The organism is Flavobacterium sp. TC780, assembly GCF_056783245.1.
On record NZ_JBXBAV010000149.1, the window covers coordinates 1 to 44,982 of the forward strand.

Annotated in this window: 41 protein-coding genes and 16 pseudogenes; 15 read left to right on the forward strand and 42 right to left on the reverse strand. The window is 33.7% G+C overall.

What is annotated here, in order from left to right; translation table 11 throughout:
- On the forward strand, positions 1 to 258 hold a 258-nt coding region (locus AC1RYN_RS15820; protein WP_481807721.1), incomplete at its 5' end, for a transglycosylase domain-containing protein.
- A 151-nt stretch (positions 259 to 409) separates the two neighbouring features.
- On the opposite strand, the gene AC1RYN_RS15825 is transcribed toward AC1RYN_RS15820, so the two are convergent.
- Positions 410 to 577, reverse strand: a complete 168-nt coding sequence (locus tag AC1RYN_RS15825) for a hypothetical protein (protein ID WP_481807722.1) — start codon at positions 575 to 577, stop codon at positions 410 to 412.
- Between the two features lie 77 nt (positions 578 to 654).
- Entirely contained in the window at positions 655 to 813 is a 159-nt protein-coding gene (locus AC1RYN_RS15830) for a transglycosylase domain-containing protein (RefSeq protein ID WP_481807723.1), read from the reverse strand.
- A gap of 163 nt (positions 814 to 976) precedes the next feature.
- On the opposite strand from AC1RYN_RS15830, the gene AC1RYN_RS15835 reads away from it, so the two are divergent.
- Entirely contained in the window at positions 977 to 1,225 is a 249-nt protein-coding gene (locus tag AC1RYN_RS15835) for a hypothetical protein (RefSeq protein WP_481807724.1), read from the forward strand.
- Between the two features lie 700 nt (positions 1,226 to 1,925).
- Positions 1,926 to 2,189 carry a hypothetical protein gene (locus AC1RYN_RS15840; protein ID WP_481807725.1) on the forward strand — a complete coding sequence of 88 codons (264 nt, stop codon included), beginning with the start codon at positions 1,926 to 1,928 and terminating at the stop codon, positions 2,187 to 2,189.
- A gap of 230 nt (positions 2,190 to 2,419) precedes the next feature.
- Here the strand turns inward: AC1RYN_RS15840 and AC1RYN_RS15845 are convergent.
- Positions 2,420 to 2,881: pseudogene (locus AC1RYN_RS15845) on the reverse strand (S1 RNA-binding domain-containing protein); the annotation flags it as partial.
- Between the two features lie 446 nt (positions 2,882 to 3,327).
- On the opposite strand from AC1RYN_RS15845, the gene AC1RYN_RS15850 reads away from it, so the two are divergent.
- Complete coding sequence (locus tag AC1RYN_RS15850) at positions 3,328 to 3,792, forward strand: hypothetical protein (protein WP_481807726.1); 465 nt, start codon at positions 3,328 to 3,330, stop codon at positions 3,790 to 3,792.
- A gap of 17 nt (positions 3,793 to 3,809) precedes the next feature.
- Here the strand turns inward: AC1RYN_RS15850 and AC1RYN_RS15855 are convergent, their stop codons facing one another.
- The 7 genes and pseudogenes from AC1RYN_RS15855 to AC1RYN_RS15885 form a co-directional block, all read right to left on the reverse strand.
- The gene (locus AC1RYN_RS15855; RefSeq protein ID WP_481807727.1) at positions 3,810 to 4,316 is read right to left on the reverse strand and encodes a hypothetical protein; all 507 of its coding nucleotides are present in this window, start codon (positions 4,314 to 4,316) and stop codon (positions 3,810 to 3,812) included.
- A gap of 153 nt (positions 4,317 to 4,469) precedes the next feature.
- Positions 4,470 to 5,846, reverse strand: a complete 1,377-nt coding sequence (locus tag AC1RYN_RS15860; protein WP_481807728.1) for a nucleoside permease — start codon at positions 5,844 to 5,846, stop codon at positions 4,470 to 4,472.
- A gap of 67 nt (positions 5,847 to 5,913) precedes the next feature.
- Positions 5,914 to 6,606, reverse strand: a complete 693-nt coding sequence (gene cmk, locus AC1RYN_RS15865) for a (d)CMP kinase (protein ID WP_481807729.1) — start codon at positions 6,604 to 6,606, stop codon at positions 5,914 to 5,916.
- A gap of 35 nt (positions 6,607 to 6,641) precedes the next feature.
- Positions 6,642 to 7,241 carry a murein L,D-transpeptidase catalytic domain-containing protein gene (locus tag AC1RYN_RS15870; protein ID WP_481807730.1) on the reverse strand — a complete coding sequence of 200 codons (600 nt, stop codon included), beginning with the start codon at positions 7,239 to 7,241 and terminating at the stop codon, positions 6,642 to 6,644.
- A 4-nt stretch (positions 7,242 to 7,245) separates the two neighbouring features.
- A complete protein-coding gene (gene porQ / locus AC1RYN_RS15875; RefSeq protein ID WP_481807731.1) occupies positions 7,246 to 8,268 on the reverse strand; it encodes a type IX secretion system protein PorQ in 1,023 nt (340 codons plus the stop codon).
- Positions 8,269 to 8,456: 188 nt separating this feature from the next.
- Positions 8,457 to 10,911, reverse strand: a pseudogene (gene lon, locus AC1RYN_RS15880) (endopeptidase La).
- Positions 10,912 to 11,179: 268 nt separating this feature from the next.
- Positions 11,180 to 11,635, reverse strand: a complete 456-nt coding sequence (locus tag AC1RYN_RS15885; protein WP_481807732.1) for a hypothetical protein — start codon at positions 11,633 to 11,635, stop codon at positions 11,180 to 11,182.
- A gap of 375 nt (positions 11,636 to 12,010) precedes the next feature.
- Here AC1RYN_RS15885 and AC1RYN_RS15890 point away from each other — a divergent pair, with 375 nt between their 5' ends.
- The 5 genes from AC1RYN_RS15890 to AC1RYN_RS15910 all read left to right on the forward strand — a co-directional run bounded on the left by AC1RYN_RS15890 (position 12,011) and on the right by AC1RYN_RS15910 (position 14,987).
- Entirely contained in the window at positions 12,011 to 12,565 is a 555-nt protein-coding gene (locus AC1RYN_RS15890; protein ID WP_481807733.1) for an RNA polymerase sigma factor, read from the forward strand.
- A gap of 91 nt (positions 12,566 to 12,656) precedes the next feature.
- Positions 12,657 to 13,193: an anti-sigma factor gene (locus tag AC1RYN_RS15895; RefSeq protein ID WP_481807734.1), complete on the forward strand. Its 537-nt coding sequence runs from the start codon at positions 12,657 to 12,659 to the stop codon at positions 13,191 to 13,193.
- Entirely contained in the window at positions 13,177 to 14,238 is a 1,062-nt protein-coding gene (locus tag AC1RYN_RS15900; protein WP_481807735.1) for a hypothetical protein, read from the forward strand. Before AC1RYN_RS15895 ends, AC1RYN_RS15900 begins: the two co-directional genes overlap by 17 nt.
- An 18-nt stretch (positions 14,239 to 14,256) precedes the next feature.
- Positions 14,257 to 14,628, forward strand: a complete 372-nt coding sequence (locus AC1RYN_RS15905; RefSeq protein ID WP_481807736.1) for a GIN domain-containing protein — start codon at positions 14,257 to 14,259, stop codon at positions 14,626 to 14,628.
- A gap of 14 nt (positions 14,629 to 14,642) precedes the next feature.
- Positions 14,643 to 14,987, forward strand: coding sequence for a GIN domain-containing protein (locus AC1RYN_RS15910; RefSeq protein WP_481807757.1), 345 nt, complete (start codon positions 14,643 to 14,645; stop codon positions 14,985 to 14,987).
- A 270-nt stretch (positions 14,988 to 15,257) separates the two neighbouring features.
- Here the strand turns inward: AC1RYN_RS15910 and AC1RYN_RS15915 are convergent.
- Both AC1RYN_RS15915 and AC1RYN_RS15920 read right to left on the reverse strand, forming a co-directional pair.
- A pseudogene (locus AC1RYN_RS15915) lies at positions 15,258 to 16,581 on the reverse strand (MFS transporter).
- 194 nt (positions 16,582 to 16,775) lie between these two features.
- Positions 16,776 to 17,584, reverse strand: a pseudogene (locus tag AC1RYN_RS15920) (M48 family metallopeptidase).
- Positions 17,585 to 17,788: 204 nt separating this feature from the next.
- Here AC1RYN_RS15920 and AC1RYN_RS15925 point away from each other — a divergent pair.
- The 4 genes from AC1RYN_RS15925 (at position 17,789) to AC1RYN_RS15940 (ending at position 19,634) form a co-directional block, all read left to right on the forward strand.
- On the forward strand, positions 17,789 to 18,655 hold the full coding sequence (locus AC1RYN_RS15925; protein ID WP_481807737.1) for an alpha/beta hydrolase: 867 nt from the start codon (positions 17,789 to 17,791) through the stop codon (positions 18,653 to 18,655).
- A gap of 44 nt (positions 18,656 to 18,699) precedes the next feature.
- The gene (gene msrB / locus AC1RYN_RS15930) at positions 18,700 to 19,092 is read left to right on the forward strand and encodes a peptide-methionine (R)-S-oxide reductase MsrB (RefSeq protein ID WP_481807738.1); all 393 of its coding nucleotides are present in this window, start codon (positions 18,700 to 18,702) and stop codon (positions 19,090 to 19,092) included.
- Positions 19,093 to 19,094: 2 nt separating this feature from the next.
- Entirely contained in the window at positions 19,095 to 19,313 is a 219-nt protein-coding gene (locus AC1RYN_RS15935) for a hypothetical protein (protein WP_481807739.1), read from the forward strand.
- A 105-nt stretch (positions 19,314 to 19,418) separates the two neighbouring features.
- A complete protein-coding gene (locus tag AC1RYN_RS15940) occupies positions 19,419 to 19,634 on the forward strand; it encodes a hypothetical protein (protein ID WP_481807740.1) in 216 nt (71 codons plus the stop codon).
- Positions 19,635 to 19,852: 218 nt separating this feature from the next.
- Here AC1RYN_RS15940 and AC1RYN_RS15945 read toward each other — a convergent pair whose 3' ends face one another.
- From AC1RYN_RS15945 to gyrA, 5 genes and pseudogenes are all read right to left on the reverse strand, one after another.
- A complete protein-coding gene (locus AC1RYN_RS15945) occupies positions 19,853 to 20,062 on the reverse strand; it encodes a hypothetical protein (RefSeq protein WP_481807741.1) in 210 nt (69 codons plus the stop codon).
- Between the two features lie 41 nt (positions 20,063 to 20,103).
- Positions 20,104 to 20,484, reverse strand: a complete 381-nt coding sequence (locus tag AC1RYN_RS15950; protein WP_481807758.1) for a tetratricopeptide repeat protein — start codon at positions 20,482 to 20,484, stop codon at positions 20,104 to 20,106.
- Between the two features lie 13 nt (positions 20,485 to 20,497).
- Positions 20,498 to 20,686 (reverse strand): hypothetical protein, encoded by a 189-nt coding sequence (locus AC1RYN_RS15955; protein WP_481807742.1) that lies wholly within the window; start codon positions 20,684 to 20,686, stop codon positions 20,498 to 20,500.
- 203 nt (positions 20,687 to 20,889) lie between these two features.
- Positions 20,890 to 21,126, reverse strand: a complete 237-nt coding sequence (locus tag AC1RYN_RS15960) for a hypothetical protein (protein ID WP_481807743.1) — start codon at positions 21,124 to 21,126, stop codon at positions 20,890 to 20,892.
- Positions 21,127 to 21,172: 46 nt separating this feature from the next.
- Positions 21,173 to 23,833, reverse strand: a pseudogene (gene gyrA, locus AC1RYN_RS15965) (DNA gyrase subunit A).
- 264 nt (positions 23,834 to 24,097) lie between these two features.
- Here gyrA and AC1RYN_RS15970 point away from each other — a divergent pair.
- A pseudogene (locus AC1RYN_RS15970) lies at positions 24,098 to 26,641 on the forward strand (ATP-dependent Clp protease ATP-binding subunit).
- A gap of 132 nt (positions 26,642 to 26,773) precedes the next feature.
- Positions 26,774 to 27,751 (forward strand): annotated as a pseudogene (locus tag AC1RYN_RS15975) (putative ATP-dependent zinc protease); the annotation flags it as partial.
- Positions 27,752 to 28,015: 264 nt separating this feature from the next.
- Here the strand turns inward: AC1RYN_RS15975 and AC1RYN_RS15980 are convergent.
- From AC1RYN_RS15980 to AC1RYN_RS16100, 25 genes and pseudogenes are all read right to left on the reverse strand, one after another.
- Positions 28,016 to 28,543, reverse strand: a pseudogene (locus tag AC1RYN_RS15980) (polysaccharide deacetylase family protein).
- A gap of 144 nt (positions 28,544 to 28,687) precedes the next feature.
- Entirely contained in the window at positions 28,688 to 29,164 is a 477-nt protein-coding gene (locus tag AC1RYN_RS15985) for a hypothetical protein (protein ID WP_481807744.1), read from the reverse strand.
- Between the two features lie 18 nt (positions 29,165 to 29,182).
- Complete coding sequence (locus AC1RYN_RS15990; RefSeq protein WP_481807745.1) at positions 29,183 to 29,581, reverse strand: beta-ketoacyl synthase chain length factor; 399 nt, start codon at positions 29,579 to 29,581, stop codon at positions 29,183 to 29,185.
- Positions 29,581 to 29,748 (reverse strand): hypothetical protein, encoded by a 168-nt coding sequence (locus AC1RYN_RS15995; protein WP_481807759.1) that lies wholly within the window; start codon positions 29,746 to 29,748, stop codon positions 29,581 to 29,583. The genes AC1RYN_RS15990 and AC1RYN_RS15995 overlap by 1 nt, the downstream gene beginning before the upstream one ends.
- 3 nt (positions 29,749 to 29,751) lie before the next feature.
- Positions 29,752 to 30,950, reverse strand: a pseudogene (locus AC1RYN_RS16000) (beta-ketoacyl-[acyl-carrier-protein] synthase family protein); the annotation flags it as partial.
- A gap of 368 nt (positions 30,951 to 31,318) precedes the next feature.
- A pseudogene (locus tag AC1RYN_RS16005) lies at positions 31,319 to 31,577 on the reverse strand (phosphopantetheine-binding protein).
- Positions 31,578 to 31,579: 2 nt separating this feature from the next.
- Positions 31,580 to 32,224: a 3-oxoacyl-ACP synthase gene (locus AC1RYN_RS16010; protein WP_481807746.1), complete on the reverse strand. Its 645-nt coding sequence runs from the start codon at positions 32,222 to 32,224 to the stop codon at positions 31,580 to 31,582.
- Between the two features lie 3 nt (positions 32,225 to 32,227).
- Positions 32,228 to 32,695, reverse strand: a complete 468-nt coding sequence (locus AC1RYN_RS16015) for a hypothetical protein (RefSeq protein ID WP_481807747.1) — start codon at positions 32,693 to 32,695, stop codon at positions 32,228 to 32,230.
- Positions 32,696 to 33,405: 710 nt separating this feature from the next.
- Positions 33,406 to 34,556, reverse strand: a pseudogene (locus AC1RYN_RS16020) (beta-ketoacyl-[acyl-carrier-protein] synthase family protein).
- Positions 34,557 to 34,752: 196 nt separating this feature from the next.
- Positions 34,753 to 35,202, reverse strand: a complete 450-nt coding sequence (locus tag AC1RYN_RS16025; protein WP_264207702.1) for an acyl-CoA thioesterase — start codon at positions 35,200 to 35,202, stop codon at positions 34,753 to 34,755.
- Positions 35,177 to 36,460, reverse strand: coding sequence for an ABC transporter permease (locus tag AC1RYN_RS16030; RefSeq protein ID WP_481807748.1), 1,284 nt, complete (start codon positions 36,458 to 36,460; stop codon positions 35,177 to 35,179). Before AC1RYN_RS16030 ends, AC1RYN_RS16025 begins: the two co-directional genes overlap by 26 nt.
- A complete protein-coding gene (locus AC1RYN_RS16035) occupies positions 36,450 to 37,148 on the reverse strand; it encodes an ABC transporter ATP-binding protein (RefSeq protein ID WP_481807749.1) in 699 nt (232 codons plus the stop codon). The genes AC1RYN_RS16030 and AC1RYN_RS16035 overlap by 11 nt, the downstream gene beginning before the upstream one ends.
- Positions 37,149 to 37,208: 60 nt before the next feature.
- A pseudogene (gene darH, locus AC1RYN_RS16040) lies at positions 37,209 to 38,206 on the reverse strand (BtrH-related acyltransferase DarH).
- On the reverse strand, positions 38,206 to 38,610 hold the full coding sequence (DarG, locus tag AC1RYN_RS16045) for a flexirubin biosynthesis protein DarG (RefSeq protein ID WP_481807750.1): 405 nt from the start codon (positions 38,608 to 38,610) through the stop codon (positions 38,206 to 38,208). The pseudogene darH and the gene DarG overlap by 1 nt, the downstream one beginning before the upstream one ends.
- A 12-nt stretch (positions 38,611 to 38,622) precedes the next feature.
- Entirely contained in the window at positions 38,623 to 38,883 is a 261-nt protein-coding gene (locus AC1RYN_RS16050; protein WP_481807751.1) for a hypothetical protein, read from the reverse strand.
- 60 nt (positions 38,884 to 38,943) lie between these two features.
- Positions 38,944 to 39,213 carry a hypothetical protein gene (locus AC1RYN_RS16055; protein ID WP_481807760.1) on the reverse strand — a complete coding sequence of 90 codons (270 nt, stop codon included), beginning with the start codon at positions 39,211 to 39,213 and terminating at the stop codon, positions 38,944 to 38,946.
- The gene (locus AC1RYN_RS16060) at positions 39,122 to 39,403 is read right to left on the reverse strand and encodes an ApeP family dehydratase (protein ID WP_481807752.1); all 282 of its coding nucleotides are present in this window, start codon (positions 39,401 to 39,403) and stop codon (positions 39,122 to 39,124) included. The genes AC1RYN_RS16055 and AC1RYN_RS16060 overlap by 92 nt, the downstream gene beginning before the upstream one ends.
- Before the next feature lie 8 nt (positions 39,404 to 39,411).
- Positions 39,412 to 39,842 (reverse strand): annotated as a pseudogene (locus tag AC1RYN_RS16065) (hotdog family protein).
- A gap of 3 nt (positions 39,843 to 39,845) precedes the next feature.
- Positions 39,846 to 40,976: pseudogene (darB, locus tag AC1RYN_RS16070) on the reverse strand (dialkylresorcinol biosynthesis protein DarB).
- 10 nt (positions 40,977 to 40,986) lie between these two features.
- Positions 40,987 to 41,889, reverse strand: coding sequence for an NADPH-dependent FMN reductase family protein (locus AC1RYN_RS16075; protein WP_481807753.1), 903 nt, complete (start codon positions 41,887 to 41,889; stop codon positions 40,987 to 40,989).
- A 38-nt stretch (positions 41,890 to 41,927) separates the two neighbouring features.
- Positions 41,928 to 43,388 (reverse strand): phytoene desaturase family protein, encoded by a 1,461-nt coding sequence (locus AC1RYN_RS16080; RefSeq protein ID WP_481807754.1) that lies wholly within the window; start codon positions 43,386 to 43,388, stop codon positions 41,928 to 41,930.
- Positions 43,381 to 43,572: an NAD(P)-binding protein gene (locus AC1RYN_RS16085; RefSeq protein ID WP_481807755.1), complete on the reverse strand. Its 192-nt coding sequence runs from the start codon at positions 43,570 to 43,572 to the stop codon at positions 43,381 to 43,383. Before AC1RYN_RS16085 ends, AC1RYN_RS16080 begins: the two co-directional genes overlap by 8 nt.
- Positions 43,573 to 43,639: 67 nt before the next feature.
- A complete protein-coding gene (locus AC1RYN_RS16090) occupies positions 43,640 to 44,524 on the reverse strand; it encodes an LpxL/LpxP family acyltransferase (protein WP_481807756.1) in 885 nt (294 codons plus the stop codon).
- Positions 44,524 to 44,727, reverse strand: a pseudogene (locus tag AC1RYN_RS16095) (acyl carrier protein); the annotation flags it as partial. The pseudogene AC1RYN_RS16095 and the gene AC1RYN_RS16090, both read right to left, overlap by 1 nt.
- 39 nt (positions 44,728 to 44,766) lie before the next feature.
- Positions 44,767 to 44,903: pseudogene (locus AC1RYN_RS16100) on the reverse strand (beta-ketoacyl-[acyl-carrier-protein] synthase family protein); the annotation flags it as partial.
- Between the last annotated feature and the right edge of the window lie 79 nt (positions 44,904 to 44,982).

A 44,982-nucleotide genomic window follows, 5' to 3' on the forward strand; every position in this document is an offset into this window, starting at 1 on the left:
GAATTTCACTATAGCAAAGATGAAATTTTAAAAGCTTATTTAAATGAAGTGAATTTGGGTCAAAGCGGCAACTATTCAGTTAATGGTTATGGTCTGGCATCTCAATTCTATTTTGGCTTACCGTTACGTGAATTGAATATTGCGCAACAAGCCTATTTAGTGGGTTTAGTGCAAGGTCCAACGCTTTATAATCCGTGGAAAAATCCTGAAGGTGGTCAAAAAAACGTCGTGATGTTGTGCTACATAACATGTTGGTGATGAATTATTTAACTCAAGAACAATATGAAAATAAATTGACATTCAAATAAGGCGCTATTTGACACTGCACGAGGAACTTAACCTTAGCAATACGTAACTGAACGAAGTACAATGCAATACCAATCGCCAAGGTTAAGTTCCTCGTGCAGTGTCAAGAGATCAGCACCTTATTTAAAGGGCGTGCAATTTCTTTTTCATATTGTTCTTGAGTTAAATAATTCATCACCAACATGTTATGTAGCACAACATCACGACGTTTTTTAGCACCTTCAGGATTTTTCCACGGATTATAAAGCGTTGGACCTTGCACTAAACCCACTAATAGGCTCTGTTTTGTGAATATTCAATTCACGTAACGGTAAGCCAAAATAGAATTGAGATGCCAGACCATAACCATTAACTGAATAATTGGCCTTGATCCAAATTCACTTCATTTAAATAAGCTTCTAAAATTTCATCTTTGCTATAGTGAAATTCAAGCAAAAAAGCCATCAGGGCTTCATTCACTTTACGTTTTAAGGTTTTTTCAGGGGTTAAAAAGAAATTTTTAACCAATTGTTGGTGTCAGTGTTAGGTGCTAGATCTCTTGACACTGCACGAGGAACTTAACCTTAGCAATACGTAACTGAACGAAGGCACACAACCACTCATCGTGAAGGTTTAACCGAGATCTACGAATGGAGTGTCAGCACCTTGGCGCTGCTTTGCGTTTGAGCGTTTGGCTTTACGCCGTTCACCGGCTGGTCATGGCTGGTGGATCGCCCAGAGGATCGGCGGCGTGGTGCTGGGGACGGCCACCTTTATGACCAACCGTTCGCGCCGTGACGATCGTTATCACGACGATGACGACCGTTACGTCGAAGATCAGGCAGAATCGGCAGAGAAAGGAGCAGCGCTTGCTGCGGCCTCGACGGCGGCTGTGGCCAACGCGGCGGAAGACGACGTCTTGTTGCAGCGCCTTCGGTGACGGAAACCGCCAAAATTGCGGCGGAAGAGGCTGAGGATCCGTTGCTTGAGCCGGCCTGCGGGCGAATGACGACGAAGATGCCGATGTCGCGCCTGTCGCGCCAGCGGTGGCTCGTGAAGCTGTTACCGCAGCCCCGGTTGTGGCACAGGCGCCGTCGGTTACGGTAGCTCCAACGGCTCCGGCCTCGGTGAACCAGAGTCCGATGAGTACGCGAGCGGAAAACAGTGCTCCACCGCTGTATTCATTTGAAATTCCTGAAGAGACGCCGACGCCGAAGGTAACGCGTCCGGCCGATCCTTACCAGGACGATGACGAACCGCGTATGGGGAACTGGGACGCGCCGGCAGTACGACCGTCGCACGATCGTTCTCCGTTTGATTTCTCCTGCTGCTCAACGCGATAGCGCTGACGTCAGTGCTCCTGGGCCGGTTTCAGTGCCGGTGAGCCTGCAGTGCCATCGTTCGGCAGCGTGAAACTTCAGGCGCAGGCTGCAGCAACGGCAAGCTGCTGGGCGCTGTTGCCGCCAATACCTTTATGCCGGCCTTTACGGCCACCAGCGACGCTAACTCGCAGGTCAAACAAGGCCTGGGGCCTGAGTTGCCGCGTCCGAATCCGGTGCGCATCCCAACCCGACGGGAACTGGCTTCTTACGGCATCAAGCTGCCTTCGCAGCGAATGGCCGAACAGGAACAGCGTAATCGTGGACGACGAGCCATTGCCGAATGCCAATGCTCTTCCGTCAGATCAAGACGATGAAGCTTTGCAGGAAGCGGCGCTGCGTCAGGCGTTTGCCGAGCAGCAAAACCAACGTTATGGCGCGGCAGACGCGCAGGATAACCAGGATGATGAGGCTGCTCTGCAAATAGGCCGAACTGCGTCAGGCGTTTGCCGAACAGCAGACGCAGCGCTATGGACAAGAGACTGCACCTTCGGTACAGCCAACTACGCCAGTAGATACTCGTAATGCGTTCGGCTTCTGCCCGACGGACGATCTGGTTGACGATGGCCCGGTTGAGCCACTGTTCACCCTGTCGCCACAGCTTGAAAGATCGCATTGAGCAACAAAGCAGGTGCTGACACTCCATTCGTAGGATCTCGGTTTAACCTTAGCAATACGTAATGAATCGAAGTACTACGAACAATTACGTATTGCTAAGGTTAATACATGCTCCTGTTGTTAGGGAGGCAGCACCTTGCTTCAATTCCGAAAACGTCAACGATCATACCACCTTTAGTTCTGCATTTCACAAAACCATTAACGATTTCACCTGTTTCGTTTGCAGCAATAACTCTATCCCATGATTTGATAGTACGTGCTTTTCTGTGAGATAATACTAATTGACCTGTTTTGTCCTCACGGATGTCGATTAATACTTCTACTTTGTCACCTACTTTTAAGTTTGGGTTGTAACGGAATTCGTTTAAAGAAATAACACCTTCCGATTTTGCGTTGATATCAACGATAACGTCTCTATCTGTAATTCTAACAACTACACCTTCTACTACTTCTTCTTGATCTGTAGCGATGAAAGTTTTTGATACTAAGTCTTCGAATTCTTGTAAGTTTTTCTCATCTACTGCATCGATACCTTCTTCGAAGTTATGCCAGTTAAAATTTGCTAAAAACTCTTCTTGTGATTTTAATTGTTCAGACATGCTGATAAAAATTTGTATTCTGTTTCTCTCGAGTTTCTTAAAGCGATAGAAAAAACAGAAGTTGTTTTACATAAATAGTTGATACCTAATGGAAACTCTTCTCTACCAAAAGGTTTGCAAAATTAATACATTTATTTGTACTGGCAAAATAAATCCAGATGATTATCAGCCAATTATTCAGGAGCAGGACTTTTACCTCTTTTCAGAACACGAAGTCCCGCTATCCGCTTCAATCTTTTGTGCCGAACCCCAGCACAAAAGGATTTTCACTTCTATCGGGCTAGATTAGAGGTTTAGTCTTTTTTAGGTGCTTATTCAGATTTACTAAACATACCTAATCCACCTTTGTCAAAGTTTAAAACTGACAAAGGTTTATTTTTCTTATTTTTACGCTATGGTCATGACACTCGAAGAAATAAAACTAAAAATCGATACTTTCCATAAAAATGGACAAGATCATCAATGCCATTTACTGGCTTTTAAAGAAATACAACCTCAAGAATTCCAACTTAAAAGGATTTGAGTTTAGAGAAAAAGCCGAACCTAGTTTTATTCTAATGACTACCGAAGGCGACTTTGGAAAACCACAAATCATCAGGATTCCAGAAAATACTTTCGAATTTCCGCTGGAGTTAATGCTCATTCTTATTGCTCACGAAATGGTTCATGTCAATCAAAAAACCATAAAACCTTATGTTTTAGATAAAAACGAACGAGAATGGCAAGCTTATTACGAAATGAATTTTAGTATTCTGTTTCCACATTTACCCGAAATCTCCAACTTTCATAAGAAATTCTTCGCCAACAAAGGTTTAGAATACTACAACCGAATGGGAGAAGACTCTGAACTGCAACAAAAATATGCTAAACAGAAAGATGAAGTAGAAAAACTAATTGCTTCGTTGGGATAAATTTATTCTACTATTTATCAATCTTTTATTTCTAGTATTTCTTTCAAATCCTCTATCGCTAGATTACATTCCTCGTTATAATTTATTATACCAAATATCAAGAACAAAATCATAAACAATGCACATACTAATTCCTGAATATCTAGATGCGAAAAGAGATTTTTAATTATAATAAAGATAGCCAAGAACGAAAACACATAAAATAGTATCGTAGGAAATAATTCAGATCTAATATCAATATAAACGACTACTTTAGAATCTTCGTTTTCAATAAATCCATTGATTTCAGGCAATAAGGGATTTCTATAATTCAATATACGCTGAACCGTAAACTGATCATCGGTAAGATCTCCTTCAAACTTTTGTTCCCTCACTTTAGAAAAAAGACCATATTTAAAAGCGGAATCATCAACAAAGTCGATATTCTTATCTAGATTATTAAAAACCTCTTTAAAAGTCAAATTAGGTTCTAGTACATATTCCTTAGCCGAAAACAATACCATTTTGCGAAATGTCAAAGCCATTTTTAGATAGTTTTAAATGCAAAAACAAATATATAAGTATTTAGCTCCAATAATCTAAATTGATTTAGATTATAAAAAGCATTCTACATTGTAAATAAAAAAAACCATTTTCTACAAGTAGAAAATGGGCTTTTAAATATAATTAACGAGTTCTTAATGACTCATATTTTCAAATTCTTTCGGATCATGCTTGTGTTTAAATAAAATCGCAAAAGCAATTGCAATTACCAAAGCATAAACTGCAAATGACAACCAGATATTATGCCAGTCTTTCATTAATATTTCACTACCAAAAACGCCATCAGCAGAAACGGTATTTCCGTGACTTTTTACAAAATCCAACATCTTAGGATTTGTAGATTCTGTTTGAAGAAAACCAGCCAATTCAGACGAGTTTTTAAATGATTTTGTAAAATATCTATCTATAGCCCATCCTGAAGTTAAACTACCGAGGATAGCTCCTACTCCATTAGTCATCATCATAAATAATCCTTGTGCTGAAGAACGTATTTTAGAATCTGTATTGCTTTCTACAAATAACGAACCTGAGATATTAAAGAAGTCAAATGCCATTCCGTAAACTACACACGACATAATAATCATCCATAAACCGTTTACTGGATCTCCAAAAGCAAATAATCCAAAACGCAATACCCAAGCAAGCATACTTATAAGCATTACTTGTTTGATTCCGAAACGCTTTAAGAAAAATGGAATTGCCAAGATAAATAAGGTTTCTGAAACCTGAGAAATTGACATGATAATAGTGGAGTACTGAATTACAAATGAATCAGCATATTTTGGAAAATGCTTGAATTCATCTAGAAAAACATCTCCATAAGCATTTGTAAGCTGTAAAGCGCCTCCTAAAAACATAGAAAACACAAAGAACAATGCCATTTTATAGTTTCCAAATAATTTAAAAGCCTCTAAACCTAAAGTTTCAACTAATGAAGCATTTTCTTTAGTCAAACGCTGAGGTTTACATTTTGGCAATGTAAATGAATATACTCCCAATACTAAAGCTGCAAATCCAGCAATGTAAAATTGATATTCTGTTGATTTGTTTCCACTTAGATTAGTAATCCACATTGCAACAATAAAACCTATGGTTCCCCATACACGAATGGGCGGGAAATCTTTTACGATATTTTTATTATTTAATTTTAAAGAAGTATATGATATTGAATTACTTAACGCAATTGTTGGCATATAACAACACATTGCAGCAAGCATAACATATATAAAAAGATCTGGAGTTGTTACTTGAGCAATTCCAAACAAAACTAAGGCATATGCGATATGTAAACCTCCGTATAATTTTTCGGCATTAATCCATCTGTCGGCAATAATCCCTGTAAGAGTTGGCATAAATAAAGAAGCAATTCCCATGGTTCCAAAAACTAAACCAAATTGAGTTCCTTCCCAATTCTTAGTCCCAAACCAATAATTTCCGATTGTAATAAGCCACGCTCCCCAAACAAAAAACTGAAGAAAGCTCATTATAATCAATCTGTTTTTAATTCCCATATGATGAATTGTCTTTAAAATAAAATTAGGCGGTAAAACTACTATTTAAAATGAAATCTGCAAAGAATTAAACTGTTTTTACAACATCATTCACTAATTCCATAACAGCTGCAAATTGTTCTTCTTTGTTTAGGTATGAATTATCAATTTCTACAGCATCTTCTGCAATCACCAATGGCGAGTCTTCACGGTGTGTATCGATATAATCACGTTCTTCAACATTTTTTAATACTTCTTCATAAGATACGTCATCTCCTTTTTCCTGCAGCTCATCAAAACGCCTTTGCGCACGGGTGCTAGCACTTGCAGTCATAAACACTTTAAGTTCTGCATCAGGAAAAACTACTGTTCCTATATCCCTGCCGTCCATAACAATGCCTTTATTTTTACCCATTTCCTGTTGCTGTTCTACCAATTTAGAACGCACCTGAGAAACTTCGGCAACTTTGCTTACAAAATTAGAAACTTCAATTGTTCTAATTTCTTTTTCTACATTTTCGCCATTCAAATACATTTCTCCAAAACCTAATTCAGGATTAAACTGAAAAACCAATTGAATCGAAGGCAAACTAGCAACTAATTTTTCTTTATCAAAAGAATCTGCACTTATATATCCGTTTTTCATTGCATAAAGCGCTACAGCTCGATACATAGCCCCTGTATCAACATACACATACTCTAATTGTTTTGCTAATTGTTTTGCCAAAGTGCTTTTTCCAGTCGATGAAAATCCATCGATTGCTATCGTTATTTTTTTCAAAATAGTATTTTATTATTTTTAATTATTTTATGTTTCTAGTAGTAAATATCCATAATGATATTTGACTTAGAAGTATCGATTATTTTTTCGATCCTTTTAAAAAAGTCTTCATTAACCATTGGGCATCCATGGCTATTTGAGATATAATAGTCCTGCTCTTCACACGGAACAGCTGAATAATGATGTAAAACTATGGCTCTTTTTAGTGCATTATTATTAGTTTGATCCAGACCTAACAATCTATATGCCTTCCCAAAAATTCCTTTATATGCCTTTTCTATTGAGTACCTTCCTAATGATGTAGCCTTTGAATCTGGCAAATTACTAAATTTCAAACTTCCTCTAACTCCAGTCTCCGAACCTGATCCATGTGCTACAAGTCCCTCATCTATAATAGTATTGTTTACTAAATCATAAACAAAAAAGCGGTTTTTACCTGATTTTATTTTCATATCAATCAGGAAAGCTATTTTAGTATTATACTTAGAATTACTACTTATCATTGTCCTTAATTCTCTTACCTGATCATTAAGCCTTATAATATCAGCATCACTAATGCTTTCTATTTGATATGTGTTTTTTGAGGTGGTAAATAAACCCGACCAAACAAATAATATTAAATAAAACACTTTCATAAACTTAATCTTGAAAATTAATCGTCAATCCAAAAAGATTTGTATTTGCTCCCAAACTATATCTGGAGTAAGAATAATTAAACTTTAGTTTATTTAATTTTAATCCAAAACCTAGTGACATTCCAGAAAAATTACGTTGTTCTAAAATTCGCAATTCTTCACCTCTTCTAAAATTATAACCTACACGAAAGTTAAATGCTCTTCTAGGAAAAAGCTCCACTCCTAGAATTACATGTCGCAATGCATTATTAAAAAAAGACACCTTCTCTTCGTTAGTAGTTCCATCTATATTTGTTGTACCTCGCACTGGGTTTGAGAAAGCAAGGTTCCATTGTTGTAAATTCTCTAATGTAAGATGCCATCTAATAGGTACATTTTCTAATTCCTGCGAAACCCCAGCCATTACCTCCAAAGGCAATTTTTCATGAATTCCTGAATAAGTGCTAAATTGGGTTCCTATATTTCGAATAACCAAAGCCCAATTTATATCATTTTTCTCATCAATGTAGAGCATTCCTAAATCTACTGCACCTCCGAAAGAGTGATAACTCTCTAAAGTCGAAGAAATTAATTTAGCATTTGCCCCAATATGTATATCTGTATATGGAATATTATAAGCATAACCAAAAGAGAGTGCTGCTTCACTTCCTGTAAAGTCCGAAGTTGCCTGACCATTTTCGTCATATCCATCAAAATTCCCATAATTCACATAAGTAATACCTGCCTGGAAAGTTTGCAAATGCTGATCATACGTATAAGCATAAGAACCGCTTCCGTAGGTTACTTCTCCATAATAACTTCCGTAATTTAAAGCAAGATGATTACTCATATCCTGATTTAAAGTTGCTGGATTAAACAAAACCTGATTCACATCATCATCATAAATGGTGATTGTCTTACCTCCTAAAGCTGCTTGCCTTGGTGAAGGCATTAAATTTAAAAACTGATAGGTATACTTACCTCCTATTTGCCCGTACGAAACAGCGCAAAAAGTAAATAAATAAAAGAATCCCAGTTTTTTCAGCATACTTATATATTGCTTTTCCTTTTACTAAAACGTAGCTGCGAAGATAAAATTATAATATGACAAATAACAAATTGTCGTTTTCAAATTAAAATAAAAAAATCCAAATCCTAAAACCAGATATAATCAGGTTAAGGACTTGGATTTTTATAATTACTATCAGTTACTATTACAAACTAAAATAGAATCCATTATTTCAATTCTTTAGCATTTTTAACTTTCTGATCTGTTAAAGCCAAAGCTAAAACTTCTCCCATCTCTTTTACGTAATGAAAAGTCAAACCATCTAAATATTCTGGTTTTATTTCGTCAATATCACTTTTATTTTCATGACATAAAATAATTTCTTTAATATTAGCTCTTTTAGCCGCTAATATTTTCTCTTTGATTCCACCAACTGGTAATACTTTCCCACGTAAAGTAATTTCACCAGTCATTGCAATATTTTTCTTCACCTTAATTTGCGTCAATAAAGACACTAATGAAGTTAACATAGCAATACCTGCACTCGGACCATCTTTAGGAGTTGCTCCTTCTGGTACATGAATATGAATGTTATATTTCTGGAACAATTCTGGATTCAATCCTAATTTCTTAGTATTTGCCTTAATATATTCCAATGCAATTGTAGCCGATTCTTTCATTACAGTTCCTAAATTTCCTGTAATAGTCAAAGCACCTTTTCCTTCTGATATTAATGATTCTATAAAAAGAATATCTCCACCAACGCTTGTCCAAGCAAGTCCAGTAACTACACCAGCAACATCATTAGTTTCGTATTTATCACGTTCTAATCTTGGCACACCTAATATCTTAACAATATCTTCCGTCGGTAACTTTTTTATTGTACTCTTCTTCCATTGCTACCGATTTGGCAGCATTACGAATTACCTGTGCAATTTTATTTTCAAGATTACGTACACCTGATTCTCTAGTATATCCTTCAACAATTTTTTCTAATTGTTTTTTACCAATAGCCAAATCTTTAGTAGTTAAACCATGAGCCAAAAGTTGTTTTGGAAACAAATGCTTACGTGCAATTTCTACTTTTTCTTCTATTGTATATCCAGACATTTTAATCACTTCCATTCTATCTTTTAATGCTGGCTGAATAGCCGACATACTATTAGAAGTAGCGATGAACATTACTTTTGATAAGTCATATCCCATTTCTAGGAAGTTATCATAAAAAGCATTGTTTTGTTCTGGATCCAAAACTTCTAATAAAGCAGATGATGGATCTCCACTATTACTGTTTGATAGTTTATCGATTTATCTAAAACAAATACCGGATTAGAAGTTCCTGCTTTTTTCAAGCTTTGAATAATTCTACCTGGCATTGCTCCAATATATGTTTTTCTGTGTCCACGAATTTCAGCTTCGTCACGCAAACCACCAAGTGAAATACGTACATACTCTCTTCCTAAAGCTTCAGCAACAGATCTTCCTATTGAAGTTTTTCCAACTCCTGATGTCCTGTTAAACATAAAATTGGTGATTTCATATCATTTCGCAATTTTAAAACTGCCAAATGTTCAATCATTCTTTTCTTTACTTCTTCTAAGCCAAAATGATCTCTATCAAGAATTTTTTGAGCTTGTTTTAAATCAAAATTATCTTTAGAGAATGTTCCCCAAGGCAATTCTAAAAACAACTCCAAATAATTTCTTTGAATACCAAAATGTGGTGATTGCGGATTCATTCTTCGCATTTTAGACAATTCCTTTTCGAAATGTTTTTGCGTTTTCTCATCGCAAACTTTTTCTTTGGCTTTCTCGCTCATTTCGTCCATTTCTTCCTCTTGCGAAACTCCACCTAATTCCTCTTGGATGGTTTTCATTTGCTGATGCAAGAAATATTCACGTTGTTGCTGATCTAAATCAAAACGAACTTTAGATTGAATATCGTTTTTCAATTCTAATTTCTGCAACTCAACGTTCATGTAACGCAATGTTTCAAGCGCACGTTCTTTTAAGCCATTTATCGATAATAAATCTTGTTTTTCTTTAACCGATAAATTCATATTCGATGAAACAAAATTGATTAAAAATGATTGGCTTTCAATATTTTTAATTGCAAATGTAGCTTCTGAAGGAATACTTGGACTTTCTTTAATAATTTGAATAGCTAATTCTTTTATAGAATCAACAATAGCATTAAATTCAGTATCATTTTTTCTCTGGGCGAGCTTCCTCTACATCTTTTACATTTGCAGTGATATATGGTTCTTCTGAAATTACTTCAGCAATTTCAAAACGCTTTTTTCCTTGCAAAATAACTGTAATATTTCCGTCAGGCATTTTTAGTACTCGAAGAATTCTTGCAACTGTTCCTACCTTATTGATATCATCTTTAGATGGATCTTCGTCCTCTTTCATTTATCTGAGAAACGACTCCAATGATTTTATCACCAGCATTTGCATCGTTTATAAGCTTTATAGATTTATCTCTCCCTGCAGAAATCGGAATAACAACTCCTGGAAATAAAACAGTGTTACGCAAAGGCAAAATTGGTAGCGAAAAAGGCAACTCTTCGTTATTCATTTCTTCCTCATCTTCAGGAGTCAATAATGGTATTAATTCGGCTTCAGAATCAAATTCCTGAAGTGACATATTGTCAATAGTAAGTATTTTATGATTTGACATAGTATAATATAAGTCGTTTTGTCATTAAAAAATAAATTCATATTGCAAATTACGGGATAAGCAGTCTACGTTCCATGTAAAACCTCTACAAGCCCCCTATTTATTTGCACAGCAATAAAAATAGACAATCATTATGCCAAAACAGATGTAAAGAAGAATTTTGATTTATAAGTCAATTCTAATCTTTACCAGATTGAGCTATTTTAAATTAATTCGTAAATATAAAAATACCGAAAATGTTTTTGGTATTTACTTTTAGGTCCAACAATTATTTCAACGTATAAGTGACTAACTCAGTAGTACCTTCTTCCGATGTGTACGTTTTAACTTCACCTAATGCCATTACTATATCTGCTGTTTTTTGAGAAACTCTAAATTCAATTACATTATTATATTTTACACCTCTAACGGCTAAAGAAGTTCCCTTTTCTAGAATAGTACCTGTATAGTCTACAGTAGTATTCACAGGTGGAACATTCGATAAATTATAAGTTATTTTATAAGAATAATATCCAGTCCATGATTCATTTACATCTAAATAATCTTTTAATAAAAGAGATTCATAAGCTGGTATTTCTCCTGTAGTATTTCCTTGTTCAAAGCTAACCATATCCATTTTAATATAATAATCACCTTTGTCTTTTCGCATAGAATAAGAAGCTGTACTCTTAATTCCCTCTCCCCACACCTGCAAATTGGTCAAATTTATAATAGGTATGCCCATCTACATCTTCAGAAGAAATAATTTTCATTGTATATTCATTTCCTCCAAGACTCGATACCCACTGATTTCCTATAGCTGTTGGCCAATAATCTCCTGTTGAATCCTTAGTGTCGCTTTCATCTGTCGCATCACTTTGACATGAAATAAAAAGAAATATTGTTACAAAAAGCGTTAAGATAAAAGTAATTTTTTAATGCTATTTCTTAACCAACTTGTAACCAACACAATATAATCTATACTAATGTATTTATGACCTTTTATATCCTTTATTAAAACACAAATAATCAATAAGTTTATTTTTTTTTAATATAAAAAACAAAAAACTGTAACAAACCAAAAAAAGCAAAGTCATTATTAAAAACCATTAGACGCTACTTGAATATAACCAACCAAAATATCGAAGAATTAATAATATTGTGCAAACAAAAGAATCAAAAAGCACAATTTGAAGTATACAACAGGTACTGTAAAGCTATGTATAATGTTGCGTATCGTATTGTAAAAGACGAACACTATGCTCAAGATGTTATGCAAGAAGCTTTTCTTAAAGCATTCACCAAAATTGATGACTACAAACAAGAAGTCGCTTTTGGAGCTTGGCTCAAGAAAATCGTAATTAATTACAGTATTGATTTTTACAAAAAAAACAATAAGTTTCAAATAGAAGATCTTAGTAAGACTTTATACAAAATAGAAGAAAGCGATAGTTTCTTTTCTGAAAATCTAGATTTAGATTCTCTAAAAGTAAAACAAGTCATGGAAGCTATTTTAAATTTAAAGGACAACTATCGAATGGTTTTAACCTTATTTTATATTGAAGGGTACGATCAAGAAGAAATAAGTGAAATACTTACTATTAGCTATGCCAATTGCCGGACCACATTGAACAGAGCTAAAAACAGTTTAAGAAAAGAATTAGAGGAAATATGAACTCGCCTTTAACAAAAAGTTTGTGCAAACAAACATCAATGAATAAAATGGCGATACTATATATCACCTCTAAAAAATAAAATTTGGATGTATGAAAAAGGAAAATGACAAATTAGACCAATTATTTGAAAAATTTGAAAACCAGTGGGATATTCAGGAAATGAACCCCCAACATGAAGCAGATTTTTTAAATAAATTAAAGAAAACAAAACCGAAAAAGAATTACACAATTACGTATGCTATCGCAGCTTCGATAGTACTTATGTTGGGAATTTCTGTGTTTTTTAATTCCAATCAAAAACCAAAAGAATTAAAATTTGCCTCACAGGAAACCAAAAGAACCGATTCAATTTTTGGAGCTCTAATTGCCAATGAACTTGAAAAACTTCATGACAAGAAATCTCCCGAAAATGAGCAAATAATTAGCGACGCGCTTAAACAAATGAAAACAATGGATAATGATTATGCAAAAATCATTACCGAATTACAAAAAAATGGCGAAAACAAACAAATTATTTATGCCATGATTAGCAATTTACAAACCCGTATTTCATTCTTGCAAAATGTATTGACACGCATTGACGAAAATGAAAAATTTAAAAACAGCACCCATGAAAAAACACTATAGCATACTTATTTTACTACTGATAATTCCTTTTTTAGGATTTGCAAGCGATGATAGCTATTCAACAAAACAAAAAACTATCAAGAAAACGTATATCGTTAACTCCAATGCTGGAATAGATATAGATAACAGGTACGGAAATATCTCTGTATCAACATGGGATGAAGATAAAATTGATCTTGAAGTTATCATCAAAGTATCTGGGAATAATGAAAACTGGGTAAACGAAAAATTAAACAGTATTAACATCGACATTACAGCATTAAAATCGATGGTTACTGCTAGTACAAACATTGGAAAATCAACATACAAAAGCAAAGGGAGCAGCAATAGTTTTGAGATTAATTATATCCTCAAAATACCTAAAAACGGAACTGTAAAACTTAACAATAAATACGGGAACATTACCACTGGAGACTTAGCTTCGACTGCAAATATCTTTTGTAAATATGGTAAAGTTAACCTTGGAAGACTTAATGGCAATACAAATACTATTCATATAGAATATTGTCAAAACTCGAATATTCAGTACATTAAAAACGGAAATATTGAAGCTCGTTATTCTGGTTTAAAAATTAGTGATGCTGGTAAGATCAATCTAGACACCAATTATACTGATGTTATTATGGGTGACTCTCAAAATATAAAATACGATTGTAATTACGGAACTTTTAAATTTCAAAAAACTGGTACAGTTGCAGGAGCAGGAAATTATTTGAATGTCAATATTGGTGAAATTTTAAACACTTTAAGTGTTGATCTTAACTATGGTAATTTAATAGTAGGGATTATAAATGAGAATGCAAATAATATAACAGTTAGCTCTGGATATTCAGATGTATCACTAGGATATGATAGCAACTATGCATTTGATTTTGATATTTCGACAAAATATTCTGGTATAAAAACAGATTCTTCGATGCAGATTTCGAACAATGAAGAAAAAAGCAATGCAAAAAAAGTTAGTGGTTTTTACAAGAAAAAAAATCAGAATAAAGTAGTTCTTACCTCAAACTATGGAAATATCACATTAATTAAAAAACAATAATCTAAAATCAATCAAAAAATGAAAAAATCAATTCAATTATTAGTTTGCAGTGTATTCTTTTTAAGTACAGTTGCTAATGCACAATGGTCTAAAGAACGTATCAAAGGAAATGGAAAAGTTGTAACCAATACTCGCTCAACTGCCACTTATGACGATATTAAAGTAATGGGATCCTTTGATGTCGATTTAGTTTCAGGAAAAGAAGGTGCTATTACAGTAAAAGCCGAAGAAAACTTACAACCTTACATTAAAATTGAAGTTGAGGGTAATATACTTAAAATTTACACCGAAAAAAATAAAAACATCAGTGCTAGTACTGGTAAAAAAATTCAGATTACCATTCCTTTGAGAAAATATCTAATGTTTCCCTTTCTGGTTCAGGCGATGTAACTTCTAAGAATACTATAAAATCTGATGTTTTTTCTGCGTCACTGTCTGGTTCTGGCAACTTAAATCTAGACGTTGATTTAGATATCTTTAATCTTGTTATAAGTGGTTCTGGAGATGCTGTTGTAAAAGGAAATACAGGGGATTTTAAAAGCAAATTATCAGGCTCTGGTGATATTGATACCTCTTCATTAAAAGCTAAAAATGTAGACTTTACTATTTCTGGATCTGGTGATAGCAAAATATTTTGTAGTGAAAATCTAAAAGCTAGAGTATCTGGTTCTGGAGATATAAAATATAAAGGAGATCCTAAAACAAAAGACACCAAAGTAAGTGGATCAGGAAGCATCTCAAAAGCATAAAAATAGAATCGTAGAAAAGCAATAATTATTAAAATATAATTATTGCTTTTTTATTAAGCATCGCTTTTATCCCCTACTCTGCTTAAAATTTCGTGCCCAGAAATAGAGAGCAGCAGTCGTTTTCTACAAAAAAACATTCAAACTAGATTCATCAAATAAATTAGCAGTTGAAATGCTTAAAGAAATTTTAAACAAATAATAGTACTTCGCCATGCATAAGAAAATCATGGCGGAGTTTTTTTTTAGTGCTTATTAAATATAAGTAATGATTTATTTATCTAAAGTTGCTGTTTTAGGAATTCTTCTTAATAGAAAAATAGCAACAACGAAAAAGACTCCTAAAATTACAATGGCCGCACGTGGGCTTCCAGTTATCTGATCGATAATCCCGTAACACACATTCCGATTACAATTCCGATTTTTTCAGCAACATCATAAAAACTAAAAAATGAAGCAGTATCTTCTGTTTCTGGTAATAATTTAGAGTATGTAGAACGTGACAAAGCCTGAATCCCACCCATTACAAGTCCAGCTATAGTTGCCATTACGTAAAAATGCATTGGTAAAGTAACAAAATAAGCGCCAACACTACAAAGTACTGCCCAAACAATATTAATGACAATTAAAGTTGGAATATTTCCAAATTTTGCAGAAGCTCTTGAAGTTAAAACAGCTCCTAAAACTGCAACTAATTGTATTAATAAAATACAAATAATTAAACCAATTGTACCCTCTTCTTTTGTTGGCCATTTAACTTCCTGTGCTCCAAAATAGGTAGCTACAAGCATTACAGTCTGTACAGCCATACTTGAAACAAAAAAACCTCCTAAATACCGTTTCAATGGAATATTTTGTTTTAATAAAGCCCAAACCTTCTTTAGCTCTTTGAAGCCATCAAATATGATGTGTTGGGATAACTTTTGACCCGTTTTTTTATTTCCTTTTGGCAAATAATAGTATGTATATTGACTAAATAATATCCACCAAGCACCGACCATTAAGAACGAATATCGCATTGCTTTCATTGCTGCTTCTCCATCGGTTCCTGTGATTCCAAAAAGTTTTGGTTTCATTATCATTGCTAAATTGATTATCAATAAAATCACACTTCCAATATATCCTAAGAATATCCTTTGGCACTAATTTTATCTTGTTGCTCTACAAAAGCAATATCTGGCAAATAGGAATTATAAAAAACCAAACTTCCCCAATATCCTAATAAACCAAGAAAGTAATCCCAATCCAACATATATATTTTCCAGATTAAACCAATATAATCCCATACAAGACAAGGCTCCTAAATACAAAAGAATTTCATGAACCATTTTTATTCCCCACATAATCTGCAATTCCGGATAATAATGGTGAAATAAAAGAAACAACCAAAAAAGCCATCGCTGTTACAAAACTAATCAAAGCTGAATTTTTAAGATTCATTCCAAAAACTTCAAATAATGATCTCCTTAGAAAATAAAGCATCATAAAATATCGGAAATACTGCTGATGCAATAGTAAGGGTATAAACTGAATTTGCCCAATCATAAAATGCCCATGCATTTAGCAATTTTTTATCTCCTTTTTGTAAGTTTTTCATAGAAATAGTTTCATTAATAGGTTACGAATTTATCTAAATTTTATTATAATTGAATCGTTTTTTAATAAATCATATATTAATAAATCATCGACCGGCTTAAATAACTGAACAATAACCACATAAAAAAGAAAAAGCTACCTTAAAAAGATAGCTTTATTGAAAATCAATGATTTTAGAAATCAATATATTTTATTTTATTTGATAATACCTACTTTGAGTGCTGTTGCTTTTGCTTGAGGAATTAATGCATTTAAATTAGCAATTCTAGTTGCATCAGACGGGTGTGTACTTAAGAAACTCTGGGTTTGCCCCGATGATTGAGCCGACATTCTTTTCCAAAAAGCAATAGAGTCATCTGCATTATATCCTGCAATTGCCATAAGCGTCAATCCTATTTATCAGCTTCACTTTCGTTATTTCGACTAAATGGCAGCATTACTCCTACTTGTGATCCGATCCCATAATATTTTTGCCACATTTCTTGTTTATCAGCACTTTGACTACCTGTAACAGCAGCAACACCTACTGCACCTAGTTGCTGTAACTGTGCAGCACTCATACGTTGTGCTCCATGATTAGCCAAGGCATGTGAAACTTCATGTCCTAGAACAGTTGCTAAACCAGCATCATCTTTAGTCACTGGCAAAATCCCTGAATAAACCACAATTTTACCCCCTGGCATGCACGCGGCATTCACTTCTTTATTATCAACTAATTTATATTCCCAGCGATAATCCTTAAGATATTGTGATTGCCCTAAATAGGTTAAGTATTTTTCAGCAGCCGCTTTTATTTTCATACCAACCTTTTCAACTCTTTTGGCATCGGCAGTACCGGTTATAACTTTATTTTCTTTGAGAAAAGTATTGTACTGCTGAAACGAAGACGGAAACAGCTCACTATTAGAAACAAAATTAAGACTCTTTTTTCCCGTAACAGGATTTACTGCACATGAATACACTGCTGCTATAGTAAAAATCCCCAATAATAATTTATTTCTCATGACTTTTAGATTTAATAACACACAAAAATACGATTATTCTAAATTCATTTTTTATACAATTCATTTAAAAAATATCATAATTAAAATTATTCTCCATACATAAGTTACCTTAATAGGTTCTAACATATCAATACATTTTATTAATTGTCTTACTTTTATATTTTTAAATCCAAATATTCTAAAAGCGCTATAAAACCTATTATAATGTCAAAAAAAACGTCTAGTCCCACAGAATCATTAAAAGTTCCTCGATTTATTATAGTAACAGGTAAACTTCTTTCTTTTATTTCGCCTAAACTAGCTACTTCATATGCTACGAAACTTTTTATAACTCCAATAAAACATAAGGTTCCTAAAAGAGAGTTAGAAATGGATCGTAAAAGCATACAAAGCACTATCAAAATACCTGCAATTAACAGCGAAGTTGTTGTCTATAAATTTGGTAAAAGCGATAAAAAAGTGCTCTTGGTTCATGGTTGGTCTGGACGTGGTACACAATTATTTAAAATTGCCGACGAACTATTAAAACATGGCTATGAAACCATTAGCTTTGATGCATCCTGCACACGGAAAATCTCCTGCAAGACTACTCATATGGTTGATTTTATTGCTTCAATTTTAGAAATTGAAAAACAATACGGCCCTTTTGAAGCTGCTATCGGACATTCATTAGGAGGCATGTCTGTATTAAATGCTATCAAACAAGGCTTAACTATTAATCGTGCAGTTATCATAGGCAGTGGTGATATTGTTCAGGACATCATTGATGATTTTGTTGCTAAACTAGAATTAAAACCAGATATCAGTATTCGTTTACGTGCTTATTTTGAAAACAAGCACAAAATAAAAATGAATGATTTTTCGGCATATGTAGCCGCTGCTGATGTAACTATTCCTGTTTTGGTTATCCATGATAAAGATGACCCAGAAGTTGCTGTAAAAGCTGGAATTCATGTTAATGAACATTTAAAGAATGGTACATTAGTATTAACCGAAGGATTAGGACATCGCAAAATTTTGGGCAATACAAATGTTATTAATAAAACAGTGCAATTTATTGAACATAAGTAATTAATTTTGTTAGTCTTACTTTTTGACAAAAAAAATAAAAAACAATGAAATATCCAATCGAAAAAACAGAACAGGAATGGAGAGAGCAGCTTGGTAACGACCGTTATCAAGTACTTCGCCAAAAAGGAACGGAACGCCCTCATACTGGAGAATACAATCTTCATTTTGAAAAAGGGGTTTATTGTTGTGGAGCTTGTAATGAGCCCTTATTTGAGAGTAATTCAAAATTTGATGCGCATTGCGGCTGGCCTTCTTTTGATGAATCGATTCCCGGAAAAGTTGAATATATCACAGATACAAGTCATGGCATGAAACGAACAGAAATTTTATGTGCCAATTGCGGGAGCCACTTAGGGCACGTATTTGATGATGGCCCAACTAAAACAGGACAACGCTATTGTGTAAACTCTTTATCGATAGATTTTAAAGACAAATAGTCATGGATTTATTTGGCCAATCTCCAAACTGGAAAGTGATCCTAGAACCGATTCTAACAAAGTATAAAGGCAGAAAGCATCCTTTAGATTATCAGAATACCTATCAATTACTTGTAATGGTAGTATTATCAGCTCAAGATTCTGATGCTAATATCAATTCGATTGCGCCTACATTTTTTGCAAAATATCCGAAAGTAGGTGGAAAGTCTTGCGGCGACTAATATAGAAGAACTCTTTACCTATATTAGTAAAGTTATAAATACAGAACTAAAGCAGAATGGTTAATTGAAATTGCAAATACAATTAAAAAGAATGAAAATATCCCGATGACCATGAAAGATTTGGTGGCATTAAAAGGTATTGGCCGAAAATCTGCAAATGTAATTTTAAGAGAATCAAACAAACCTGCTGAAGGCATTATTGCAGATTTACATGTGATACGTGTTGCCCCAAAGAATTGGACTAACAAAAGAAGTCGAAAATGTAATGAGAGTAAAAGAACTGATGCAGGTGCTTCCAAAAGACATTTGGGGGAGAAATAGGAATGGCAACTTTTTAGGAAGAGAAGCTTGCCGCCCAAAACCAAAATGTAATGAATGCCTTATCAACCCATATTGCAATTATTACCTTAGCCTGGAATAATTACTTTTTTATAAATAACAAAGAAAGACGCATGCGGTACTTCTCTACAACGTATTTCACTATAAAGCATAAAAAAAACCGAGTATACATCTCGGTTTTTTATGCTTGTAAAATAATTTTACATTTTTGCTTTCAATGCTTTGTATTCAGCAGTCATTTCTAATGCACTGTAAACATTTAAAAGTGTTTTAGATATATCCTCGTTTTTAGGATCTAACTCAACTGCTTTTTTAAGGTATGGAATTGTACTTTTAAAAAGATTATTTCTTTTAACTTTCAATTCATCATAACGCTTCATGTCTTTTGCTGAGGTTCCAAGTTTGTTCATCTCATCAATGATCGGTTTCTCATCCTCTAATTTTAATGCAGCTAGTTAATATAAGCATTAATATAATCAGGTTTGATTTCGATTACTTTAGTGTAATATTTCTCAGCATCAGCAGTATTTTTAGCATTTCCGCTAAGTACTCCTAAATTAAAAAGTAAATCAGGATCGTTTGGATTATTTTTCAAAACTTCACCGATTAATTTTTTATAAGTCTCATAATCTTTAGTTTCCAAATATAAATTTGCTTCTGTTAAAATCAGAGAACTATCTTCTGGATTTGCAGCTCTTGCTTCAGCTATAGCTTTTTTAGCTTCTTCAGTTTTACCATTTTGAACTAAGATAAGAGAGATATTTTTATAAATCTCACCTCTTTTAGAAGGAGAAACTTCTACTCTTGGTTTTTCATGAGTTCCAAGCTTAATAGCTAAATCTCTTTCATTTGCAGTAGCGAAAGCATTCTCTTCTCCTGAAAAGTTTGTTTGTAGCTAAATAACTAGTTCCTTTTCCCGAATAGTTAAGTTTTTTCAACTCTTCATATAATGGTAAAGCTGCAGTAAAATCTCCAGCATTTACATAAGTTGAAGCTGCATAATACAAGTTAATTGTATCTTTTTTGTCTAGCAAATAAGCATCATAGATCTTTTTTCTGCACCATCAGCATGCTTACTAACTTTTGAATCAGCGATAGCTCCATTAATTAATCTTCCTTTGATATCAGTAATTGAAGCAGCAGCCTGAGTTGAATATTTAGTTTTTCCTTATGTTTTTTCAGTTTCAATTAACTTTTTATATGCCTCAGCTGCAAGTAAAAGATTTATTACTTTCTTCTACCCCTTTTTTAGCTTCTTCCAAATCAAGCATTTCCTTTTGACAAAATAATATTGAGCTTGCTCAGTATCTTTTGCATTTGTAATCAGGTAATCTGCTGCGTCTAGAATAGAAATAGCCGATTTAGCATCTCCGCTTTTTAATGCTTTTTCAGCACTCTTAATTTGATCTTTTTGAGCAAAAGTAGCTACTGATATTAATAAAGCTGACGCTAGTATTACATATTTACTTTTCATAGTGTTCAATTTTATATATTTAAATTTGTTTGTTGGGTTCTATTAATTATTCTTCAGATTCCTCTTCTTCTTCCGAATCATCATCTTCCTCTTCGTCTTCAACATCATCGTCTTCGTCCTCGTCTTCAATAACACCATCATCTTCTAGAACTTCTAGTTCTGGTTTACTTTCCCGATAACACTTTCGATAACATTTCCGTCCTCATCAACAACAACTTCTGCAACATCATCTTTCATTACTTTAGTAACAGCTGCAATAGAATCTTTACCTTTTAGATTAATTAAATCTAACTCCCTGGAGTAGCATGTCCCATCACACGTAAATTTTCAATAGCCATTCGCTCCGTAATTGAAAATCCATGATTATCGATAATCATCAAATCATCAGCAAATCTGTTTACTGCATTAATCCAAATAACTTTCCGGTTTTCTGATAATATTAAGCTTTTTACATCCTTTTCTTTGCACGATTAATAATTCTATAAACATCTTCACCATCATCATAGCTTGTTTAAACAACTAATTTGTAATGTTTTCCGTATCCATTTTCAGTTACAACCAGAATTTGTGAATCGTTAACATCATCTTTATCAACCGTAACCATACCAATTGACTTCATCGGTATCGTCTTTTAGAATAATTTCACGAAACTCCTGAAGTTGTTTTTCCCATCGGACGGGTTTAGTTTTTTCAAAACGAATAATATTATCATATTTAACAGCCAAAATAATATGACGTCTCTCATTGGTTAATTTAGCTTCTAATAATTCTTGTCATCTTCTTTAATAGTAATTGCAGCAACACCATTTACTCTAGGTTTAAAAATATTTCTCTAAAGAAGTTTTCTTAACCTGTCCTTTTTTGGTTACCATAACCAAGTTGTGACTGTTGATGTAATCTTTGTCTTTTAAATCCTATAGATAAACGCTTTAACTTTATCGTCGCTTTTTATGTTTACCAAGTTTTGGATAGCTCTACCTTTGGCAGTTTTACTTCCTTCTGGAATTTCGTACACACGCATCCAGAAACACTTCCCTTTTTGGGTAAAGAACATCATATATTGGTGATTGGTTGCAACGAACATATGCTCAAGGAAATCCTATCTCTTGTTCCTGCACTTTTTTGTCCAACTCCTCCTCTATTTTGTGTTTTGTACTCCGTAAGATTTGTACGTTTGATATAACCTGCATGCGAAATTGTAATTACTACATTCTCATCTGCAATTAAATCTTCGATACTAACATCTCCACCTGAATATTCTATTTTCGAACGGCGCTCATCTCCATATTTATCACGGATCTCGATTAGCTCTTCTTTAATTAAATTAGTTCTCAAGTCAACATCTGCTAATAACGCTTTCAAATGCTCGATTAATTTCATCAATTCTTCGTATTCAGCTCTTAACTTGTCTTGTTCCAGACCTGTTAATTGACGCAAACGCATCTCTACGATAGCACGCGCTTGAATATCTGATAATTTAAACCTTTCGATTAATTTCTCACGAGCTTCCTCTGTATTTTTCGAACCTCTTATTAAAGCAATTACTTCATCAATATTATCTGATGCAATAATTAAACCTTCTAATATGTGCGCTTCTTCGGCTTTACGTAATTCAAATCTAGTTCTACGAACGACAACATCATGACGGTGCTCAATAAAATAGTGAATCATATCTTTTAGATTCAACATTTGTGGGCGGCCTTTTACTAATGCAATATTATTTACACTAAAAGAAGATTGTAATGACGTGTATTTATATAAGGTATTTAAAACTACGTTTGGAGTTGCATCACGCTTAAGGATATAAACGATACGCATACCATTTCTATCAGGACTCATCACGGATGTTTGCAATTCCATCGATTTTTTTATCATTTACCAAATCAGCAGTACGCTTGATCATTTCTGCCTTATTGACTTGGTACGGAATTTCGGTTACAATGATACATTCTCTACCATCTACTTCTTCAAAACCAACTTTGGCACGCATTACAATACGTCCTCTACCTGTTTTAAATGCTTCACGAACACCTTCGTAACCATATATTATACCTCCCGTTGGAAAATCAGGAGCTTTGATATGTGTTATTAATTCGTCTATTTCAATATCGTTATTATCAAGATAAGCAAGCGTACCGTTGATAACTTCTGTAAGGTTATGAGGTGGCATATTAGTTGCCATACCTACTGCAATACCAGTTGCTCCATTTATTAATAAGGTAGGAACTCTCGTAGGCATTACTTTAGGCTCATATAACGTATCATCAAAGTTCAATTGAAAATCAACTGTTTCTTTTTCGATATCAGCCATTATTTCTTCTGAAATCTTACGCATTCTAGCCTCCGTATAACGCATTGCTGCCGGGCTATCTCCATCTACAGAACCAAAGTTACCTTGGCCATCCACTAATAAATAACGTAAACTCCATTCTTGAGCCATACGTACCATGGCATCGTAAACTGAAGTATCTCCGTGTGGGTGATACTTTCCTAAAACTTCCCCAACAATTCTGGCGGATTTTTTATGGGCAGATTTTGAAGTTACACCTAAATCATACATTCCGTATAGAACTCTTCGATGCACTGGTTTCAAGCCATCTCTAACATCAGGAAGCGCTCTCGATACAATTACTGACATCGAATAATCGATGTAAGCTGATTTCATTTCATCCTCTATGTTAATAGGAATTAACTCTCCTTCAGACATAAGTTGTTATATTAAAAAATTATATTAGTTTCAAAACGTGCCAATATACGCCTTTTTGAAATTTTTGAAGGTATTTTACGCTACTTATTTCAATGATTTATTAACAACTTTATTTTGCATTTTAGTTAATAATTTAAATCTATTTAACTCATTATTATTATTATTTTTTTCGTCCCTTAGCTGACATGACATTTCTAATGGGTATGGTTTTTGTTTTTAACACACTAATTCACTAAATTTACAATACTAATTACATATTATAACTTGCATGATAATTTTTCACCAAGAGTAAAAGATGTTATTACCTACAGTAAAGAAGAAGCCTTAGAGCTTGGGCACGACTTTATTGGTAATGAACATTTGATGCTAGGCATTTTAAGGGATGGAAACGGAAAAGCCATTCATATATTAAATAACCTAGCAGTCGATTTAGAGCATTTACGTAGGAAGGTCGAAATATTGAGCCCTGCCAATCCTAGTGCCGAAATCAATGTAGAAAAAAAGAACCTGCACCTTACGCGTCAAGCGGAGAGAGCATTAAAAACTACATTCCTAGAAGCCAAAGTATTCCAGAGTTCATCTATTAGCACTGCACACTTGCTTTTATGCATCTTACGAAACGAAAACGATCCAACAACCAAGCTATTGAATAAGCTAAAAATAGATTATGATGTAGCTAAAGAACAATACTTAAATATGACTCCAAACGAAGAAGAATTTTTAGAAAACTTGCCAAGAAACGAATCATATAATGATGATTCAGGACAAGATGACAGTCTTAAAGAAGGAAGTTTTAATAATCCAGCCAATAAGTCCAATAAAAAATCTAAAACACCTGTTTTGGATAATTTTGGGAGAGATTTAACAGAAATGGCCGAGGAAGGAAAACTAGATCCTGTTGTAGGACGTGAGAAAGAAATTGAACGCGTTTCGCAAATTTTAAGCCGTAAAAAAAGAACAACCCTTTATTAATTGGTGAACCTAGGGTAGAAAAATACTCGCGATTGCCGAAGGTCTTGCCTTACGTATTGTTCAGAAAAAGTATCCCGCTGATCTTATTTCACAAACGTGTGGTAACTTTAGATTTAGCAAGCCTTGTAGCAGGAACTAAATATCGTGGTCAGTTTGAAGAACGCATGAAAGCCGTAATGAATGAATTAGAGAAAAATGATGACATCATCCTTTTTATCGACGAAATTCATACCATTGTAGGTGCTGGAGGTGCAACTGGATCTCTAGATGCTTCTAATATGTTTAAACCGGCCTTATCAAGAGGAGAAATCCAATGTATTGGAGCCACTACGCTTGATGAATACAGACAATATATTGAAAAAGATGGCGCGCTAGAAAGACGTTTCCAGAAAGTAATTGTAGAACCGACATCTGTTGAAGAAACAATTGCGATCCTGAATAACATTAAAGACAAATACGAAGATCACCACAATGTAACCTATACTCCAGAAGCAATTGAAGCTTGTGTAAAATTAACAAACCGATATATGTCGGAGCGTTTCTTACCAGACAAAGCTATTGATGCTCTTGACGAGGCTGGATCTCGCGTACATATTACCAATATTGATGTTCCAAAACAAATTTTGGATTTAGAACGTCAACTGGAAGAAGTGCGTGAAAACAAAAATGTGGTTGTCAAAAAACAAAAATACGAAGAAGCAGCTAAGCTTCGCGATGACGAAAAACGCATAGAAAAAGAACTTGCTGTAGCTCAAGAGCAATGGAAGAAGACTCAAAAAGCAATAGAATCCTTGTAACTGAAGATAATGTTGCCAACGTAGTATCTATGATGACAGGGATTCCTAAACAGAATTGCACAAACTGAAAGCAACAAATTGGCTAAATTACCTAAATTAATTCAGATAAAGTAATCGGTCAAAATGAAGCTGTTTTAAAAATCGCTCGTTCTATTCAACGTAACAGAGCTGGTCTTAAAGACCCAAACAGACCTATTGGATCATTCATTTTCTTAGGACAAACTGGTGTTGGTAAAACACAACTAGCAAAGGTTCTGGCAAAAGAATTATTCGATTCTGAAGATGCTTTGGTTCGTATTGACATGAGTGAATACATGGAGAAATTTGCTATTTCTCGTTTAGTTGGAGCGCCTCCGGGAGACGTAGGATTCGAAGAAGGTGACAATTAACCGAAAAAGTTCGTAGAAAACCTTACTGTGTTGTACTTTTAGATGAGATCGAAAAAGCGCATCCAGATGTATTTAATATGATGCTTCAGGTGCTTGATGATGGCTACTTGACAGATAGTTTAGGTCGAAAAATTGACTTTAAAAACACTATAATTATCATGACTTCAAATGTTGGAGCAAGACAATTAAAAGATTTTGGTCAAGGAGTTGGATTTGGAACTGCTGCTAAAATAGCTCAAGCCGACGATAATTCGAAAAGTATTATCGAAAACGCATTGAAGAAAACATTTGCACCAGAATTCTTAAACAGAATTGACGATGTTATTGTATTCAACAGCTTAGAGAAAAGCGATATTGATTTGATTATCGAAATTGAACTTAAGAAACTATACGCACGTGTAGAAGAATTAGGATACAAACTAAATCTTACTGATAAAGCCAAAGCATTTATCGCAGATAAAGGTTTCGATAAGCAATTTGGAGCAAGACCTCTAAAAAGAGCGATTCAAAAATACGTTGAAGATATATTGGCAGAAGAGATCATTACTTCTAAAATTGCTTCAGGCGATGAAATCTTGATTGATTTAAACGAAGAATCACAAGAACTTACTGTTGATGTGCATAAAGCCGAAGAGCCAACTAATCAATAAAGTAATTTAATTTTTATAACAAAAATACAAACCCGTTACGTTTTTTATAACATAACGGGTTTATTCTTTATATCAAATCGGTAAATTATTAAAAACAAATATTTACTTTTGATAAGTCAAACAAATCAAATTATGCTTCAAAATAAAGTCATCTTAGGTAGCGAAGAATGGTGTTCTTTTCCAGAATTAGGAATCCCTACAATTAAAGCACGTGTCGATTCAGGTGCAAAAACCTCGGCGATGCATGCCATCAATATCGCTCCTTTTATAAAAAATGATGCCAGTTGGGTTAAATTTGATATTAATCCAATACAAAACAATACCAAAACAATCATACATTGCGAAGCTCCTTTGGTAGATAAAAGAGTAGTTAAAAGCTCTAGCGGTTTTAGAGAACAACGCTATGTTATACAAACAAACTTAAAAATTGGCGACTCTAAATGGCCTATAGAAATGACTTTAACCAATCGGGATTCGATGGGTTTCAGAATGCTTTTAGGTCGCGAAGCCATGAGTGGCAGAGTACTTGTTGATCCTGAAGAAAAATACCTTTTAGGTCAACCTACTTCTGACGCATTAAAAGAATTATATCAAAACTCTGAAAAAGCAACTTCTGGGTTACGAATTGGACTTTTGGCAAGTAATCCTGAATTATACAGCAATAAACGAATCATGGAGGCTGGTGAAATGCGTGGTCATGAAATGCAATTTTTGAATATCAAAGAATGCTACATGAAACTCGATGCCAAAACTCCCGAAATTCATTACCGTGGTGGTAAAATATTGAATCAATTTGACGCTATTATCCCGCGTATTCGTCCTAGTATTACGTTTTATGGTTGTGCATTAACACGTCAGTTTGAAGCTTTGAAAGTTTTTTGCTTAAACTCAGCTTCTGCAATAACCCAATCACGTGACAAATTATACTCGTTACAATTGTTACTCAACAGCGGAATCGACATTCCGACAACTGGTTTTGCTAATTCTCCATTAGATACCGATGATTTAATAAAAATGGTTGGAGGTTCTCCTCTAATCGTAAAATTATTAGAAGGTACTCAAGGTAAAGGCGTTGTATTAGCCGAAACAAAAAAAGCAGATCCAAATGTTTGTATTGTACAAAATCTGTACTTAATGTTTTTATCTTTTTAGAAACTACATTAACCGATTGTTTGAAAGTTGTGATTTCACTATCGGACATTTTTTGTTCTTGTGCGGAAGAGTTCCAAGCGGAACAGATTCAGAATAATAGCGAATAAATATATTTTAGTTCTCATATGCTTTAAGATTTAAAAGTTTTTCAACCGTGAATGCACGGTATAATTGTTTTGTTGCGAACTGTCAAGAACTGTTCAAAGACTCAAAACCAAATGTTTAGCCGTATCGTGCAAAAGTTAACCATCCGCCGGGAGAAACTATTGCTTTATAATACGATTGTAAATGATTTTTTGGTCTTTCGATTCCGCCGTCAAGCGATCGTATATTCCAACCAATTACTTTATGCTCACTTAATTTTATGGCTCTGCGAATAGATGGTGTTGTTACGCCATAAGGAGGACGGAAAAACTTGATTTTTTTTGAAGTGAATTTTTCCAGAAGTGCATCTGTTTTCTCCAGTTCTTCGAGTATTTTTTGGGCATTGTAAAAATCAAAAAAATGAGAATGACTGTATGAATGATTTCCCCACCTGATGTCCTTCGGATAAAATACGTTCTATGTTTTGGGATGTTTCTCGATATTTTTTCCAATACAAAAAAAGGTAGCTTTTACATCGTATTTTTTTAAAACGTCCAGAATTTCTAATGTACTTTCGCTTGGGCCATCATCAAATGTTAATGCAATTTTCTTATGGGTTAGCGATGGATTATTGCAATAGGCTCTTACATGATAATTAGAATTTATTCTGTGCCGTGTTTATCGACACAATACTCAGCCAGATAAGACCAATCAGGATAAACCACCAAAAATTGATTGCGATATAAAGTTTCGTAAGAAGCAATAAAAGCAATAGGATGATAAAAAATACAGCAGTGTTTTTATGCGTTATCATTTTGAAATTAATGTAAAACTATGGTCTTTACCGTTTAATTGGTTGTATAATAAAATAGTATTGTACGCTGAGTTTTCTAATGAATTAATTTTAATTAGTTCTGGTATTGTTTGTGTTTGGATAATTTTAGAACCCACCCATAATCCAAAAGATGAAGCCGTATTGTATTCTCCACATAAATGTTTGTAATAAACCTGTGGTGTATTTGCGAAAGCTTTTTCGGTTACGTTTTTATAATAAGAATCAAATTCAACATCACCATTAAAACCTAAAACAACAGCATCAATATCCGAGATTTCTAATTTATTCGATTTCAGAAATTCAACAATTTCAGATTCTACTTCATTTTCTTGTAGTTTGTTTTTGATTTCTACATCAAGAAGCTCTGCATAGGTAGTATCTTTTTTCTCATTTTCTAAAACAAAAAAACTAGCTCCTTCACCATAAATATATCCTTTTGTAGTTTCGTTCAAAAGTTGGTAAGGTTCATCTCATCTCTTCATATATCCTGCCAATTTAAAAAGCGAAATTGTATAATCGCCATTTTCATCAACTCCACCAACTAATATAGAGTTGGCTTCGTTTTCTTCTATTTGCATTTTTGCATCTAAAAGAGCCGACTCAAATGAGATTGCACCATTTACATAAGTAAAATTATATCCCTTGCATTGTAGCATAAGAGCAATTTGTGCTCCAACAGTATTGTGTGTAGATTGTATAAAAGCAGTTGGCGTTAAAAACTCTTCGTTATTATCGATAATTGCTTTTAAGAATTTCTCTGAATCTTCGATGCAACCCATTCCGGTTCCGGTAATAATAGCATCGACATTTGTAATATTCGCTTCTTTTAAGGCATAAGCCGAAGCTAACAATTCCGTTTTTGATTCCATTAGCCATTCTTCGGCTTGCAACCGGAGAAATGAAATCTTTGTAAACCGGTTTTTTTAAAAAATAAAACATTGTCATTTTTATCCCATTCGGCATCTTCCAAAAAAACAGTATCAAATGTTTTTTGAGCTGAAAGACAACCTGTACCATTTATATATGTCTTTCTCATTTGTGTTTCAGAAAATATAAGAGTGGAACAATTACCGCCAAATCCGGAAAAGAATTCGATAATACGTGCTCGATATTTTTATGTTTTAATGTTGTTTGTGGTGTCAAGTTAAATTCCTGCATCGGTGTTTCGAAATTTAAACTAGGGAAAACTACATTGTTCTGAATGGCAAGTATGCTATAAACAGCTTCGATTGCCGCAGCTGCTGCTAGTGTATGACCTGTAAAAGGTTTTGTCGAGCTAAAATCAGGAACAGGTTTTTCGTCGTATATTCTAAGAATGGCCCTTCCTTCTGATAAATCATTATTAGGAGTTGCTGTTCCGTGAACATTTATATAATCTATCTTGGTAGGATTTAAAGCTGCAACATTAAATGCTTTTTTCATAGCAAGGTAAGCACCATCACCATTTTCAGACGAAGCGGTTTGATGAAATGCATCATTGGCATTGCCATAACCCGAAACACGAGCGAGTACTTTTTTGTTTTCTTTTTTTACAATTTCATCAGATTCTAAAACTAAAAAAGCAGCGGCTTCACCTAAGTTTAACCCTTTGCGTTCATCATCAAAAGGTTTGTTATAACCATCGGATAATATCATTAAAGTCTTGAAACCATTGATTGTAAATTTTGCCAAAGCATCGGTTCCGCCAACAATTACACGGTCTAGTTTTCCGGTTTTTATCAATCGTGCACCAAGCATAATTGCATTTGCAGCCGAAGAACAAGCGGTACTTATTGTAGTAACCATGCCTTTTAATCCAAGTTCATTGGCAATTTTTTGAGCTACATCTCCACAATTATGGCAACTAATGTATTTTTCGGCTTCTGGATTTTTGAAATAATCGTAATAATACTTCTCCGTCATATCCATTCCGCCAACACTTGTTGCCGAAATTAATCCCGTTTTATATTCGTTGATTGATGTGATTCCCGCATTTGCGACAGCTTCTTTGGCAGCAATTGTACCAAGCATAGCAGTTCTCGAAAAGTTGTTGTTTTCGTCAAGTTGTAATTGAGCGATTAACTCAGCATTGGTTTTTTTTATTTCACCAACCTTAATAACATCGGCATGAACTGTCGAAATATTTTCGATAGTTGTAATAGCCATTTTGTTATTTATTAATGAAATATAATTTTCCTCAACCGAATTTCCGATTGAAGAGATTATTCCCATTCCAGTTATAGCAACTCCTTTTACCATTTTTTAGACTTCTGGGTTTTTTAGACTTTTAGATCTCTTAATTCTAAGACTCTAAAGTTGTTTATCTAATTTTAGCTTTGTTAAAGTTTTGAACCAAGAGTGCATGGAATTTTAGTCTTACGCAAAATCACCATAATCATTGTCGTTCGACGGAGGAGAAATCTCCGCAAGAAACTAACTCACAGTTTTTTTCTTAAATTGTCGAGCTACTCATGGAGATTTCTCCTCCGTCGAAATGACAAAAATGCGCAAACTAACTTTAAATTTGTGTTTTATCAAAGTTTCTTACACTATTGGTTTTAGACTTTTTAGATTTTAGACAATACTTTTATCTAAGTAGTCTAAAAATCTAAGCAGTCTAAAAAAGTCTATTTCGTTCTATTAGCCGTAATATAAGCAGCCATTGATTCGATAGATTGGAAAATTACTTTACCTTCTTTCGGGTCGAACTAATTTAATTCCGTAATCTTTATCCAGGATAACAATTAATTCCAGAGCATCGATAGAGTCTAAACCTAAACCATCTCCAAACAAAGGATCATTGTCATTAATATCTTCAAGCGTAATGTCTTCAAGGTTTAAAACAGTAATAATTTTATTTTTTAATTCTAATTTTAATGCGTCCATGATTATTTATTATATAATGTTTCTATCGTTTCGTTTTGGTATTTATGATTCTCGTCTTTACCAATCAGGCAAAGAAAAGCTTTATATTCTTCATTAAAAAATTCAACCCATCCACAAAGTACCTTTTCTGCTTTATTGGTATGCAAAAGTGTATTGGCATAACTGGTCATGAATTCCGGATTGAACGCGTCAAATATAAAGAAAGAATTTTCACTTTTTAGTTGATGGCGTATGCTAATTTCTCCTAGGCAAATGTTTGGCAAAGTATAAACAAAAACCGCCGGACTTGGATAATAATTCTCTTTATCAGATATAGATTCCTGGTACTTTACATCGGTATCTAAACTGGAGGATTTATTAGCTAAAAGTAAAGCGGTATTATTCTCCTTTTGCTTTGTCAGTTCACTATCTTTCGGGTCCGATTCTGTTTCTGATTTCAAAAGTAATTCGGCTCCTAAAAAAGCCAATTTGCTCAAAGAATCCATTTTGAAAAACTTAGGATAATTAACCTCAAAATTGCGATAAGCTTGCTTTGAAAAATCAGCAAATGAAGTTGGTTCTATTTTTAAAATAGAATCTCCATTTAAAACAATTTCGTTGTTTTGGATTGTGCAAAAATCGTATATGTATGTTTTGTTTTGAGTCATTGTTTAATTATCTTTATTCTTCGTCATCTTGTCATTGATAACCTCATTTACTTTTTTAATAAAATCATCTTCATCCTCATTTTTTACTTGGAACAAATATTTGATTTTTTCTTTCATCTGTAAGAAGAAATCTAAAGGGATTTTTTCAAAATTTAAATCATCTAAGCAATTAAATAAATACTGTGTCAAATAATCTAGATTTTCTTTCTCATGAGTTTTCAAAAAAATAAGACAATATAGATAGCTTTTGTTTATATATTCGTTTTTACTAAAAAGAATTTCGTCAGCTAATCGATAAAGAATATTTTCATTCCAATTTAAGATTTCGATTGAAAATTTTTCACTGTCTGATTGATTTAAATTACTAATAAAATCTATAATATCAGGTCTTATTACCAATTCCCAAAGACTACTACTTTCACCAAGATTATTTTCAATATATCTTTTTAAACTTGCAATTTCATCTATCATCTTTGAATATTTATTTTATGAAACCCAAGTATGGATAATTTTAGCAATTTTCCATTTCCCAGATTTATTTTCAATTATAATTAAAAAGCCTCTTCCGCATCTTTCACCTCCGCAAGAAGCACCGGCAGATCGTATCCCTGAGGTTTTTGTTTTATTAAACTGGATTCTCGATACTGAAATAGTTCCAACAGGCAATAAATTACTTTTGTCATCGAGATTCCAATGTTTTCATAGGATATTTTGATGTTCTTTGAAAATTAAACTTTTTATTATTTTAAAAAGTTTTTAAATCAAATTTGTATTCGTCTGTTTCTTTTGAAATGTCATAAGAGTATTTGAAAGATTAATTTCTTTGATAATCATTTCAGTTTCTTGAGGACTAATTTTCTTTTCATCCACCATAAACACCAATTAAAATTCGAGTTTTATCGTTTTTATATTCAGTTCAAGATTATACTTTTTTAATTCAGCATGATAACCAATTGTATCTTTTTATCGTTTTAAAAATGAAATTTTGCACATTGGTGGTGGAACATTATTCCTATTCATCATATATTGAATCGACTATTTCAAAAACATTATTAATAACATTCTTCTCAAATTGTAGTTTATCTTCTTTTTCTTTCTTTTTACATCCAAAGAGAAAGAAGAATAATGAATACAAATATACCTGCTGATGATTTTAGTTTATTATCATTAATCTGTGAAAATTAGTGCAATTCGTGTTTAACTTTCTCAAAAACCACAGCCGTATTACAACCTCCAAATCCAGAAGCAGTTTTTAGGAATGTCTCGATATTTTTATCTTTGTTTTTCTCAATTACATTTATTGATTGACTTACGCCCAATCCATCAAACGTAAGGAAAACTAAAAGCTTGTTTTGGAGCACAGATTCAATCGCAATCACAGTTCTAATAATCCTGATGCGCCCAATGTATGACCATAAAAACCTTTCAGACTATTTACAGGAACAGTTCCCATTTCTAATCGGTTGAAAGCAATGGCTTCCATTTCGTCATTAAAAGATGTTGCGGTTCCGTGTGCGGAAATATAATCGATATGTTCTGGTTTTATTTGTGCTTCGTTCAGGGCATTTTGAATACTTGCTGAACAAGCCTTCACCTGTTCTTGAAGGTCCCGAAATATGATTAGCATCGTTTATTGAACTATCTCCAGTAACTTTTATTTTTGAATTTTTGGCTTCCGCCGAAATTAAAATAGCAGCAGCAGCTTCGCCAAGACTTACCCCAGTTCTGTTTAAAGAATACGGTTTGCATGGTAAACTACTCATTGCCTGAAAAGCATTAAAGCCAGACAAAACAAATTCGGAAACTTCATCGCCGGCAACGATAAAAACGTTGTCGTAAAGTTCGCTTTGTATTAATCTTTTGGCAACCGAAACGGCTAAAATTCCAGATACACAAGCATTTGATACCACGATTGGTTGGGTTTTAAATCCAAAATAATCAGCTATTGTTTGTGCCAAAGTATGTAAATGTGCATTCTGAAACTCTCTTGCGAATCATTTTTTAATGCAGTAATATTCCCTTTTGTTGTTGAAAGTATAAAGGCTGTCTTTGAATCTAAATCTATTTTTGAGTTTTTGATAATTGGCTCTAAAGCCAAAATCATCATTTTCTCTAATCTTGAATAGTTGGTCTCAGAACTAACTTTCGCGAAAGCGGTATTTAGTTTCTCATCATTTATAATGGATGCATAAAAAGGATTTGGCATCAAGGACACATCTTCATGCAACTGAATACCTGATTCACCATTAAGGATCGCTTCAATGTTTGTTGGTACATTAAATCCTAATGGTGTGATACAATTGGTTTGCGTGATGTATACTGCTTTTGTCATTTTTATTATTTATCCTAACAGCTTTTAAAAACCTGTTAGGGATCTCGTATTTATTATCTTAGCTACAAGGTTGGAAAAAACCTTATAGGAAAGCTTTTCTGTTTTTGTATCTTGTTGCCGAAAAAGGCTCGCAGATTTTACAGATTAAGCAGATTTACACTTATTATTTTTATTTCGTGATAATTCATGTTTATTTCTATTTTAACAATCCTACTTTTCGTTTCCATTCTTCATAAAACGGAGGATTGGTAAGCATTAAATTTCCTTCTTTATTTAAAAATACCTGAGTGGTTTCGCCTGTACAAACAATCTCATTATTGGTATTAAAAATCTTGAATCTAAAAATTATTTTAGCTGCAGGTGTATCTACGATACTTGTTTCTACCCGAATAACATCGCCATAACGTAAAGATAGTTTGTGTTCACAAATAGATTTTACGATTGGAGTTGTGTACCCACTTTCGGCAACATCCAGGTATGTAAGCTTGTGTTTGCGCCCGAAAGCCTCACGACCATCTTCAAAATAAGTTATGTAATAGCCATGCCAAACGATTCCGAGTGCATCGGTTTCGTTAAAGCGCACTCTAACCTCTTCTGTAACTGTTAATGCAATAGCTTCGTTATACTGCTCTTTTCTTCTTATCATATGCTAAGGCAATTGTTGTGGTAATTATAAAAAACAGAAATAATAAACCTATTTCTGGAATGATTTCTAAGAAAGTGGCGTTACGCAATAACACATCATAAAATGCATTTAATCCCCAGTTCATAGGTGATGATTTGGCGATAATTTGCATGATTTTTGGCATTGCAAAAACGGGAACCCAAACGCCCCCAATTGCTGCCAGAATGATAACACTTGTTGCGCCAAACGGAGCCGACTGTTCTTGTGTTTTAGCAACGGTTCCTAATAAAATTCCGAAACCAATTGCAGCAAATCCGGAGAACAATGCAACGATGCTCATTAGGAATAAATGCCCTTCGATATTAAGTGGTGGTAATCCAATTTCTGGAAATAGAAACACAGCAACGGCAACCATCATATAAAACTGAATCATACAAATTGCGGAATACGTAATTGTTTTACCTAGCATTACAACACGGTTTGAAACGGGATTTGTTAATAACCGAACAAAGGTCCCTTGTGTTTTTTCTTTTACGATATTAATCGAAAGCGGAATTACGATAAAGAACATGGCAAAAAGTGTCCAAGCAGGAACGTTATGCTGAGTTGAATTTGGCAATACTTCTTTATTGTTTACTCTAGGAACTATTTCTTTAAAAGTGATAAAACTTTTTTGCTCAAAACTTGCACTTCCTTCTCCTAATTGTTCTTGAAAAGCGGTGTAAATAGAATGTGTTTCTATTTGTGAAATCATTTTATCTATAGAGTTCATGACTGCATTCTTGAAACTCATTTGTACCGCAGGGTCAAAGTAGAGTTTAACTTCCTTTTGGTTGATTGTTCTTGGAGTTTCTGCCTGAGCAAGTGTATCGGTTAAACCTATGCTACTTACTATTTTTTGTACATTCTGATCTATTTTCGCTTGTAAATCTTTGCTTAAGTTTTGAGGAATAACAATTGCTAATTGATACTTTCCTTTATAAACAGCTTCTTTGGCAACAGCCTCGGTTAAAGGGATATTGTTTATTTGAGTGACTACCGAAAACAGATTGCTTTTTTGTAAATTATCATAAACCGTTTTGGCTACTGAACCATTGTCGTTATTAACGAGAAGGATTTCTATTTTAGAATCGCTTACAGTTTTAAAAGTACTATCCTGAATTAAAGTTACGGTAATGACAAGTACCAGAGGCATCACAAATAAAATGATTAATCCTCCTAAATCTCGTTTCAACAACAAGAATTCTTTCACGACAGACATCCACAGTTTATATATCATCTCTCAGTTCTTTACCAGTTAATGAAATAAAAACGTCTTCAAGGTTTTGAGTATTTTGTGTACTTGAAATTAATCCTGATGGTGTGCCTTGTGCATAAATTTTTCCTTGGTCAAGAATTGCAATATCACTACAAAAATCTTCTGCTTCGGATAAATGATGCGAAGTATAGATTATAGTAGTTCCGTTTTGGTTGAGGTATTTTAGATAATCAATAATAGCATTTTTTGATTGTACATCGACACCAACTGTTGGTTCATCCAGAAAGATAATTTTGGGATTGTGTAATATTCCTGCAATTAAATTAATTCTTCTTTTCATTCCTCCCGAAAAGGTTTCGATGCGCTTATCGGCAAATTTTAGTAAACCCAAAAGATCTAAGGTTTCGATTACTTTGTCTTTTAAGTCCTGACCTTTTAAGCCGTACATACTCCCAAAATAATGCAAATTTTCTCTTGCTGTTAGGGTAGGATATAGGGCATATTCCTGAGGAACAACACCTATAAACTTTTTTATTTTGGTAGCATTAGTAGCATACGCCATACCGTTAATCGTAAAAGAACCCGATGTAGGCTTGACCAAACCACAAAGCATCGAGATTAATGTGGTTTTTCCAGCTCCATTTGGACCTAGCAAACCAAAAATCTGACCTTCGTTTATAGTAAGCGTTAAATCGTTCAAAGAATACATTTCTGCATTTTTGTACTTTTTAGAGAGTGATGTTATTTGAATAATGGGTTGCAAAATATATTAGCTAATTGCTTTTTTTAATTTTTTGAAAAATACTTCTTCTCTATTGGCAATGCCCAAAAGTTGGTTGGCTATAGTATTGTAAGCATCATCTTTGGCACTTCGGTTTTTGTAGATTCTAGAAGCTTCTACTGCGAAATCGCGCCATGAATCTCCAATTTGAGTCATTTCTTTCGAAAGGATTTTCAAATCTTCATTGTTTAAAATAACGGCTGCTTCTTGTAAAAAGGCTGCATATATAAAACGGAATCCTCCGCCACCAGTTCCTATTTCTTCTTGCATCGAACCATTTGCGCCAAGTAATGATTGGCTTTTTTGGTTCCGTGTTTAAGAGGCCATTTTCGGATTTTACCCGAAACTAGTTTGATTCCTTTAACACCAATAATTGGCATTGGCGCAAGCATATCACGACAAGTATTTTTTATTCCTTTGATAATTGCACTTTTTAAATCAACGTTCTCAGGAATATGAATAGGATAATACATTTGTCCTTTTGGAGCAAAAGCACCTTTGGCAAAACGCACTTTGTCTAACTCATCATGTGTAAGCGTGGTAACAGTTTCCATTACAGGATCGCTAATAAGATAATCAGTATCGGTTTTTCCGTAAACGACTAAATTATGTGCGTTGAAATGAAAACGATATTCATCGGGGAAATGAGTCAGATTGTAAACACCAACTTGTAATCCTGTTGGGATATTATTTTTTAGATTTTCATCTAGAGCCTGACTTGCTTTAGAAACTGATGAAAACTTTTGTCTTTTTATTTTTAAATGCAATCTATTGGCAACTCTCCTAAAAATTTGTCCTGGTAAGGTTCTGTAACTTATTGCGGGCGCATAATTCACTTTTATAAAAGGCAGGTACACGAAAAAAAGTCCTGAGCCAATACCAAAAACCATAGGTTCGCTTAAATTTAAACCATTGTTTTTTAGCAAATTTGAAGCTACTCCATTTTCGCAATGTGCCGATTGATGATGTGTAAAAGTAGTTTGCATTAATCTGTTTTAAAATTTTTTAATTCGGATACTGATATCGAAAATGCATCAGCATATTTTTGTAAAATCCGGTCATTTAGTTTTGCAAAGATAGCGGGTTTAAAATGCCTTTTTACGCGCCATTTCCACAGACCTACATAATTAGAAAGGATTAACAAATCCATTCGGTTCAATTCCATAAAATAGCTAATAGGGCTTACTTCTCCGTTTTTGACTTGCAATTTTGCATCGGCGATGCGTTCGTTTATTTCATCGATAGAATTAGAAAGTGCAATAGTTTTAGGTTCCCAACCTGTACTTAGAGCTGTAGTATAATTACCGTTTTCGTCGGTTGCATATACAAGTTCTTTCATGTTGTTTTTGGTCAAATTCCCTTGGTCTTGTGGTACTTTTTCTTTTTCCATATTGTCTTTAAACTATGATATTCCGAACATAAAAGCGGCTATTATAAAAGCAAGAATTGATAAAATTCCCAAATTTGCAAAAGCCAGTTCTTTTCTTTTTTTGATAAATAAATATATCATTTCAGCAAATAAACCAATACAATACATTTGAATAATTAGAAAACCTAATATGAATAATCCTAAACCTCCATCAACGTGTCGGTGCATATCTCCGTCACAATGTTTATGAGGGTCGAATGAAAAACTCCAAATAAGGAAAAGATTTCCTAGCAATAACGCTAAAATTGCTATTCGTACTAAAACATGAAATAATATCTTTTTTTAAAACCATGTTTAAATTATTGCATGATTGGATTTGTTTTTTTGAATGAACAAATTAATTTCACATTCCAAAAGTTGTGTTTCTTCATGAAAGCTTTCGCAACTCATTGTACATAATGTATAATCGTCTCCAGCAAATTTAGAAACCAAAGTTGCTCTCGTAATTATGCTTGTGTTTACTTTTGGTAATTCATATATTTTGAGATTTTTTAGCGTACTGATAAAACCAATAACGCTTACATTTTGTTCTCCATTTGGATTGGCAAAATATTTTTGTGCCACAAAGAGGAAGCGTTTGTCTGATTTCTATTAACCCAGCTTCAATAAAGGTATTCTTGTCAACAAAAATATTATCTTCTTTTATCAAAAAAACGGTTTCAACACTTTGTGCATCTATCGTAAGAATCAAATCGACCATAAGCATTGGCTCACGGTGCGGAAGATAATTTCGGATGTCTACTAAAGTGTCCATTTGATATGTTATTTAGCCAAAACGGTTTTCATTTGTCCGTTGGCAATTTCTTCGTTGTTTAAGGTCGTAACAATATGTACCAATGTTATTTCGGCAAATTCTTGTATAATAGTTATTGTCGATTGAATTTCGTCGTTTACACTTGGTAATTTCTTTATATCAATTTGCTTAATAGAACCGATATATCCTGTTGGCGCTTGTTCTTGTTTTTAAGAAAAAGACATATCCTGTATGTAAAGCTACAGATTGTGCCATGTGTTCTATTAATCCTGCTTCTAAAAAAATCTGCATTTTCTGTAAAAATATTTTCACTTTCAATTTTTAATCCAGCGATTAAAGAAGTTTCATCAAACGAAAACATTTTATCTACCATTACAAAAGGGAACTTTTGGGGCAATAAATTTTCGACTGCTTCTTTATTTAGAATAGGTTTTGTCATGATTTAGCAAACTGTTAAATACGCATACGCAAATGAGAATCGCCACTTCGGGAACTGATAAAAGAATGCGATCGCCTACTTTTAATTTTCCTGAATTCATTAACTCTTCAACAGCTAGATATATAGATGCAGAACCTACGTTACCAACACGAGCAAGATTCATAAACCATTTTTCATCGGCTATTCCTACATTGTTTTCTTCTAGGTTTTTCTTTAATCCTTCAACAAAAAAATGAGAAGAAACGTGTGGTAAAAATAATCAATCTGATCAGTAGTAACACTATTTTTAGCCATTGCCTCACTCATGCTTTTTGCACCTTTAGTCAGGATAAATTCATCTAATAATTTTACATCTTGTTTGATAGAAAATACCGATTCGTTTAGCCATTCTTCTGGAGAGTAATCACTCCAAGGTTTTATCTCACCAGTTTCGAGTTTATCTCCTCCAGCATACATACAAGTTTCTAATTCATAGGCATACGAAAATGCTTCCATCCATTCTATTTTTAGAGAGATAGGTCCTCTGGGTTTATTTTCTAATAAGAAAGCACCTGAACCATCAGATAACATCCATCTTAAAAAATCTTTTTTGAAGGCAATTATAGGAAGTTCTTCTAAGTTCTTCAAATTAGAAACTTCTGGATTGTATTTTTGGGATAAGAACCATGATGAAACTTTCTCTGATCCTGCACAAACTGCATTTTTTGAATTTCCTGATTTAACAGAAAGGAAACCATATTTTAGCGAATTCATTCCTGCACAGCAAACTCCTGATGAAGAGTTTAATTCAACCGATTTGTTTTTTAATAATCCATGAACCATAGCTGCATGAGATGGTAAAAAAACATCTGGTGTTGAGGTTCCACAGGAAAGTACTTCCATATCTTGTGGAGTGAAATCGTTATCAAATAATTTTACGATAGCATTATGGGTTAGCTCAGCATTATTATGCGTGCTTTTTCCTTCTTTGTCTATCGCATAATAACGACTTACAATTTTGTTATTACGCAGGATAATTCGTCTTGCTTTAGAAACGGTATCGTTGATAAGACCCAAATAGCTTTCCATTTCGTCATTCGTAACAGCTTCATTTGGCAAATATTTTGCGGCTTTTGTAATATATACTTCAAACATAATATGGGTTCTAAACTCCTTGGTAATATTGAGTTTCTTTTTTTATTTTGTTTATTTTAATAGGATATGTAATAACGTGCAATATATACACTATTGGTGAAACTAACCAAATCGCAAGGAATAAATAAACATAAAAAAACTTAAGGAGTACCTTTCTTTTTTTATCATTTCGGGAGATTAAACCTGACCATTTAGTAAAAATCTTATTAGCAGTTTTATCTACAGTTACCAAATAAGAACTTATATGTACGGCTGAATTTGCAATTAGTTTGGACTGTAAGTCTTTTAAGTTGTTTTCTTTTAGATTTGAAGCAATAATATCCCCAAATCTTGAGGATTCCTGAATGTCTTTTTTAGATACTCCTGGTAATGGGAAAAGACCCAAATACTTTTTTTTAACTCCAGAGAACATCCATTCTACAATTGTAATCACGCTAATTAAATTGCCAACGCGATCTACTAAAGCTACGTTTCCGACTAAACTTGCATTGTTTTCTTTTAGTAGTACTTTAATTTTTTCCTGTGCCATAATCCACATATTTCTTGATCCACTAATAGTTACAACAGGAGTATTATTTAGAATTTTATGTGCTTCGGGACTTTTTAAAAAGGAGTTAATAGGTATAGAAGGCGATAAATACCAAACTTGATAATGCAATAAAACTAAATCAAATTTTGTATTTAAAATTTCTTCTGGAACTGGTTTTAACGCCGTTGGAATTTGTCTGAAAGACTCAGGAAAGGCATCGAAAAAAGAATCTTTATCCCAAGGAAAAGGAAATGGTTTTTCTAATTGTATTTCATGAAACGTTACTTTAAACTCTTCTGAATTCAAGAAAGGTATAGCAATATTTCTTGCGATGCTTTCGAGTTGTCCCGATTGAGAGTAATAAATAAAAAGAACATTTTTCATTTTGGTTGTGGCTTTTGTTGTGGCAAAAGTAATTAATTTTATGAAACGAATTTTCTTATTTTATCTGTTCGTTTTGTGTGAACCCAATCTGGCCAAGTCGATTCATCTTCGGCATTATAAATACGCACTTCTTGATTTTCATCATCGATTAATAATTCGTCGGAGGTACAATTAAGGATTAATGCGGCCGCTGCAACTCCCGAATAGGTTGCGCCAGCAACACCATGAGAAAGGGTACAGGCTCCACAAAGAAATAAATTGGCTATCTCGGTTTTGTTTTTATAGGAGAAAGGACCAACTTGATTTAGTGTTTTTTCGGTTCCATATACATTTCCTTTTGTCGAATTGATGTAAAACTCATTGGTTTTTGGTGTTCCTAATTCGACTTGAATAATGTTTTGTTTGGCATTTGGAATGATTTTCTCTACATTATTCATCAGTTTATTAATGACCTTTTCTTTAAAGATTTTATATTCTTCGTTATGGTAATCTTCTAATCCATTAAAATCTTTTAAGTTGTCATAGTTTACATAAGTAACGATTTCAAAATTATGATATCTGCCATTAAAACTTGCGGGATCTTTAAGAGTAGTACAACTTATGAAAACGGCAGGAAATGAATCTCCGCAATCAATATTGTTACTCATGAGGTTTTCAAAATTAGCATCGTCATTTTCATCTTTCATCATCCAGATATTACCCGAATCGATGTTGAATTGTGTGACATCCATATCTAGTGTAAGAAATAAGATTAATGAGGTTACAGAGTATTTGGTTTTCTGTAGTTTCTTGATAAGTGATTTGCTTAAATATTCCTGACCAATTAAGTTTAAATAGGTAATAGAAGGATCGGCATTGGATACAATATTTTTGGCAAAAATAGTTTCTCCGTTTTCGAGTTTAACTCCTATTGCTTTTTTGTTTTCGATTATTATCTTCTTGACATTTTGCTTTATGCGAACTTCTCCACCATGTTTTTTTACACCATTTGTCATGGCTTTTACAATGCCGCCACCGCCACCCATAGGATAAAAGCCTCCGTCAAAATAATGTCCCATTACAGAACAATGTACAGGGAAACAAGCTCTATTTGGCGAAAGCCCATGATCGCCACATTGTATATTAAGGATTGCTTTGAGCATTGGATCTTTAATATGCCAACCAATTACTTTTTTTAAAGGGAATAAGGCAAATTTTCCGAAACGCTTGGTCCGAAATGGAACGGTTATCTTTTGCCATAGCCCTTTTAGTTTTGGTATTAATTGCAATTCAAAATTTACTTTCTCGACCAAGGAAAGATATTCGGTTATGTTTTTTTCTTCTTTAGGGAAATGTGTAGAGAGTGTTTTCTTGAGATTATCGATTCCTGCAGGCAAGTCGAAAGTTTTGTTGCCAATCAGGCAATGCTCGTATGCCTTTTTATTCATTCGAAAGAATACCATATCATTGGCAATTCCTAAGCCACGATATAGTGCATTTGTAGATGCTCCTTTATCCATGAGGCCTACATAATGTACGCCGGGGACTAAAGCGTTGTCCTTTTAAAGTAAAGCTATGACTCCAACCACCAGGAACATAATGCTGTTCAAGAATTAAGACTTTTTGCCCAGCTCTTGGTGTACATATTCCTGTTGCCAAGCCGCCAACTCCTGAACCAATTATGATAGTGTCAAATTCTTTCATACTTTATTTTAATAATTACTAAAAGTATAAAAGAAAACGTATTTAATTGTACTGTTTCTTAGTAGGTTTATTTATTTTTTAATTGGTTCCAAAAATCAAAATAATTGAACCATTGTAACGAATACTTTTCAAGTATAGATTCTACGTTTTCGATATAGGCTTTAAGTAATCCTTTTTCGTCACGATGTTTTACGACGGCTTCACGAGCGTATAAGTGATAATGCAAGTTTGGTTCTTTCATTACATAAACAAAAACGACAGGAACTTTTAATCGGGAAGCAATTAAAAATGGACCAGCAGGAAAATTAGCCTCTTGTCCTAGTAGTTTATCTGATAATGATTTTGTTCCTTCAAAATAACGATCACCTGTAAAACAGATAAGTTCGTTTCTGCCTAGCGCAGCATTGATTTCAAAAATATGAGACAAGTCGTCTTTTATAACAATAAACTTAACCGTTGGTTTTTGAGTAACGCTCTCTAAATATTTCTTTATATTAGAATGTTCTAAGTCGGTAGTTACTAAATTGATTTGAAAATCGATGTCAATTTCTCCAAAGAAATGCTTCGGCAATTCAAAATTTCCAATGTGAGCACTAATTAAAACACCACCTTTTTTTTCGGCAAGCAATTTTTTTAGTGTTTCGATTCCATCAAATTCATAGGTAAATTGTTCTCTCATTCCAGCAGAAATGGAGACTTTATCAATTATGGTTTGTCCAAAAGTATAGTAACTTTTGAAAACCATTCTTTTGGATTTAAAATAAGAATACCCTTGTCTTTTATTGAAGTAATAAAAGATGGCACGATTGCTTTTTTTGAGGAAAAGAAAATAATAAGAGGCTACAAAATACAAAAGAAAGTAGGCAGATTTAACACCCGCTTTTTGTATTAAAAAAACGAATATTCTATATCCTAAAACAGTTCCTTTAGATTTGCCATCCCATTTGCTCATTAAGAAGTTTTGGCTTTTAGTTTGGTTTCGATAAGGTCGTAAAAGTTTTGAAAAGTAGCAATGCCAACGAAATCAACTTCAACTAATTTTACGCCAAAATTTGATTCAATAGATACCACCAAGTCTACATAATCTAAACTATCTAGTCCTAAAGTATCTTTTAAATTAGCGTTCGGTTCAATGTCATCATTATCAACTTCAAATCATCAACAAAAACCATTAATTTTATCTATTACTCTTGCTTATTCATTATTCAATTTAAACTTTTTAACTACGAGTGCAGAATTTGTTCCTCCAAATCCGAAGGAATTCGACAAAAATATATCAATTTTTTATTTAACGTAGTTTTAACTAAATTTAATTTAGCTGCAGCCTCGTCTAGGTGCTGCCTCCCTAACAACAGGAGCATGTATTAACCTTAGCAATACGTAAACTGAGTCCAGGTGTAAACATAACAT

Bases quoted from the DNA above. Each gene is read 5' to 3' on its own strand.
- AC1RYN_RS15900 (WP_481807735.1), top strand. From the start codon at position 13,177: ATGAAAAAACACTATAGCATACTTATTTTACTACTGATAATTCCTTTT.
- msrB (WP_481807738.1), top strand. From the start codon at position 18,700: ATGAAATATCCAATCGAAAAAACAGAACAGGAATGGAGAGAGCAGCTT.
- AC1RYN_RS15990 (WP_481807745.1), bottom strand. From the start codon at position 29,581: ATGGAATCAAAAACGGAATTGTTAGCTTCGGCTTATGCCTTAAAAGAA.
- AC1RYN_RS16060 (WP_481807752.1), bottom strand. From the start codon at position 39,403: ATGGACACTTTAGTAGACATCCGAAATTATCTTCCGCACCGTGAGCCA.
- DarG (WP_481807750.1), bottom strand. From the start codon at position 38,610: ATGGAAAAAGAAAAAGTACCACAAGACCAAGGGAATTTGACCAAAAAC.
- AC1RYN_RS15960 (WP_481807743.1), bottom strand. From the start codon at position 21,126: ATGAAAAGTAAATATGTAATACTAGCGTCAGCTTTATTAATATCAGTA.
- AC1RYN_RS16035 (WP_481807749.1), bottom strand. From the start codon at position 37,148: ATGTATTCTTTGAACGATTTAACGCTTACTATAAACGAAGGTCAGATT.
- AC1RYN_RS15995 (WP_481807759.1), bottom strand. From the start codon at position 29,748: ATGAGAAAGACATATATAAATGGTACAGGTTGTCTTTCAGCTCAAAAA.
- AC1RYN_RS15850 (WP_481807726.1), top strand. From the start codon at position 3,328: ATGGACAAGATCATCAATGCCATTTACTGGCTTTTAAAGAAATACAAC.
- AC1RYN_RS15940 (WP_481807740.1), top strand. From the start codon at position 19,419: ATGACCATGAAAGATTTGGTGGCATTAAAAGGTATTGGCCGAAAATCT.
- AC1RYN_RS16080 (WP_481807754.1), bottom strand. From the start codon at position 43,388: ATGGATAAAGGAGCATCTACAAATGCACTATATCGTGGCTTAGGAATT.
- AC1RYN_RS16085 (WP_481807755.1), bottom strand. From the start codon at position 43,572: ATGAAAGAATTTGACACTATCATAATTGGTTCAGGAGTTGGCGGCTTG.
- AC1RYN_RS16090 (WP_481807756.1), bottom strand. From the start codon at position 44,524: ATGAGCAAATGGGATGGCAAATCTAAAGGAACTGTTTTAGGATATAGA.
- AC1RYN_RS15945 (WP_481807741.1), bottom strand. From the start codon at position 20,062: ATGAACAAACTTGGAACCTCAGCAAAAGACATGAAGCGTTATGATGAA.
- AC1RYN_RS15925 (WP_481807737.1), top strand. From the start codon at position 17,789: ATGTCAAAAAAAACGTCTAGTCCCACAGAATCATTAAAAGTTCCTCGA.
- AC1RYN_RS16010 (WP_481807746.1), bottom strand. From the start codon at position 32,224: ATGACTCAAAACAAAACATACATATACGATTTTTGCACAATCCAAAAC.
- porQ (WP_481807731.1), bottom strand. From the start codon at position 8,268: ATGCTGAAAAAACTGGGATTCTTTTATTTATTTACTTTTTGCGCTGTT.
- AC1RYN_RS15870 (WP_481807730.1), bottom strand. From the start codon at position 7,241: ATGAAAGTGTTTTATTTAATATTATTTGTTTGGTCGGGTTTATTTACC.
- AC1RYN_RS15935 (WP_481807739.1), top strand. From the start codon at position 19,095: ATGGATTTATTTGGCCAATCTCCAAACTGGAAAGTGATCCTAGAACCG.
- AC1RYN_RS16075 (WP_481807753.1), bottom strand. From the start codon at position 41,889: ATGAAAAATGTTCTTTTTATTTATTACTCTCAATCGGGACAACTCGAA.
- AC1RYN_RS15885 (WP_481807732.1), bottom strand. From the start codon at position 11,635: ATGGGCATACCTATTATAAATTTGACCAATTTGCAGGTGTGGGGAGAG.
- AC1RYN_RS15855 (WP_481807727.1), bottom strand. From the start codon at position 4,316: ATGGCTTTGACATTTCGCAAAATGGTATTGTTTTCGGCTAAGGAATAT.
- AC1RYN_RS16015 (WP_481807747.1), bottom strand. From the start codon at position 32,695: ATGATAGATGAAATTGCAAGTTTAAAAAGATATATTGAAAATAATCTT.
- AC1RYN_RS16030 (WP_481807748.1), bottom strand. From the start codon at position 36,460: ATGATATATAAACTGTGGATGTCTGTCGTGAAAGAATTCTTGTTGTTG.
- AC1RYN_RS16025 (WP_264207702.1), bottom strand. From the start codon at position 35,202: ATGATAAGAAGAAAAGAGCAGTATAACGAAGCTATTGCATTAACAGTT.
- AC1RYN_RS15860 (WP_481807728.1), bottom strand. From the start codon at position 5,846: ATGGGAATTAAAAACAGATTGATTATAATGAGCTTTCTTCAGTTTTTT.
- AC1RYN_RS15895 (WP_481807734.1), top strand. From the start codon at position 12,657: ATGAAAAAGGAAAATGACAAATTAGACCAATTATTTGAAAAATTTGAA.
- AC1RYN_RS15905 (WP_481807736.1), top strand. From the start codon at position 14,257: ATGAAAAAATCAATTCAATTATTAGTTTGCAGTGTATTCTTTTTAAGT.